This window comes from Streptomyces sp. SBT349, assembly GCF_001083795.1.
Classification (GTDB): domain Bacteria; phylum Actinomycetota; class Actinomycetes; order Streptomycetales; family Streptomycetaceae; genus Streptomyces.
This window is the reverse complement of record NZ_LAVK01000013.1, coordinates 1-46,127: the sequence shown is the minus strand read 5'-3', so window position 1 is coordinate 46,127 and position 46,127 is coordinate 1. Positions and strand designations below refer to the sequence as shown.

Annotated in this window: 38 protein-coding genes and 1 pseudogene; 28 read left to right on the top strand and 11 right to left on the bottom strand. The window is 71.8% G+C overall.

Annotated elements, in window-relative coordinates:
- A partial coding sequence (locus ADY01_RS03235) for a GNAT family N-acetyltransferase (protein ID WP_049565099.1) occupies nucleotides 1-700 on the top strand: 700 nt, incomplete at its 5' end.
- A 7-nt stretch (nucleotides 701-707) separates the two neighbouring features.
- Here ADY01_RS03235 and ADY01_RS38825 read toward each other — a convergent pair.
- On the bottom strand, nucleotides 708-983 hold the full coding sequence (locus tag ADY01_RS38825) for a hypothetical protein (RefSeq protein ID WP_049565086.1): 276 nt from the start codon (nucleotides 981-983) through the stop codon (nucleotides 708-710).
- Between the two features lie 287 nt (nucleotides 984-1,270).
- Here ADY01_RS38825 and ADY01_RS03225 point away from each other — a divergent pair, with 287 nt between their 5' ends.
- From ADY01_RS03225 to ADY01_RS03190, 8 genes are all read left to right on the top strand, one after another.
- Entirely contained in the window at nucleotides 1,271-1,696 is a 426-nt protein-coding gene (locus tag ADY01_RS03225; protein ID WP_049565084.1) for an RlpA-like double-psi beta-barrel domain-containing protein, read from the top strand.
- Between the two features lie 19 nt (nucleotides 1,697-1,715).
- The gene (locus ADY01_RS03220; protein WP_049565082.1) at nucleotides 1,716-2,321 is read left to right on the top strand and encodes a hypothetical protein; all 606 of its coding nucleotides are present in this window, start codon (nucleotides 1,716-1,718) and stop codon (nucleotides 2,319-2,321) included.
- A gap of 14 nt (nucleotides 2,322-2,335) precedes the next feature.
- Nucleotides 2,336-3,190: a MauE/DoxX family redox-associated membrane protein gene (locus tag ADY01_RS03215; protein WP_049565078.1), complete on the top strand. Its 855-nt coding sequence runs from the start codon at nucleotides 2,336-2,338 to the stop codon at nucleotides 3,188-3,190.
- 124 nt (nucleotides 3,191-3,314) lie between these two features.
- On the top strand, nucleotides 3,315-4,043 hold the full coding sequence (locus ADY01_RS03210) for an SDR family oxidoreductase (RefSeq protein ID WP_049565076.1): 729 nt from the start codon (nucleotides 3,315-3,317) through the stop codon (nucleotides 4,041-4,043).
- Between the two features lie 94 nt (nucleotides 4,044-4,137).
- Nucleotides 4,138-5,127 carry a sigma-70 family RNA polymerase sigma factor gene (locus tag ADY01_RS03205; protein WP_049565073.1) on the top strand — a complete coding sequence of 330 codons (990 nt, stop codon included), beginning with the start codon at nucleotides 4,138-4,140 and terminating at the stop codon, nucleotides 5,125-5,127.
- Nucleotides 5,128-5,209: 82 nt separating this feature from the next.
- On the top strand, nucleotides 5,210-6,631 hold the full coding sequence (locus ADY01_RS03200) for an MFS transporter (protein ID WP_049565071.1): 1,422 nt from the start codon (nucleotides 5,210-5,212) through the stop codon (nucleotides 6,629-6,631).
- 48 nt (nucleotides 6,632-6,679) lie between these two features.
- Nucleotides 6,680-7,648, top strand: a complete 969-nt coding sequence (locus tag ADY01_RS03195; protein WP_049565069.1) for an ATP-binding cassette domain-containing protein — start codon at nucleotides 6,680-6,682, stop codon at nucleotides 7,646-7,648.
- Nucleotides 7,645-8,436, top strand: a complete 792-nt coding sequence (locus tag ADY01_RS03190) for an ABC transporter permease (RefSeq protein ID WP_049565067.1) — start codon at nucleotides 7,645-7,647, stop codon at nucleotides 8,434-8,436. The genes ADY01_RS03195 and ADY01_RS03190 overlap by 4 nt, the downstream gene beginning before the upstream one ends.
- Here ADY01_RS03190 and ADY01_RS03185 read toward each other — a convergent pair.
- Nucleotides 8,417-11,566, bottom strand: coding sequence for an ATP-binding protein (locus tag ADY01_RS03185; protein ID WP_049565065.1), 3,150 nt, complete (start codon nucleotides 11,564-11,566; stop codon nucleotides 8,417-8,419). The genes ADY01_RS03190 and ADY01_RS03185 overlap by 20 nt on opposite strands.
- Nucleotides 11,567-11,660: 94 nt before the next feature.
- Here ADY01_RS03185 and ADY01_RS03180 point away from each other — a divergent pair, with 94 nt between their 5' ends.
- Nucleotides 11,661-12,377, top strand: a complete 717-nt coding sequence (locus ADY01_RS03180; RefSeq protein WP_234320037.1) for a hypothetical protein — start codon at nucleotides 11,661-11,663, stop codon at nucleotides 12,375-12,377.
- Nucleotides 12,378-12,456: 79 nt separating this feature from the next.
- Here ADY01_RS03180 and ADY01_RS03175 read toward each other — a convergent pair whose 3' ends face one another.
- Nucleotides 12,457-12,720: a hypothetical protein gene (locus tag ADY01_RS03175; protein WP_049565063.1), complete on the bottom strand. Its 264-nt coding sequence runs from the start codon at nucleotides 12,718-12,720 to the stop codon at nucleotides 12,457-12,459.
- Nucleotides 12,721-12,893: 173 nt separating this feature from the next.
- On the opposite strand from ADY01_RS03175, the gene ADY01_RS03170 reads away from it, so the two are divergent.
- The 5 genes from ADY01_RS03170 to ADY01_RS03150 all read left to right on the top strand — a co-directional run bounded on the left by ADY01_RS03170 (nucleotide 12,894) and on the right by ADY01_RS03150 (nucleotide 16,093).
- On the top strand, nucleotides 12,894-13,298 hold the full coding sequence (locus tag ADY01_RS03170) for a DUF2089 domain-containing protein (protein ID WP_049565061.1): 405 nt from the start codon (nucleotides 12,894-12,896) through the stop codon (nucleotides 13,296-13,298).
- The gene (locus ADY01_RS03165; RefSeq protein ID WP_049565057.1) at nucleotides 13,295-13,555 is read left to right on the top strand and encodes a hypothetical protein; all 261 of its coding nucleotides are present in this window, start codon (nucleotides 13,295-13,297) and stop codon (nucleotides 13,553-13,555) included. The genes ADY01_RS03170 and ADY01_RS03165 overlap by 4 nt, the downstream gene beginning before the upstream one ends.
- Before the next feature lie 21 nt (nucleotides 13,556-13,576).
- Nucleotides 13,577-14,008: an SHOCT-like domain-containing protein gene (locus ADY01_RS03160; RefSeq protein ID WP_049565055.1), complete on the top strand. Its 432-nt coding sequence runs from the start codon at nucleotides 13,577-13,579 to the stop codon at nucleotides 14,006-14,008.
- 301 nt (nucleotides 14,009-14,309) lie between these two features.
- A complete protein-coding gene (locus tag ADY01_RS03155) occupies nucleotides 14,310-15,296 on the top strand; it encodes an ATP-binding cassette domain-containing protein (protein ID WP_049565053.1) in 987 nt (328 codons plus the stop codon).
- Nucleotides 15,293-16,093, top strand: a complete 801-nt coding sequence (locus ADY01_RS03150; protein WP_049565050.1) for an ABC transporter permease — start codon at nucleotides 15,293-15,295, stop codon at nucleotides 16,091-16,093. Before ADY01_RS03155 ends, ADY01_RS03150 begins: the two co-directional genes overlap by 4 nt.
- Nucleotides 16,094-16,399: 306 nt before the next feature.
- Here the strand turns inward: ADY01_RS03150 and ADY01_RS03145 are convergent, their stop codons facing one another.
- A complete protein-coding gene (locus ADY01_RS03145) occupies nucleotides 16,400-17,953 on the bottom strand; it encodes an MFS transporter (RefSeq protein WP_049565048.1) in 1,554 nt (517 codons plus the stop codon).
- Nucleotides 17,954-18,018: 65 nt separating this feature from the next.
- On the opposite strand from ADY01_RS03145, the gene ADY01_RS03140 reads away from it, so the two are divergent.
- Together ADY01_RS03140 and ADY01_RS03135 are read left to right on the top strand one after the other, a co-directional pair.
- Nucleotides 18,019-18,588 carry a TetR/AcrR family transcriptional regulator gene (locus tag ADY01_RS03140; RefSeq protein WP_063784102.1) on the top strand — a complete coding sequence of 190 codons (570 nt, stop codon included), beginning with the start codon at nucleotides 18,019-18,021 and terminating at the stop codon, nucleotides 18,586-18,588.
- Nucleotides 18,589-19,023: 435 nt separating this feature from the next.
- Entirely contained in the window at nucleotides 19,024-21,174 is a 2,151-nt protein-coding gene (locus ADY01_RS03135) for a hypothetical protein (RefSeq protein ID WP_049565044.1), read from the top strand.
- Here the strand turns inward: ADY01_RS03135 and ADY01_RS03130 are convergent.
- Both ADY01_RS03130 and ADY01_RS39625 read right to left on the bottom strand, forming a co-directional pair.
- Nucleotides 21,155-22,546: a hypothetical protein gene (locus tag ADY01_RS03130; RefSeq protein WP_234320036.1), complete on the bottom strand. Its 1,392-nt coding sequence runs from the start codon at nucleotides 22,544-22,546 to the stop codon at nucleotides 21,155-21,157. The genes ADY01_RS03135 and ADY01_RS03130 overlap by 20 nt on opposite strands.
- 397 nt (nucleotides 22,547-22,943) lie before the next feature.
- Complete coding sequence (locus tag ADY01_RS39625) at nucleotides 22,944-23,375, bottom strand: hypothetical protein (protein ID WP_053170450.1); 432 nt, start codon at nucleotides 23,373-23,375, stop codon at nucleotides 22,944-22,946.
- Nucleotides 23,376-23,404: 29 nt separating this feature from the next.
- Between ADY01_RS39625 and ADY01_RS03120 the strand changes: the two genes are divergently transcribed.
- Complete coding sequence (locus ADY01_RS03120; RefSeq protein ID WP_053170447.1) at nucleotides 23,405-24,439, top strand: nucleotide disphospho-sugar-binding domain-containing protein; 1,035 nt, start codon at nucleotides 23,405-23,407, stop codon at nucleotides 24,437-24,439.
- Nucleotides 24,436-25,026, top strand: a pseudogene (locus tag ADY01_RS03115) (sugar phosphate nucleotidyltransferase); the annotation flags it as partial. The gene ADY01_RS03120 and the pseudogene ADY01_RS03115, both read left to right, overlap by 4 nt.
- A gap of 378 nt (nucleotides 25,027-25,404) precedes the next feature.
- Here ADY01_RS03115 and ADY01_RS03110 read toward each other — a convergent pair.
- Nucleotides 25,405-26,934 carry a helix-turn-helix domain-containing protein gene (locus ADY01_RS03110; RefSeq protein ID WP_049565039.1) on the bottom strand — a complete coding sequence of 510 codons (1,530 nt, stop codon included), beginning with the start codon at nucleotides 26,932-26,934 and terminating at the stop codon, nucleotides 25,405-25,407.
- A gap of 362 nt (nucleotides 26,935-27,296) precedes the next feature.
- Here ADY01_RS03110 and acnA point away from each other — a divergent pair, with 362 nt between their 5' ends.
- The 9 genes from acnA (at nucleotide 27,297) to dxs (ending at nucleotide 40,586) form a co-directional block, all read left to right on the top strand.
- Nucleotides 27,297-30,017, top strand: coding sequence for an aconitate hydratase AcnA (gene acnA, locus ADY01_RS03105; protein ID WP_049565037.1), 2,721 nt, complete (start codon nucleotides 27,297-27,299; stop codon nucleotides 30,015-30,017).
- 263 nt (nucleotides 30,018-30,280) lie between these two features.
- Entirely contained in the window at nucleotides 30,281-31,699 is a 1,419-nt protein-coding gene (ngcE, locus tag ADY01_RS03100) for an N-acetylglucosamine/diacetylchitobiose ABC transporter substrate-binding protein (RefSeq protein ID WP_049565035.1), read from the top strand.
- A 21-nt stretch (nucleotides 31,700-31,720) separates the two neighbouring features.
- Nucleotides 31,721-32,746 carry a carbohydrate ABC transporter permease gene (locus ADY01_RS03095; protein WP_078899949.1) on the top strand — a complete coding sequence of 342 codons (1,026 nt, stop codon included), beginning with the start codon at nucleotides 31,721-31,723 and terminating at the stop codon, nucleotides 32,744-32,746.
- A gap of 25 nt (nucleotides 32,747-32,771) precedes the next feature.
- Entirely contained in the window at nucleotides 32,772-33,635 is an 864-nt protein-coding gene (locus ADY01_RS03090; RefSeq protein ID WP_049565032.1) for a carbohydrate ABC transporter permease, read from the top strand.
- Between the two features lie 157 nt (nucleotides 33,636-33,792).
- On the top strand, nucleotides 33,793-34,977 hold the full coding sequence (locus ADY01_RS03085) for an ROK family transcriptional regulator (RefSeq protein ID WP_049565029.1): 1,185 nt from the start codon (nucleotides 33,793-33,795) through the stop codon (nucleotides 34,975-34,977).
- Nucleotides 34,978-35,219: 242 nt separating this feature from the next.
- Nucleotides 35,220-36,320 carry a substrate-binding domain-containing protein gene (locus ADY01_RS03080; protein ID WP_049565026.1) on the top strand — a complete coding sequence of 367 codons (1,101 nt, stop codon included), beginning with the start codon at nucleotides 35,220-35,222 and terminating at the stop codon, nucleotides 36,318-36,320.
- Between the two features lie 80 nt (nucleotides 36,321-36,400).
- Complete coding sequence (locus ADY01_RS03075; RefSeq protein WP_049565024.1) at nucleotides 36,401-37,234, top strand: ATP-binding cassette domain-containing protein; 834 nt, start codon at nucleotides 36,401-36,403, stop codon at nucleotides 37,232-37,234.
- The gene (locus tag ADY01_RS03070; RefSeq protein ID WP_049565021.1) at nucleotides 37,231-38,526 is read left to right on the top strand and encodes a sugar ABC transporter permease; all 1,296 of its coding nucleotides are present in this window, start codon (nucleotides 37,231-37,233) and stop codon (nucleotides 38,524-38,526) included. The genes ADY01_RS03075 and ADY01_RS03070 overlap by 4 nt, the downstream gene beginning before the upstream one ends.
- 146 nt (nucleotides 38,527-38,672) lie before the next feature.
- The gene (gene dxs, locus ADY01_RS03065) at nucleotides 38,673-40,586 is read left to right on the top strand and encodes a 1-deoxy-D-xylulose-5-phosphate synthase (RefSeq protein WP_049565018.1); all 1,914 of its coding nucleotides are present in this window, start codon (nucleotides 38,673-38,675) and stop codon (nucleotides 40,584-40,586) included.
- Nucleotides 40,587-40,632: 46 nt separating this feature from the next.
- Here the strand turns inward: dxs and ADY01_RS03060 are convergent, their stop codons facing one another.
- The 4 genes from ADY01_RS03060 to ADY01_RS03045 form a co-directional block, all read right to left on the bottom strand.
- Nucleotides 40,633-41,043, bottom strand: a complete 411-nt coding sequence (locus ADY01_RS03060; RefSeq protein ID WP_049565016.1) for a VOC family protein — start codon at nucleotides 41,041-41,043, stop codon at nucleotides 40,633-40,635.
- Between the two features lie 185 nt (nucleotides 41,044-41,228).
- A complete protein-coding gene (locus ADY01_RS03055) occupies nucleotides 41,229-43,358 on the bottom strand; it encodes a 3-hydroxyacyl-CoA dehydrogenase NAD-binding domain-containing protein (RefSeq protein WP_049565014.1) in 2,130 nt (709 codons plus the stop codon).
- A gap of 49 nt (nucleotides 43,359-43,407) precedes the next feature.
- On the bottom strand, nucleotides 43,408-44,622 hold the full coding sequence (locus ADY01_RS03050; protein WP_049565012.1) for a thiolase family protein: 1,215 nt from the start codon (nucleotides 44,620-44,622) through the stop codon (nucleotides 43,408-43,410).
- Nucleotides 44,623-44,710: 88 nt separating this feature from the next.
- A complete protein-coding gene (locus ADY01_RS03045) occupies nucleotides 44,711-45,973 on the bottom strand; it encodes an HRDC domain-containing protein (protein ID WP_049565010.1) in 1,263 nt (420 codons plus the stop codon).
- Nucleotides 45,974-46,127: the final 154 nt, after the last annotated feature.

Sequence of the window (46,127 nt, the reverse complement as noted above, 5' to 3'; positions counted from 1 at the left end):
TCGGCAGCTTCAGAGGGGTATAAGAGACAGGGGCGGGGAGGTCCGCGCCGCCCTGGTGCACACGCCGCCGCACGCGGTGAACGTGACCGCCCTGCCCGACGAGGCCGTGGCGCCGCTCGCCGCGCTGCTGGCCGGGATCGAGGGGGAGGGCGCCCCGGAGGCGGTGATCCTGCCGTCGGAGTCGCGGGCCGCGTTCACCGCCGCCTGGGGCGGGGACCTCTCCCTCGGCTACGCGTCACGGCTCTACCGCCTCGGCGCGTTGAAGCCGCCGGAGCCGCCGCCCGCCGGGCGGGCCAGGACCGCCACCGGGGGAGACCGCGCGCTGCTGATCGACTGGGTGACCGACTTCACGCGGGCCGTGGGCGCGACGCCCGGCGGCGAGGAGGCGCTCGTGGACGACCGGCTCGACCACGGCGGGTTCACCCTGTGGGAGGACGAGGACTCCACGCCGGTCTCGCTCGCCTCCGCCACCCGCCCCGCCGCGGGCGCGGTGCGGATCGCCTACGTCTGGACGCCGCCGGAGCGCCGGAGGCGCGGATACGCGGCTGCCGTGACCGCGGAGGCCAGCCGGCGGGCGCTGGACGCGGGGGCGCGCGAGGTGGTCCTGTTCACCGACCTCGCGAACCCCACGAGCAACGAGATCTACCAGCGGATCGGCTACCGCGCCGTCCTCGACCGGGTGACGCTCCACCGCGCCTGAGCGGGGATCAGGAGAAGAAGGGCGCGGCGATCAGGTAGGGCAGGCTGCCCGCGAGCAGCCCGGCGAAGACGACGGTGGCCGCCCTGGCGACCGCGCTCTCATGGTGCCGGGCGAAGAGTCCGGTGGCCACGAGGCCGAAGGCGCCCAGCAGCAGCTCGTAGAGGACGAAGAGCGGGGAAGCCAGTACCGCCAGCACGCAGGTGACGCCGAAGAGCACCAGGGTGCGCCGGCGGCTCTTGTTGTCCAGCCGATTGTCCAGCCTGTTGTCCAGTGCATGGTCCATGACGGAACTCCTCACCGCAGCCGGGTGTTTACCGGTCCTTCGATCACTGTCCCCCGGATGGACCCTGGTCATGCAGCGCAGCAGAATTGACCGAACTGGCGAGGAATCGAGACCGGATCGCGTCCTTCATCAGTATGCGCCTGTCGCGGCGGAGAGCGGTCACGCCCCCTCCCCACGCCCTCTGGTGCCCGCACACAAGAGCGAGGATTATGGGCCCGTTCGACGTCTGATCTGTCATGTACAGGTCAGGAACTTCTGTTGTCCGTGCTTCACGAAGGGAGTTCGACGTGGCCTGTTCGTCCAACGCGCTCTGGGCCGGGGAGACCACCTGGTTCTGCTGCGGAGCCGCCTGGGGCCCCTGCGGCAGCGCAGGCGGTGGCGCCTGCGGCAACTGCGCCTCGGCCGCCAATCACGGCGCCTGGCCCAACGCCTCGCAGGCGTGCTGGGACATCACGCGCCCCGACCTCTGCGGCGAGGGCGGCATCGTCCGCCGCGGCTGCGGATCCGTCATGAACGTCCGTCACCAGTGCTCGGGCGCCACCGTCTGCATCACCATCACCGACTGCGGCCCCCGCACCCGCAGCTTCTGCGGCGAGCAGAGCTGCTGCGGCGGCACGTGCCGCGTCAACCGCGTGCTGGACCTCACGCCCGCGGCGTTCTCGGCCATCGGCAGCCTCTCCTCCGGCGTGCTGCCCGTCGTCATCACCGAGTGAACGAGGCAGGAGACCAGCCATGACACCCCCCACCCAGGTCCACCGCCGTTCCTTCCTCACCTCCGCCGCACTCGGCGGCGCCACCATCGTGGGCGCCTCCGCGCTGGGCGCGCTCGACGCCGACGCCGCGTTCGCGGCGCCGTCGCCCTCGCTCGACCCCGCGGTCTCCACCACCTCGTTCGCCGAGGGCCGGATCGGCGCCATCAAGGGCAGCGTGCTCCACGTCGCCGGGTCCCGCGGCGAGACGCACCGCATCCAGCTCACCAACGCGACCAGCGTGTGGAAGGCCCGCCCCACCACCGCCGAGGCGATCGAGACCGGCGACGGACTCTACGCGCGGGGAGTCGAGATGCCGGACGGCTCGATCGCCGCCGACGCGGTCTGGGTCAACATCGTCAACCTCTACACGACCATCCGCGGCATCCAGAAGGACCGGATCTGGCTCGCCCACGACCACCAGGAGCTGGTCGGCCGCACCATCCCCGAAACGGCCGCCTCCTACGCGGGTAGCGCGCTCACCTCCGACCTCTCGCGGCTGCGCATCGGCCAGGCGGCCCAGGTGCTCGGGGCCTGGCGCCCCACGGACAACTCCATCGACCTGGTCCGCGTGACCGTCGGCCACTGACCCGGGAGGCCCGGATGTTCTCACTGACCGCGAGTCTGACGCCGCTGCTCCTGGGCGGGCTGCTCCTGTGGACCGGAGGGGCCAAGGTCACCAGCCGGACGCTGCTGGCCCAGGCGGGGCTGACCGCGCTGCCGCGGCTGGTCCGTGGGCCGCACCGGGCCGCCCTGGTGCTCCGCCTCACGGGGGTGGCCGAGGTGGCGCTCGCGGCCGGGCTGCTGGCCCTGCCGCGGGCCACCGTCCCGGCCGCCGGGACGGCCGCGCTCGGCGTCGGCTTCCTCGGCTACCTCGCCGCGGCCAAGGCCGTGGCGCCCGAGTCCTCGTGCGGCTGCACGGCCAACGACACCCAGCCCGTCACCTGGCGCTCCTTCGCCAGGGCCGGGGCCGTCGCCGCGGGCGGCGCCGCCGCCCTGGCCGCGGGCGACCCGTGGTGGTCGGCCGCCGGCGACAGCCCGGCGGCGGCGACGGCGCTGCTGGCGGCGGGCGCGCTCCTGCTCGCCGCCCTGTCCGCGGGGCCCGAGCGGCGCGTGCGCGTCGTCCTGCGGCGGCTGCGGCTGCGCCTGTTCGGCAACCCGCTGGGCGGCGACGCGGGCGAGACCCCGGTGGCCGCCTCGGTCGAGCTGCTGGAGCGATCGCTCGCCTGGGAGACCGCCGCGCCGCTCATCAGGTCGGGCCTGATCGAGCACTGGGACGAGGACGGCTGGCGCATCCTGCACTACACGGGCGCGCGCCGCACCGGCGAGCTGGACCGGACGGTCTCGGTCCTGTTCGCCATGGACGCCGGCGCCCACCGCGACCGGCCGGCCGGGCAGGCGATCCGCGTCAGCGTGGTGGACCGGGAGACCGCCGAGGTGCTCCCGCTCCTCACCTGAGGCACGCCCCGGGAGGTGATCCGGGGCGCGCACGCGTGCGGGGTGCGCGCGCATCGACGCCCGGCACCCCGCGCGAGGCCACCTGTGCCATATTGCGAATGCATCTCCCGACGAAAGGCATGCCATGAAATTCGCGGTTGTCGGCGGTACCGGGCTGATCGGATCGCAGGTCGTCAGTGACCTGAACGCCGCCGGGCACGAGGCGGTGCCGCACTCGCAGTCCTCCGGAGTCGACGTCATCAGCGGCGAGGGACTGGACGAGGCGGTGGCGGGGGCCGACGTCATCGTGAACCTGACGAACTCCCCGACCTTCGACGAGGCGTCCCCCGCCTTCTTCCGGGTCTCGATGGACAACCTTCTGGCCGCGGGCCAGGGGAGTGGTGTCCGCCACTTCGTCATTCTCTCGATCGTCGGCGTGGACCGGGTACCCGAGCTGGACTACTACCGGGCGAAGGCGCTCCAGGAGGACATCCTCGCGGCCGGACCGATCCCCTACTCGATCGTCCGCGCGACGCAGTTCATGGAGTTCGTCGACGCGGTCATGTCCTGGACCACCGACGGCGACACGGTCCGGCTGCCCGCCACGCCGATCCAGCCGATCGCCGCCAGGGACGTGGCCGAGGCGGTGGCGGAAGTCGCCGCGGGCGCTCCGCTGGGAGGCATCCGCAACATCGCCGGACCCGAGGTCTTCGCCCTGGACGAGCTCGGCCGGGTCACCCTGTCCCACCGGGCCGACGGCGGCACCGTCGTCACCGACCCCACCGCGGGCATGTTCGCCGTCGTCAAGGGGGACGTCCTCACCGACACGGACGCCCGCCTCGCCCCCACCCGTTACGCCGACTGGCTCTCCTGAACCCGCGGCACCCGCCGCCGATGAATTCCCCGGGTGGCCGCGGTCTGCACTGCCTGACGGGGCAGCGGCGGACGGACCACAGGGGGAGCGGCGCGTGACCAAGGACCGGGAGTTCTCCCAGCTCACCGCCGCCCACCGGCGGGAGCTGCTGGCGTACTGCTACCGCATGTCCGGCTCCGCCGACGACGCCGAGGATCTGCTCCAGGAGACGCTGCTGAGGGCCTGGCGCGCCTACGACCGGTTCGAGCACCGCGCCTCCGTTCGCACCTGGCTGTACCGGATCGCGACCAACGTGTGCCTGTCCGCGCTGGAGCGCCGGGCGCGGCGGCCGCTGCCGTCCGGTCTCGGCGCCCCGAGCGGTGACCCGGACGAGCCGCCGGCTCCGGCGCGGCCCGGGGTCGCCTGGCTCCAGCCCCTGCCCGACGCGCTGCTCGACGCCATCGCCCCGGCCGATCCGGCGAACGTCGTCGTGGCGCGCGGCAGCCTCCGCCTCGCCCTCATCGCCGCGCTCCAGCACCTGCCGCCCCGGCAGCGCGCCGTGCTGATCCTGCGCGACGTGCTGCGGCTGCGCGCCGCCGAGGTGGCCGAGCTGCTCGGCACCACGACCCCGGCGGTCAAGAGCTCACTGCAACGCGCCCGCGCGCACCTGGCGGAGGCCGCGCCGGCGGAGGACGACCTCGCGGAGCCCACCGAGCCCGCCCTGCGCGCGCTGCTCGACCGGTACCAGCACGCGTTCGAGACGGCCGATGTCGCCGCCCTCACACGGCTGCTGCGCGAGGACGCCGAGCTGGAGATGCCGCCCCTCCCGACCTGGTTCACCGGCCGCTCGCCCGTCGCCGGATTCCTCGCCGCACGGGTCTTCGGACCGCCCGGCACCCTGCGGATGCTGCCCACCTGGGCCAACGGGCAGCCGGCGTTCGCGGCGTACCGGTGGGCGGCGGGGGAGCGCCGGTACCTGCCGCACGCGGTGCAGGTCCTCACCGTCGCCGCCACCGGCGTCGCCCGGATCGTCACGTTCCTCGACCACGGCCCGTTCGACCGGTTCGCGCTGCCGCCCGCCCTGCCGCCCGCCCTGCCGGGCTGAGCCCGCGATTCCTTTCCGGCCGCCGCCGGGTCTGTACGTCCGGTCGTGACGACCGGACGCACCGCTGGAGAGGAACCACCGCATGTCCCGGACACCGATACCACCCCACCCGGGCGCCCGCCGGGGCTGGACGCTCGCCCTGGCCGGCCTCGGCGCGTTCCTGTGCTCGCTGGACGTCGTGGTGGTGGCCACCGCACTCCCCGTCCTGCGGACCGAGCTCGGCGCCGGCCTGGCGGACCTGGAGTGGACGATCAACGCCTACAACCTCGCCTTCGCCTGCCTGATGCTGACGGGTGCCGCCCTGGGCGACCGCTTCGGCCGCCGCCGGATGTACGTGATCGGTCTGGCGGCATTCGGACTCGCCTCCGTGGCGGCGGCGCTGTCGTCCGACGCCGGGGAGCTGATCGCCGCGCGGGTGGCCCAGGGGGTGGGCGCGGCCGTGGTGCTGCCGCTCACCCTGACCCTCATCGCCGACGCCTTCCCGGCGGCGAAGCGCGGGGTGGCGATCGGCATGTGGGGCGGCATCACCGGCCTGGGCGTGGCCGCCGGACCGGTCCTGGGCGGCGCGATCACCGAGGGGGTCTCCTGGCAGTGGATCTTCTGGCTCAACGTCCCGGTGACGCTCGCGCTGGTGCCCCTGTCCGCGCTGCTGCTGCGGGAGAGCCGCGGCCCGCGCCCGCAGCTCGACGTCGCCGGTCTGGTGCTGGTCGCCGCCGGGATGTTCGCGCTGACCTGGGCTCCGGTGCGGGCGCCCGAGACGGGGTGGGACAGCGGCGAGGTGATCGGCGCGCTGGTCGCCGGGGCGGCGCTGGTGGTCGCGTTCCTCGCCTGGCAGCGCCGGGCCCGGCACCCGATGCTGCCGCTCGCCTACTTCCGTGACCGCGCCTTCGTCGGGGCCAACGCGGTCATCTTCTTCCAGTTCCTGTCGCTGCTCGGCTCGCTGTTCCTGATCAGCCAGCTCTTCCAGATCGGTCTTGGCCACTCGCCCCTGGAGGCCGGGCTGCGGATCCTGGTCTGGACGGGCATGCCGATGATCGCGGCCCCGACGGCGGGCGCGCTGGCCGAACGGTTCGGCGAGCGGCCGTTCCTGGTGGCCGGGCTGCTGCTCCAGGCCGCCGGCCTCGGCTGGCTGGCGTACGCCACCGAGCCGGGCGTCTCGTACGGACGGCTGGTCTGGCCGCTGGTCATCGCGGGCATCGGGATCGGCATGATCTTCTCCACCTCGGCCAGCGCCGTGACCTCCGCCGTCCCGCCGGCCGACACCGGCGTGGCCGCCGGCACGAACACCGCCCTGCGGGAGCTGGGCGGGGTGTTCGGCATCGCGATCCTCGCCGCCGTGTTCGCCCACAACGGCGGCTACGCCTCGCCCGAGTCGTTCATCGACGGCTTCGGACCGGCCCTGTGGACCGCGTCGGCGCTCGCCCTGGCCGGAGTCCCGGCGGCGTGGGCGGTGGGCCGCCCCCGCGGGGTCGGCGCCCCGCGCCGTCCGGTTCCAAGGAGCTGAAACCGCGCTGAAACCGGGTTGAACCGGCCCTGCCGCACGGTGTGCCGCATGACGACGACAACGAACGCACTCGCCATCGCGGCCAGGGGGCTGCACAAGTCCTTCGGTGAGAAGAAGGTCCTCGACGGCATCGAGCTGGCCGTGCCGGCGGGCACGGTCTTCTCCCTCCTGGGGCCCAACGGCGCCGGAAAGACCACCGCCGTGAAGATCCTGTCCACCCTCATCACCGCCGACGCCGGCGACCTGCACGTCGGCGGCCACGACCTGGCCACCGACCCGCAGGCCGTGCGGGCCGCGATCGGTGTGACCGGGCAGTTCTCCGCCGTCGACGGGTTGATCACCGGCGAGGAGAACATGCTTCTCATGGCGGACCTGCACCACCTGTCCAAGCGCGAGGGCCGCCGGGTCGCCGCCGAGCTGCTGGAGCGCTTCGACCTGGTGGAGGCCGCCAAGAAGCCAGTCTCCACCTATTCCGGCGGCATGAAGCGCCGCCTGGATATCGCCATGACGCTGGTCGGCGCCCCGCGGATCATCTTCCTCGACGAGCCGACCACCGGCCTCGACCCGCGCAGCCGCCACACCATGTGGCAGATCATCCGCGAGCTCGTCTCCGACGGTGTCACCGTGTTCCTGACCACCCAGTACCTGGACGAGGCCGATGAACTCGCCGACCGTATCGCGGTGCTGAACGACGGCAGGATCGCCGCCGAGGGCACCGCCGGGGAGCTGAAGCGCCTCGTCCCGGGCGGGCATGTGCGGCTGCGGTTCGCCGACCCGGCCGCGTACCAGTCCGCCGCCGCGACCCTGCGCGAGGCCGCCCGGGACGACGAGGCCCTCGCGTTGCAGATCCCCAGCGACGGCAGCCAGCGCGAGCTGCGCTCCATCCTCGACTGGCTGGACGCGGCCGGCATCGAGGCGGACGAACTGACCGTGCACACCCCCGACCTCGACGACGTGTTCTTCGCCCTGACCGGCGGCAGCGACGTCCCCGACCAGCCCGAGGAGACCGTCCGATGAGCTTCCTGCCCCTTGCCGTCCGCGACTCGTCCACGATGCTGCGCCGCAACCTCCTGCACGCGCGGCGCTACCCCTCCCTCACCCTGAACCTGCTGCTCACGCCCGTCATGCTGCTGCTGCTCTTCGTCTACATCTTCGGCGACGCGATGAGCGCGGGCATCGGCGGCGGCAGCGCCGACCGTTCCGAGTACATCGCCTACCTCGTCCCGGGCATCCTGATGATGACCATCGGCAGCACCGTGGTCGGCACCGCGGTGTCCGTCTCCACCGACATGACCGAGGGCATCATCGCCCGCTTCCGCACGATGGCGATCCACCGCGGCTCCGTGCTCATCGGGCACGTCGTGGGCAGCGTGCTCCAGTCCGTCGCCAGCGTGGTCGTCGTCGGCGCCGTCGCCGTGGCCATCGGCTTCCGCTCCACCGACGCCACCGTCCTGGAGTGGCTCGCGGCGTGCGGGCTGCTCGCGCTGTTCGCCCTGGCGCTCACCTGGATCGCGGTCGGGATGGGCATGGGCAGCCCGAACGCCGAGGCGGCCAGCAACAATGCGACGCCGCTGATCCTCCTGCCGCTGATCTCGACGGCCTTCGTCCCGGCCGACGCCATGCCGGGCTGGTTCCGGCCGATCGCCGAGTACCAGCCGTTCACCCCGGCCATCGAGACCCTGCGCGGCCTGCTGCTCGGCACCGAGATCGGGCACCACGGATGGCTGGCGGTCGCCTGGTGCCTGGGGCTGGCCGTGCTCGGCTCCTTCTGGTCGAAGGCGCAGTTCAACCGCGATCCGCGATAGCCGCGCGGGTGGCTTCCCGCAGCCCGTCCCGGCCGAGGGCGGCGTACTCCGACACCGCGTCGGTGTACGCCGCCCCGTCCGCGTCCAGGGCCGCCCGCCGGGCCCGGTCGGCGGCCATCGTCGGCTGGAACTCCCGCAGCACGCCCAGCCGTTCGGCCAGCGCCAGCAGCCGCACCGCCGAGGCGTCGCCCGCGGTCAGCCCGGCCACGGCGAGCCCGTACAGCGCGGTGCCGTACGCCGAGAGCTGGGGAGAGGGGGCGGCCCGGCGGGCCAGCAGCGCGCGCAGCCGCTCCCGCAGTTCCACCAGCAGCCCCCCGACCGGCTCCAGCCGTCCGGCCCACGCGTGCGCGGTCAGGGCGGTGCCGAAGATCTGTAGCGCCCACGGGTCCATGTACGGGTCCGGATACGGGTCCGGATACGGGTCCGGGTACTGGCCCGGCCCGTTCTCGCGCAGCCTGGCCACCGCCCGCCGCCACAGCCCGAGGCCGACCTCGGTGGTGCCGCGGGCGATGGCGATCTCGGCGCGGATCCCGAGATCGGGCATGTAGAGCCCGGCGTTCGCCGACTGGTCCTCCTCCGCCTGCCGCAGCCACTCCTCGGCCTCGTCCACGGTGCCACGTTGCAGGCAGGCCAGCGCCAGGCCCCAGCGGACGCCGATGGAGTCGCCGTGGTCGCCGAGCCGGTGCAGTGCGTCGAATATGGCCAGCTGCCGCTCGTACGCCTCCTCGCCCCGGTCGGCGTGGAGGCTCAGCTCGCTCAGCCGGCCCTGGGAGAGGATCTCGGCGATGGGATTGCCGAGCGGTTCCAGCGCGGCGGCCATCCGGCGGGCGGCCTCGATCGCCCGCTCCAGGTCGTGCTCGTACTCCCAGACATAGCTGGCGACGGCCTCGGCGATGCCCGAGAGCATCGGTTCGGGGCTGTCGCACAGCTCCTGCAACGCCGCGTACGCGGGCGGCCGGAGCCGCGGCACCGCGCACAGCACCTGGGCGAGCGCCCGGATGAGGGTGTCGGGCCGGGCCGGCGGCAGCCGGCGCAGGGTGACGAGCTGGCGCACCGGGCTGGGGCCGAAGCCGAGGAAGAGCGTGGCGGTGCACACCGCCGCGGCGGTACGGGCCACTTCGGTGTGCGCCGCGTCCGGGCGGTAGTGCGACAGCGCCGGGCCGGTGTCGGCGGCGAGGGCGGCGAGGCGCTCGAAGCTGGAGCCGGTGGACCAGATGGCGGCGAGCATGGCGGTGCAGGACGCGGTCGTCGGGGCGTCCCCGCGGGCGAGGGCGTGGCGCAGGGCGAGGACCAGGTTGTCCTGCTCGGCCCGCAGCGACTCCCAGTGGGCGAGGGGCTCGGCGCCGAAGAGCACGTCGTGATGCGCGAGGCCGAAGCCCCGCGCCCAGGCGAGGAAGCGGCCGATGGCCTCCTCGTCCTCACCCGCCTCCGCGCGCCGGGCCGCGCTGAACTCCCGCACCGTCTCCAGCATCCGGAACCGCACCCCGGCCGGGGTGTCGGCCACGGTCACCAGCGACTGATCGGCCAGCTGTTCGAGCAGCGGCAGCGCGTCCTCGCCCAGCACCTGCTCCGCCGCCTCGCCGGAGAAGCCGCCGGGGAAGACGGACAGCGTGCGCGGCGCGGCGCGGGCGTCCTCGTCGAGGAGGTTCCAGCTCCAGTCCACGACCGCGTGCAGCGTGCGGTGCCGCTCCGGTACGTCCCGGGCCCCGCCGCGCAGCAACGCGAACCGGTCGCCGAGGCGGCGGGCGATCTCCGGTACGGACAGCACCCGCACGCGGGCGGCGGCCAGTTCCACGGCGAGCGGCAGCCCGTCGAGGTGGCGGCACAGCTCGGCCACCGCGTCCCGCGGCAGCTCCACGCCGGGCCGGGCGGCCCTGGCCCGCTGCGTGAACAGCTCGATGGAGGTGTCGAGTCCGAGCTCCGGCAGCGCGTACACCGCCTCCGATGTCAGGCCGAGGGGGGCCCGGCTGGTGGCGAGCACCCGCAGGTCCTTCGACGAGGAGACCAGGGCCCGCACGAGGTCGGCCGCGCCCCGGATGACCTGCTCGCAGTTGTCCAGGACCAGCAGGGCGGGCCCGGAGCCGAGCACGCCGAGGATGCCGGGCACCGGGTCGGCCGAGGCATGGCCGCTCATGGCGCCGTGCCGCCCCTCGCCCGTGCCGAGCGCGGAGGCCACCTCCGCGGCCACGTCCCCGTCGGCGGTGACGCCCGCGAGCGGCACGAAGTACACCACGCGCTGTTCGGCCCGGCGGCCGACGGCGTGCGCGAGCCGGGTCTTGCCGAGGCCGCCGGGGCCGACGACGGTGACGGCGCGGGAGGCGCGCAGCAGCAGCCGCACCTCCGCGATGTCCTCGCCCCGGCCGAGGAGCGGGTTCGGGTCGTGCGGCACGCCGTGCCGGACCAACGGAGCCTCGCCGTGCAGCAGTTCCCGCTGCACGGCCTTGAGCCCGGCCCCCGGATCCGTGCCGAGCTCGTCGCGCAGCTCACGGCGGTACGCCTCGTACCGCGTCAGCGCGGCGGAGGGACCCGCCGTCGCCGCCTCGCCGCGCAGCAGCTCGGCGAGCACCTCCTCGTCGCGCGGATGCTCCGCGGCGGCCACGGCCAGCGGCCCGGCCGCCTCCGCGTGTCGCCCGAGGCGCGCGAGCGCGAGCGCCCGCGCACGCACGAGCGTGCCGCGGACGGGGGCGCGCTCGGTGCGCAACGAGGCCACGGGGTCGTCGGTGCCGCCGACGCCGTCCGGGGTGCCCTCCCACAACGCCAGCCCGGCCTCGGCCGCCGCCAGCGACCCCGCGTGGTCCCCGGCCCTGGCCCGGTCCGCGCTCGCGGCGGCCCGGAGCAGCAGCGCGGAGCTGTCGACCTGGTCCTCGGCGAGGGTGAGCCGGTATCCGGTCGGCGTGCTGGCGATGACATCGGCGCCCAGCAGCGACCGCGCCCTGGACACGAGGACCTGCACCGCCTTTCCCGGCCGCTCCGGCAACTCGTCCGGCCACAGCCCTGCCACGAGCCGCTCGGTGCCGCAGCCCGTGCGCAGGTCGCCCGCGAGCAGCGCGAGGAGGCCACGGAGCCGGGGCGCGGTGACCTCCTGTCCCCGATAGGCGACGCGCGGCAGCAGGGTCAGATCGGTGGTCACCCGTGCAGGTTAGCCAACCGCCGTGCCGCCGACCGTTCCCGCCTCTCGACGGTGCGGGCCGTCCCTCGCCGAAGCCGCCGTGGATGATCTCACTGTGACGAAGAGAGCGGATCCGGGAGCCGATGCCGATGCCGATGCCGATACCGATGCCAGGGCCGAGTGGAACGCGAGGCTGGGCTGGGCGCAGGGGCTCATCGCGGAGGACCCCACCGAACGGGCCGCGGCGCTGACACGTCTGGCCGAGGCGCGAAGGCGTGTCGGAGAGGCGACGGAACGGTTCAACGCGTTGATGCGGGAGATGGGATCGGGTTACCGGGACCCCGCCGTCCGGGAGGCGTTCGCGACGCGTCAGGCCGCCTGCGGGTACGTGCTGCCGGACGCGTTGTGGAACCGCCCGCCCGGAGACATCAGGTCCTGGCCGGGTCTTCCGTACGCGCTGCTGTTCCTGGAGTGGGAGGCGAGGTACCCCCGGGAGTGGACCCTGCACGCCAAGAAGTGGGGCACGAAGCAGGCCCTCCTGCGGGACGTGGCGGTGGCGGAGCACGCCGCCCCCGTCCGGGCGAAGCTCGTCGACCTCGTCGGGATCGTCGTCCAATGCCCCTACCGCTGCAAGGACCGCGGCTACGTACGCGTCGCGCGGGCCGTCGACGGCCCGGACCTCCGAGCCCGGCTCGCCACGGCGGCCCGGAGCCACGACCCCTGGGCCCAGCGCCACGTCGGCTACGTACTCTGGCTCCTCGACCACCCCGACCTGCCCAACACCCGCCGCGTCTGGCGCGCCTGGAACACCGCGCGATTCCCGGTCCGGTGAGCTGCCGGCTCCGCGGGCGGGCGACTGGCCCCGCGCGCCGTGCCCCGTCTCCGCCGTGGAGGCCCGGCCGGAGGCGGCCTCAGGACCCGGTGCTGCGCAGCCCGGACGGCAGTCGGCGAATCCGCCCGGACCGCCAGTCGGCGAGGTGGTGCCGGGTCGCCAGGGTGTGCGGCCGATCGGCCCCGGCAGCCCACAGCAGCTCTCGCAGCCCGCTCACGGCCCCGCCGGGCGCGGAAGGCTCCGGCTGTTCCTCCCAGTAGGCCAGTGCGTCGCGGGTGGCCGGAGTATGGGGGTGATCACGGCCGAGTACCCGCTGCTGATCGGGAAGGGTGAGCGGCTCCACAGGATCTCCCCCGTCCCCATCCGTGCCTGTAGGGCCACTATCTGTAGCCGCTCGTGCGGTGTCAATCGTCCGTGGAAGGGTCATTCGGTTCTCCATCTGTGGGCTGCGCGCGGGGGAGAACATTGAGAAAATTAAGATCCGCGCGTTGACGCCTTAAAAAAGTCAAGGTACATATGACTGGTGAGCGTGTCGCCGAGTGCAGGGAGCCGAGGGTGGACTGGCAGGAGCTGACGGACCTGACGCGCGGACAGCCGTTCGTGGTCGAGCGGGTCCGCCTCGCCGACAGCGGCGTCGTGGTCGAGGGGCAGTTCGAGCCGCCGCAGTTGGCCCGGCTCGGCGTCGACGACCAGGTGTTCGTCGCCGCGTTCGTGCGGTCGCACGGTTCGATCAAGGAGATGGAACGGATCTTCGGGGTGAGCTACCCCACGATCAAGTCCCGGCTGAAACGGATCGCCGAGCACCTCGACTTCGTCGACACCGACCCGGCCCCCACCGGCGCCGCCGACGTCGTCGACCGCCTGCGGCGGGGGGAGATCAGCGCCGAGGAGGCGCTGGCCGAGCTGGAGGGTTCCCGGTGATCCCGCAGCTGGTGACGGTGCGCTATCGCCGTCCACGCGGCCGCGGCCTGCGGCTGTACGTCCCGGTCCTGCCGGTCCTGCTGGTGGCGTCACCGCTGCTGCTGCTCGCCGTGGCGGGCGGGCTGATCGCCTGCCTGGCGACGCGGGTGAGCCCGGTGGGCGCGCTGCGCGGCGCCGGGCGACTGCTGTGGGCGCTGCCCGGCACCCGGGTCGAGATCGAATACGGCCGAACGGCCGTACTGGTAAGCGTCAGATGAGTCGGAGGAGAAGGGGCGACCATGAACGAGCAGCGCCGTCAGGTCCTGCAGATGCTGGCTGAGGGCAAGATCACCGCGGACGAGGCCGAGCGGCTGATCGACGCCCTCGAACGGGAGAAGCCCGAGTCGCCGCCGGGGGCCACCTCCCGCCCGAAGCCTCGACCCAAGTACCTGCGCATGGTGGTGAACTGGGAGGACAGCTCCGGCGGCGACGGGCCGGGCCGGGTCAACGTCCGCGTCCCGCTCCAGCTGCTGCGCGCCGGGGTCCGGCTCACGAGCCTTGTCCCCCCGCAGGCGCTCACCAAGGTCAACGCGCAGCTGCACAAGTCCGGGGTGCCGATCGACCTCGGCGAGCTCAAGCCGCAGCACCTTGAGGAGCTCATCGAGCATCTCGACGACCTCACCGTCGACGTCGACGACCCCGACGCCACGGTGAAGGTGTTCTGCGAGTGACGCCGCCCCGGCCCCCGACGCCCACCGGGAACACGGGGTCGGGCCGCCATCCGGCCGGCCGGTGGCCCCGGGCGTTCACCCCGGATCCGCGGACGGCATAGCCACGGCCCGCGGCCACGCCGAGGGTGGCAGCACGCGCCTCGGCCAGGTGGCCCGCGATCCGGCCGTGCTCGGGGCCGCGTGCGGCGATCCGGAGTCGGCAATTCGCCGAGGGCCCCGGCGCCCGGCCCGACGACCTCACCCCCCCGCCAACCAGTTCACTTCAGCCTTCGAACGGGGCGACTCCATGCCTTCATCTGTCATGTCCACATCCAGTCGGAACGGCGGTCACCCGTCACCGGCCGCCGTCTCCGCCGTCGGCCTGCGCATGTCGTACGGCGGCACGACCGTGCTCGACGGCATCGACCTGCGCATCCCCGCCGGGTCCGTGTTCGCGCTGCTCGGGCCCAACGGCGCCGGCAAGACCACCGCCGTCAAGATCCTCTCCACCCTCATCACCCCCGACGGCGGGCAGGCCCAGGTCGGGGGCCACGACATCGCCACGTCTCCGGACGGGGTGCGGGCCGCGATCGGTGTGACCGGGCAGTTCTCCGCCGTCGACGGGTTGATCACCGGCGAGGAGAACATGCTTCTCATGGCGGACCTGCACCACCTGTCCAAGCGCGAGGGCCGCCGGGTCGCCGCCGAGCTGCTGGAGCGCTTCGACCTGGTGGAGGCCGCCAAGAAGCCAGTCTCCACCTATTCCGGCGGCATGAAGCGCCGCCTGGATATCGCCATGACGCTGGTCGGCGCCCCGCGGATCATCTTCCTCGACGAGCCGACCACCGGCCTCGACCCGCGCAGCCGCCACACCATGTGGCAGATCATCCGCGAGCTCGTCTCCGACGGTGTCACCGTGTTCCTGACCACCCAGTACCTGGACGAGGCCGATGAACTCGCCGACCGTATCGCGGTGCTGAACGACGGCAGGATCGCCGCCGAGGGCACCGCCGGGGAGCTGAAGCGCCTCGTCCCGGGCGGGCATGTGCGGCTGCGGTTCGCCGACCCGGCCGCGTACCAGTCCGCCGCCGCGACCCTGCGCGAGGCCGCCCGGGACGACGAGGCCCTCGCGTTGCAGATCCCCAGCGACGGCAGCCAGCGCGAGCTGCGCTCCATCCTCGACTGGCTGGACGCGGCCGGCATCGAGGCGGACGAACTGACCGTGCACACCCCCGACCTCGACGACGTGTTCTTCGCCCTGACCGGCGGCAGCGACGTCCCCGACCAGCCCGAGGAGACCGTCCGATGAGCTTCCTGCCCCTTGCCGTCCGCGACTCGTCCACGATGCTGCGCCGCAACCTCCTGCACGCGCGGCGCTACCCCTCCCTCACCCTGAACCTGCTGCTCACGCCCGTCATGCTGCTGCTGCTCTTCGTCTACATCTTCGGAGATGTGATGAGCGCGGGCATCGGCGGCGGCGGGGCCGACCGTTCCGAGTACATCGCCTACCTCGTGCCGGGCCTCTTGCTGATGACCATCGGCAGCACCACGATCGGCACCGCGGTGTCCATCTCCATGGACATGGTCCAGGGCATCGTCGCCCGCTTCCGCACGATGGCGATCCACCGTGGCTCCGTGCTCATCGGGCATGTCATCGGCGGCGTGCTCCAGTCGATCATGAGCGTGGTCGTCGTCGTCGTCGTCGGCGCCGTCGCCGTGGCCATCGGCTTCCGCTCCACCGACGCCACCGTCCTGGAGTGGGTCCTGGCGTTCGGCCTGCTCGCGCTGTTCGCCCTGGCGCTCACCTGGATCGCGGTCGGCATGGGCCTGTCCAGCCCGAACCCCGAGGCGGCCAGCAACATGGCCATGCCGCTGATCCTCCTGCCGCTCATTTCGACCGCGTTCATCCCGGCCGAGACGATGCCGGGCTGGTTCCAGCCGATCGCCGAGTACCAGCCGTTCACCCCGGCCATCGAGACCCTGCGCGGCCTGCTGCTCGGCACCGAGATCGGGCACCACGGATGGCTGGCGGTCGCCTGGTGCCTGGGCCTGACCGTGCTCGGTTACCCCTGGTCCACGGCGCTGTTCAACCGCGACCCGAAGTAGCGCGCGCCCGGCCGTGGTCAGGAGGCGGGACGGAAGCGCGAGGTGCCGTGGCCCTGGGGGAACGTCTCGACCGTCACCTGTCCGCCGCTGTCGGGGGCGTGGAGGAGGAAGGAGTGCATGGCGCCGTCCGCGCACCGGCCCCGGGGCTGGGAGGTGGTGGATTCGTTCGGCCCGAAGAGGAGCCACTCCTGCGCGGGTCCGATGGCCAGCAGCCTGTGTTCCCAGTGCTACCACATCTCCGGATCGGTCCTCGGCTTCTGACATCACCCCCGGGCAGCTCGGCCGGACCCGAACGGAATGCGGAGGCTAGTGTCCGTGCTCCCCGGAGTGGCCGTCGTCGATGCGCACGCCGCGGAGCGCGGTCGCGGCCACGACCGCGCTGAGAGCCAGCAGTCCCGCTCCGACGGCCGCGGTGGTGTTGATCCCGTTGGTGAAGGCCGTCGTGGCGGCCTGGGTCACCGATTCGGCGAGCCGACTGGGCAGTTGCTCGGCTGCGACGAGCGCCCCGCCCAGTGTGGAGCCGGCCGCGTCGGCCGCGCCCGCGGGCACATCTCCGGGAAGGGCCCTGCTGATGTCCCGCTCGTACACGGCGGTGGCGATGCTGCCGAGGATGGCGATGCCGAGGGCGCCACCGAGTTCGGTTCCTGTCTCGTTGAGAGCGGCTGCCGTGCCGGCGTTCCGCGGCGGTGCGGTGGCCACCACGAGGTTGTAGGCCAGGGTGATGGCCATGCCCATCCCGAGTCCGAGCACGCTGTAGCCGGTCAGGAGCGCCCCGACGGTGTCCTCGGCCTCCAGCCGGGTGAGCAGGCCGAAGCCGGTGGCGGCACACGCCAGTCCGGCGCCGATGACGAATCCGGGGCGCACCCAGCGCACGATGACGGTGCCCACCACGATGCCGACCACCGTCATGCCGACCATGGGAATCATCCAGAGTGCGGCGACGAACGGCCGGTAGCCGAGGACGAGTTGAAGGTGCTGGACGACCAGCATGCCGACTCCGGCCGAGGCCACGGTGAGGACGACGTTGGAGCCGATGGCCGCCGAGAACGCGGGACGCCGGAACAGACCGAGGTCGATCAGCGGCTGGGCGGCGGCGCGTTGGCGCCGGACGAACAGGTAGCTCGTGGCCAGCCCGGCGGCGATGGCGACGAACGGCGGGACCGCGAGCCCGTCCTCGGCCAGTTTCTTCAACCCCCAGACGCACGCCAGGATGGCCGCCATCGACTGTGCCGCGCCGAGCAGGTCGAAGCGTCCGGGAAGGGGATCGGCGTGCTCCGGCAACAGCAGCGGGGCCAGGGTCAGGAGCAGCACCATCACCGGGATGTTGATCAGGAAGACCGATCCCCACCAGAAGCGCTCGACGAGCAGCCCGCCGATGATCGAGCCGATGGGGACCCCGGCGCCGAAGGCCGCCGTCCAGACCGCGACCGCGGTGCGCCGCTGGGCGTCGTCGCGGAACATGGTGCGGATCAGCGCCAGCGTGGACGGGGCGAGAGTCGCCCCGCCGACACCGAGCAACGCGCGGGCGAGGATCAGCGTCTCGGGGCTGCTGGAGACGGCGGCCAGCAGTGAGGCGCCTCCGAAGGCGACGGCACCGAGCATCAGCAGCCGCCGCCGGCCGATCCGGTCGCCCAGGGTGCCCATCGTGATGAGCAGCCCGGCCATCAGGAAGCCGTAGATGTCCATGATCCAGAGCAACTGGCCTGTGCTGGGCCGCAGATCGGCGCTGATCCGGGGCGCGGCCATGAACAGCACCGAGAGATCCATGGACACCAGCAAGGCGGGCACGGTCAGGACGCCCAGGCCGATCCACTCCTTGCGGCTCGCCTTGGTCGAGGGGGTGGTGGAGGGGGAGGTCATGCAGCAATGTGTACAAGCGTCTAAGACGCTCGTCAAGTACGGATGTACACGCTATGCTCACACCCATGGGAAGTCGCGAGGACCTGCTCGAAGGAGCGAAGCGTTGCCTGTACGAGCGCGGCTACGCTCGGACCACCGCCCGCGACATCGTGGCCGCCGCTCCCGGCACTCACTTGGCCTCGATCGGATACCACTACGGCTCCAAGGAAGCTCTTCTCGACGCCGCGCTGATGCAGGCGATCGCGGAGTTGAGCGACATGCTGGCGCAGCTGAGCACGGAGGACCCCCGGCGCCTGCCCGGCGCCTGGGACCGCGTCCTGGCCGAGTTCGACGCGCACAAGCCACTGCTGATCGCGCACGTCGAGGCATGGTCGCAGATCGAACGCTCGCCCGAACTGCGAGAGCGGTTCGCGAGGCTCCACGCCGGACAGGTGGCCAAAGGTGCCGAGCACACCAAGGCCGTACGTCCCGACCTCGATGCCGAGACGGCCCGCGCCGTGTCGGCGGTGTCCGGCGCGTTGGCCGACGGGCTGATCGTGCAGTGGCTGATCGATCCGAAGCAGGTGCCCAGCGGCCACCAGATCGCCGCAGGTCTGCGGGTCCTGGCGGACGTGATCGACACGGAGGACGCATAGCACGACGTGGCGGGCGAGACACGCGGCACGACGCCGCCTTCGGCAGCGCCGAGACGCCCCGGCGGCCGGGGTGGGTCAGATGTTGCGGAAGAGACAGGGCAGCCTGATGACCTGCGGCGTTGAACGGCGATGCGTTCCCGTGCCTCGCCGTGCACGACACCGGACTCGCGGGTCCGGATCCCGCTCATCGTGGTGGTATGAGGGTCATCGTCCGCTGTTGTCACGCACGTTGACGATGCTGACATCGCCCAGTTGATGTCGTGGGCGGCTTGTCGGCATCTGGCAACGGGCGGCCCACGCCGGGGGTTTGGACAGCAGCGGGGTCTTCACGACGGCTACGGCGGCTGTGGTGGTGGTCGCGGGTGGCTGGGAAGATGGTGACGCTACGTCGGGCGGTGCCGGGCTCGGTGCTGCGGTCGGAGGGGGAAGAGTCCGATGGTGGATCCCGTGTCGCTGGCGGCGATCTCGGCGATGCTGGGTGCTGTGGCGTCGGGTATGGGAGGCGAGGCGGGCAAGCAGCTCTACCTGCTGATCGGGGGACTGTTCGGAAGGGGGGAGGATGACGCGCGCAGGCCGGGGCCGACGGATGATCTGGCGCTTCGGTTGTTCGAGAGTGGTCGGCGTGATCCTGTTCTCGCCCGGCGGCTGAGCGAGATGGAGAGGCTGGTCGGCCGGACGCTGGGGCGTGCGCCGGGCGTTCGGACGGTTCCTCGGTTGCCGGAGGGGAACAGGTTCTTCCAGGACAGGGACAGGCCACTGGACAGACTCGGCCGGGAAGCGAGGCGCGCACCGGACGGGCGTCCGCGTCGCGCGCTGCTGCTCGGCGAGGAGGGGATCGGCACGACGGGGCTGGTCATCCATTTCGGCTGGCAGTCGGCGGAGCGGTTCCCCGACGGACAGCTCTATGTCGATCTGCGGGGCAGCGACGCCGACGGTGGGCTGGACGCTTCGCTTGCCGTTCGGCAGGCACTGCGTGCGCTGGGGCTGAGGACCGAGGAGATCCCTCCCGGCCTTGCCGAGCGTGCTGCTCTCTTCCGGGAGGTCGTTGACACTCGGCGCATGCTGATCGTTCTCGACCACGCGCATTCGGCGGCCCAGGTGCGGCCGTTGCTGACGTCGGCTCCTGGTGTGTTCGCCATCGTCGTGAGCCGACGCAGGCTGCCGGGGGTGGATGCGGAAACGATCGAGGTCGGGCCGTTGCCGGACCGGCACGCGCTGCGGCTGCTGACCGAACTCGCGGGGGAGCGGCGGCTGGTGGACCGGGCGCTGGTCGCGCGCTGCGGCGGTTCGGCGCTGGCGTTGTGGACGGCCGGTCTGGCCCTGGCGGCAGGGCGGCGGCCCGACGAACGAGGGGAACGCGGTATGGCCGGGTCGGACAGCGACGCGCTGAGTGCCGTTCTCGATGCCACCTATCGCGGGCTTGAGTCGCCCGCCGCCCGGCTGTACCGGCGCATGGCGCTGTGGCCGTGGCCCGCCGTCCGCCCCGGCGCGGCGGCGGTCGTGGCGGAGACCGGCGCCGGGGAGGCGGCCCGTTTGCTGGAGGGGCTCGCGGAGGTGAATCTGCTTGAGCACCTGGGCGACGGCGGCTACCGGTACCGGCCGTCGGTCCGCGCGCACGCCGAACGCGAAGCGATGACCGAGGACGGCGTCGCGGGGTGCGGCAGGGCGATGCAGCGGGTGATCGTCACCCACCGGGACTTCGCGGTCGCGGCCGCCCGCACCGCCCATCCCCGGAACTGGCATGTCAGCGAGGCATTCCGGACGGTCCCCGCGGGGACGTACGCCGGCCAGGCCGAGGCCCTCGCGGCTCTCCGTGACGAACTGCCGACACTGGTCGCTGCGGTGCTGGCCGCCGCGGAGTTCGGCCTGGGGGAGACCGCCTGCGCGCTGTGCGAGGCGTTGTGGCCGGTGCAGCTGAAGGACGGGCGCCACGAGGAGGTCCTGCCGGCCCTGCGGGCGGCTGCCGGAGCGGCAGACGAGCAGTTCCCTGGGACTCGTCTGGCCGGACGCATGCACACGTTCCTGGCACTGGCCCTGCTGGAGTGCCGTGACTTCGAGGGTGCCGAGAGAGCGGCTGAGGCCGCCCTCGCCGCCGAACGGGAGGCGGGCCACCTGCGCGGGCAGGCCACGGCGACAGAGGTGGCGGGGCTGGTCGCGCTCGCGCAGTGGGAGTTCGCCCAGGCGGAGCGCCATTTCGAGGACGCGGACCGGATCTTGGACGGCATCGCGCCCGGCGGCGAGGGCGCGCGCGACCTGCCTCGGGCCAGGGCATTGCTCCTGCGCCACCGAGGTCGGGCCCGCCGTGGCCTGGCCATGCGTGGGCTCGCCCGCTGGGAGGAGGCGGACGGGCTGCTGACGAGGGCGCTGGAGTTCTTCCGGGGGAGCGACCCGTACAACACGGCGCGCACGTTGACGGACCGGGCCGAGCTGTACTTCTTCGCCGAGCGGCGTGCCGAGGCGCTGCCGCTGATCGACGAGGCGGTCTCCCTCCTCACCGGCGAGGGCGCGCAGTACCACCTCGCCCATCTGCGGGCCCTGCGCGAGAGCTGCGTCAACGGTCCGGACCTCACCCAGGACGGAAGGTAGACCGAGTGGGGGCCGACGGCCGGACGAGGACCTCGTGGGCGGCCTGTCCGGTGACCACGGTCATCCTCTCGCCGAGCTCCGCCAGCCCCTTTCCCGCCGCCAGCCACGTGTGCAGCGCCGAGGCGTACGCGGCGGGGTCGGCGGCCGAGGGGTCGGCGACCAGCGTGAGCGGTCGGCCCCCGCGGGGGAGGACGGTGCAGCTGCCCGGCCCGGTGACGTACGCGGCGAGCGCGCAGTAGGGATGACGCCGCAGCACGTCGGCGGCCCAGTCGGCCGGTGGACCGAGGCGTGGGTCATCCGGTGCCCCGTACCGGACGATCACGTCGGCGAGCGAGAGTCGACTCGGGTCGAGGGTGTCCTCGTGGACGGCGGTGTGCGCCTCGCCCTCGCCGCCCGGATCGCGGCCCGGATCCGCGTACCGCGCCACGGCGATGCGCCCGGCGTCCAGCAGCCGGGTCACCACGCGGATCGGCGCGGTGCGAACCGGCGCGGCACAGGCAGGCAGGGGGAGAGGAGCCAGCAGCGCCGGCTCGTCCGGCTCCGGCACGCCCATCAGGCGGTAGAACGTCTGCCGCAGCAGCCCGGCCGACTGCCCCGGCGCCGAACTGGTCAGCGACGCCGGTTCCGGCAGCGGCCGGTGCGCGGCGGTCGCCGCCTCCAACTGGGGGCGCAGGGGCATGCGGGCGTCCAGGCGCGGAGCCTGCCGGGTGAAGGCGGCGACCGGCGAGTCGTGACCGAGCCCGGCCGGGTGCGTGGCACCGAGGAGTACCGGCGTCCCCAGAGCCGCCGCGTAGTAGGAGACGGAGCCGAAGTCGCCCAGCACGACGTCCGCGGCGATGAGCGCCTGCCGCCACTCGTGGACCGGCTCGACGAGCGTCAGCCCGCCGCGTCGCGCGCGGTCCAGCCACATCCGGATCTGTCCCGGCCCATGGCCGAACCAGATGTTCGGGTGCAGCACGGCCGCCACCCGGTACTCGTCCGCGGCCAACTCCCCGGTGAGCCGCGGAAGCAGCGGGGCCAGCACGTCCTCGTCACCGTCGCCGAAGAGCGACTCCGGATTCCAGGTGGAGCTCAGCAGCACCAGTCGTTGACCGTGACGCACCCCCAGGGCGCGGCGGAACCGTTCGCGGTGGGGACGCGCGGCGAGGAGCCGGTCGTAGCACGGGTCTCCGGCGAGCACAGCACTGGCGACGGCAGGCGGACACGCGACACGCAGCCGGTCGAGCTGTTCCGGATGCGAGAGCACCATGGCGTCCGCGATCGGCTTCCCATCGGCCAGCAGCCACTCCGGGCCGAACCCGAACACCGGCTCGCGGCTCGCGGCTCGCGGCTCGCGGCTCGCGGCTCGCGGCTCGCGGCTCGCGGCTCGCAAGTATCTTATTATATCCGGCACCATGGGAGAGAACGACCAAAGGCCCCTGGATCTGGTCGAGTTGGCCGCCCAGGCTGGCGGTGATGGCCAGGTCCACGCGGGTTCGTGTCGCCTGGGCCCAAGGAAGCACCGGAACGCCGACCTCCGCCAGAAGTTCCGAGATGCCGGCCTGGTACGGGGACGACCCCGTACAGGTGGCCAGCAACTGGACGCGCAGGTCATCGCGGAACAGCGGCAGGACATCCAGCAGCCGAGTGGTCGAGGTCACGTTGTGCGTCACGACAAGGACCGTCCGGCACCTTCCGCGCGTGCTCCAGCGCTGCTTCTCGGCGCCTACGGGAACTCGTATCCAACCTTCCAGCGCGTCCCTCATCGTCCCCCCACCGGCCTCTCCGCCCTAGCCCCATACGACCGCCACGGCCGTCCGCTCGCCCCCGACCCTAACGAGGCGCTCCTCGGTGGCCTCACCTCGTCGGCTGCTGGGCCGCGGCATGACGCCTCCGGCAGTGGCCATCGAAGACTCCCTCGCGGCGAGGATCCGCGCCTCGAAGGCGTGGAGCGAACGCCGCCGCGCGTTCGGATGCCGGAGGTTCATCGCCGAGTGTTCCAGCCATGGGGCGATCTTGCCCTCGTCCACATCGTCCACGTCGTCCACGTCGGCTCGCGGCTGCTGAGCTGTCTCGGGGCCGATGGCCACGGGATGGTCGGCGACGGCGGCGGCAAGGGCCCGCAGGGGGCCAGCGGCCCGTTCGGCGCCGACGGCGTCGCCCGGGTGCTCACCTCGTCCTTCCCGATGCTCGCCCGGATCGGCGTCGTCCTGGAGCCGCACGAGCTGTATCCGCGGTCGGACTGCCCGCGGTGCCCGTCACGGGCGGGACCATGCGGCAGTTCATGTTCATCGACCGCGACGGCCGCACGCTCGGCCCGCCGGAGGACCCGGAGGAACGGCTCTTCTTCAACGGCCGGGGCTTCGGCCGGCTGGCCGCCGCCGGCCTGCCAGGTCTGCGCGCCCTCGCCGCCGACCGGCCCCCGGACCTGGTCGTCGGCGGCTCCCTCTGCTACGCGGCGCCGCTGCTCGCCGCGCGGCTGGGCGTACCGTTCGTCCGGCACACCTGGGACCTGGGCGAGCCGCCCGGGATCGACCGAGGCGCCGAGGCCGAGCTCGCACCCGAGCTGAAGGCGCTGGGTCTGAGCGGGATCCCCGGGACCGACCTGTGGGTCGACATCTGCCCGCCGAGCCTGCGCGCCACCTCGGAAGGGCCGCGGGCGGACATGCGGTTCATCCCGTACAACGAGCAACGCGCGCTTGAGCCATGGATGTACCGCCGCGGCGAGCGCCCGCGCGTGTGTGTGACGGCCGGCAGCAGGGTGTCCCAGGACGAGGACATCGCCTATCTGAGGGAACTCGTCGACGGCATCGGCGGCCTGGGCGTGGAACTGGCCGTCGCCGCCCCACGGGCGGTCGCCGAGCGGCTGCGGGCCGCCGAACCCGGGATCCGGGCGGGATGGCTGCCCCTGGACATCCTGCTCACCACCTGCGACCTGATCGTGCATCACGGCGGCGGCCAGACCGCGCTCACCGCGCTCAACGCGGGTGTCCCCCAGCTGCTGATCCCGAACATCCCCAGGATGATCCCGCCGTGCGACCGCATCTCCGACTACGGCGCGGCGATCACCCTGTCGACGGGCGAGCAGAATCCGGAGCGGCTCACCCAAGCCGCCGAGGAGCTGCTGTCCACGCCGTCCTACCGGGATCGCGCCCGCTCGATCCGGGCGGAGATCGCCGCACAGTCCGCACCCACCGAGGTCCTTTACCTGCTGGAGGACCTGGTGGGCAGGCATGCCCGGCCCCCGGCCGGACTCGATTCAGAACGGTATGGCGTAGGCCCATGAAGGCTCTCGTTCTCTCCGGCGGCGCCGGTACCCGGCTCCGGCCGATTACCCATACCTCGGCGAAGCAGTTGGTGCCGGTGGCGAACAAGCCGGTGCTCTTCTACGGTCTGGAGGCGATCGCCGACGCCGGAATCACCGAAGTCGGCATCATCGTGGGGGACACCGCGGCGGAGATCCGCGAGGCGGTCGGCGCCGGTGCGAAGCACGGGTTGAACGTCACCTACATACCGCAGGAGACCCCGCTGGGCCTGGCCCACGCGGTGCTGATCGCCCGTGAGTTCCTCGGCGACGACGACTTCGTGATGTACCTCGGGGACAACTTCATCGTCGGCGGTATCACCGGGCTGGTCGAGACGTTCCGCGCCGACCGGCCGGACGCACAGATCCTGCTCACCCAGGTACCGGACCCCACGGCCTTCGGCGTCGCCGAACTCGGCCCCGGGGGACGGGTGATCGGGCTGGAGGAGAAGCCGGCGCGGCCCAAGAGCGACCTGGCGCTGGTGGGCGTCTACCTGTTCACCCCGGCCGTCCACGAGGCGGTGCACGCCATCGCGCCCTCGTGGCGCGGCGAGCTGGAGATCACCCACCGTCCACCCCCTCGACCCACGCTCGCCATCGACTGGTCGGGCATCGACTCCCCGCTGCTCTCCGAACGGGACGCCTCGGCACCCACGCTCGCGGAGGCACTGGAGGCGCGCATCCTCCCCAGGCTCGCCAGGGACCCCGCGGAACGTTCCTCGGCGGGAGCGGAACAGGGCGGCCCTCGGTGACGCGGACGGCCGGGCCCGCCCCTCGTCCGATCGGCGCCAGGGGCACCCAGCGGGCCTCGGGGAGGCCGTCGAAGCCGACCACGCTGACGTCCTCGGAGACCCGCAGCCCCGCTCCGGTCAGTCCCGCAGACGCCGCCGCGGCCCGGCCGGCTCGGCGTTTCCGCCGGCCGGAGGGGCTGCGACGGCCGGGGTGGATCAGATGTTGCGGAAGGTCTCGATCTGCGCGCCCACGGAGTTGAGCCGCTCGGCCAGATCCTCGTAGCCGCGGTTGATGACGTACACGTTCCGCAGGACCGAGGTGCCCTCGGCCGCCATCATCGCCAGCAGCACGACCACCGCGGGGCGCAGCGCCGGCGGGCACATCATCTCCGCCGCGCGCCAGCGCGTCGGCCCCTCGACCAGCACCCGGTGCGGGTCGAGCAACTGGAGACGCCCGCCGAGGCGGTTGAGATCGGTCAGATAGATGGCCCGGTTGTCGTAGACCCAGTCGTGGATGAGCGTCGAGCCGTGCGCCGAGGCCGCGATCGCCGCGAAGAACGGCGCGTTGTCGATGTTCAGACCGGGGAACGGCATCGGGTGGATCTTGTCCATCGGCGCCTCCAGCTTGGAGGGCCTGACGGTGAGGTCCGCCAGCCGGGTGCGGCCGTTGTCCGCCGGGTACTCCGCGCCCAGGTCGTGATCCAGGCCCATGCCCTCCAGCACGGCCAGCTCGATCTCCAGGAACTCCAACGGCACGCGCCTGATGGTCAGCTGGGACTCGGTGACGACCGCCGCGGCGATCAGGCTCATCGCTTCCACCGGGTCCTCGGAGGGCGAGTAGTCCACGTCCCGGTCGATCTCCGGCACGCCGTGCACGGTGAGCGTCGTGGTGCCCACGCCCTCGACCCGCACGCCCAGCTGTTCCAGGAAGAAGCACAGGTCCTGGACCATGTAGTTGGACGAGGCGTTGCGGATGACGGTCACGCCGTCGTGCCGGGCGGCGGCGAGCAGCGCGTTCTCCGTGACGGTGTCCCCGCGCTCGGTCAGCACGATGGGCCGCTGGGGCGTCACCTGCCGGTTGACCGTGGCGTGGTACATGCCCTCGGTCGCCGTGACCTCCAGGCCGAACCGCCGCAACGCCGCCATGTGCGGCTCGACGGTCCGCGTGCCGAGGTCGCAGCCGCCCGCGTAGGGGATCTTGAACTGATCCGTCCGGTGCAGCAGCGGACCCATGAACATGATGATGCTGCGCGTGCGCCGCGCCGCCTCCAGATCGATGGAGTTCAGGTCGAGCTCGGCGGGCGTGGTGATCTCCAGGTCCGCCCCCTCGTTGATCCAGCGGCTGCGGACGCCGATCGAGCTGAGGACTTCCAGGATGCGGAAGACCTCCTCGATCCTGGCGACCCGTCGCAGGACGGTACGCCCCGAGTTGAGCAGGGTGGCGCAGAGCAGGGCGACGCAGGCGTTCTTGCTCGTCTTGACGTCGATACTGCCGTGCAACCGCCGGCCGCCGACCACGCGCAGGTGCATCGGCCCCGCGTAACCCAGCGAAACGATCTCGCTGTCCAGGGCCTCACCGATGCGGGCGATCATCTCAAGGCTGATGTTCTGATTCCCCCGCTCGATGCGATTGACCGCGCTCTGGCTGGTCCCGAGTGCTTCCGCGAGCTGGACCTGGGTCCAGCCACGATGTTGACGTGCGTCCCGAATGAGCTGTCCGATCCGGGCGAGGTAGTCGTCGATCATGTGACCGAGCTTATCTCACATATGAGATGACGCCTGACTGGTGCGGCCATTCGGGTGGTGACACGCCGGTGTGTCGGCGTGTCGCGATCCGGCATCCGGGGGCCCCGGCGTCACCCCACCCCGTACGCCCGGCCGGGGGAGCCCGCGGTGGCGGCCCGCTCGAAGCGCCACCTCGCTCGCCGCGCCGGTCGTCGAGACCGCGCCCCGCGCCTGCCCCGCGCCTGCCCCGCTTCGGCAGCCGCGCCACCGGGACACAACACCCCCCGCCCGTTCGCTCATCCGCCGACCGGATGCGTTAGGGTTATCTCGACATCGAGATATCTGACGAGTACGCGCGAAAGCTTGTGGTGAAGGAGACAGTCGTGTCGGCGAACAGCTTCGACGCCCGCAGCACGTTGCGGGTGGGCGACGAGTCCTACGAGATCTTCCGGCTGGACAAGGTGGAGGGCTCGCGCCGCCTGCCCTTCAGTCTGAAGGTCCTTCTGGAGAACCTGCTGCGGACCGAGGACGGCGCGAACATCACCGCCGACCACATCCGGGCGCTCGGCGGCTGGGACGCGAGCGCCCAGCCGAGCCGGGAGATCCAGTTCACGCCGGCGCGCGTCATCATGCAGGACTTCACCGGCGTGCCCTGCGTGGTGGACCTCGCCACCATGCGCGAGGCGGTCAAGGAGCTCGGCGGCGACGCCTCCAAGGTCAACCCGCTGGCCCCCGCCGAGTTGGTCATCGACCACTCCGTCATCGCCGACAAGTTCGGCACCCCGCAGGCGTTCCAGCAGAACGTGGAGCTGGAGTACGGGCGCAACCGCGAGCGGTACCAGTTCCTGCGGTGGGGCCAGAGCGCGTTCGACGAGTTCAAGGTGGTGCCGCCCGGCACCGGGATCGTGCACCAGGTCAACATCGAGCACCTGGCCCGCACCGTCATGGTCAGGAACGGTCAGGCGTACCCGGACACCCTGGTCGGCACCGACTCGCACACCACCATGGTCAACGGCCTGGGCGTGCTGGGCTGGGGCGTGGGCGGCATCGAGGCGGAGGCGGCCATGCTCGGCCAGCCGGTCTCCATGCTCATCCCCCGCGTCGTCGGCTTCAAGCTCACCGGCGAGCTGCCCACCGGCACCACCGCCACCGACCTGGTGCTGACCATCACCGAGATGCTGCGCAGGCACGGCGTGGTGGGGAAGTTCGTGGAGTTCTACGGCGAGGGCGTGGCCGCCGTGCCGCTGGCCAACCGCGCCACCATCGGGAACATGTCGCCCGAGTTCGGCTCGACCGCCGCGATCTTCCCGATCGACGCGGAGACGATCTCCTACCTGCGCCTGACCGGACGTGACGAGCAGCAGCTCGCCCTGGTCGAGGCGTACACCAAGGAGCAGGGCCTCTGGCACGACCCGGCGCGCGAGCCGGAGTACTCCGAGTACCTGGAGCTCGACCTGTCGAGCGTCGTGCCCTCGATCGCCGGGCCCAAGCGCCCCCAGGACCGCATCGCGCTCACCGACGCCAAGCGGAAGTTCAGCGAGGACGTCCGCGCCTACGTGCAGGACAACGACGTCGACGAGGCGGGCAAGGAGTCCTTCCCGGCCTCCGACGCCCCGGCCGTCAGCAACGGGGTGCCCAGCCACCCGGTCACCGTCACGGACGCGGACGGCACCACGTTCGAGCTGGACCACGGCGCGGTCACCGTCGCCGCCATCACCTCCTGCACCAACACCTCCAACCCCTCCGTCATGGTGGGCGCGGCGCTGCTGGCCAAGAAGGCGGTCGAGCGCGGCCTGACCCGCAAGCCCTGGGTCAAGACCACGCTGGCGCCCGGCTCCAAGGTCGTCATGGACTACTACGACCGCGCCGGCCTCACCCCCTACCTGGACAAGCTCGGCTTCAACCTGGTCGGCTACGGCTGCACCACCTGCATCGGCAACTCGGGACCGCTGCCCGAGGAGATCTCCCAGGCGGTGAACGACAACGACCTCGCCGTCGTCTCCGTCCTCTCCGGCAACCGGAACTTCGAGGGCCGCATCAACCCCGACGTCAAGATGAACTACCTGGCGTCCCCGCCCCTCGTCGTCGCCTACGCCATCGCCGGGTCCATGAAGGTGGACATCACCGCCGAGCCGCTGGGCGCCGACCAGGACGGCAAGCCGGTCTACCTGCGCGACATCTGGCCCACCGAGCAGGAGATCGAGCAGGTCGTCGCCTCGGCCATCGGCCAGGAGATGTTCGGCCAGAGCTACGCGGACGTCTTCGCGGGCGACGCCCAGTGGAACGCGCTGTCCATCCCGTCCGGTTCGACCTTCGAGTGGGACCCGGAGTCCACCTACGTGCGCAAGCCCCCCTACTTCGAGGGCATGACGCAGGACCCGGAGCCGGTCACCGACATCGAGGGCGCCCGGGTGCTCGCCAAGCTCGGCGACTCGGTCACCACCGACCACATCTCCCCGGCCGGCGCCATCAAGGCCGACACCCCGGCGGGCCGCTATCTCACCGAACACGGCGTCGAGCGCCGGGACTTCAACTCCTACGGCTCCCGCCGCGGCAACCACGAGGTGATGATCCGGGGCACGTTCGCCAACATCCGGCTGCGCAACCAGATCGCGCCGGGGACCGAGGGCGGCTACACCCGCGACTTCACCCAGGACGACGCGCCGGTGGCGTTCATCTACGACGCCTCCGAGCGCTACCAGGCCGCTGGCATCCCGCTGGTCGTCCTGGCGGGCAAGGAGTACGGCTCGGGCTCCTCGCGCGACTGGGCCGCCAAGGGCACCGCGCTGCTGGGCGTGCGTGCCGTGATCGCCGAGTCCTACGAGCGCATCCACCGCTCGAACCTCATCGGCATGGGCGTGCTGCCGCTCCAGTACCCGGCCGGGCAGACCGCCGCGTCGTTCGCGCTCACCGGCGAGGAGACGTTCACGTTCACCGGCGTCACCGCGCTCAACGAGGGCGGCATCCCGGAGACGGTCAAGGTCACCACCGACAGCGGCGTGGAGTTCGACGCGACCGTGCGGATCGACACCCCCGGCGAGGCGGACTACTACCGCAACGGCGGGATCATGCAGTACGTCCTGCGCTCGCTGCTCCGCGCCTGAACGACGCGCCCCGGCCCGCGCGTCCCTCGCTTCGCGCGCGCCCCCCGCGCGCCCGACGCTCCGTCGGTTCACACCTCCGCCCCGGGTACCACCCCCGGGGCGGAGGTGTCCGCGTGTGCCGAGTGTGACGCGCAGATATCAACTCGGAAAAGCCTGTTCGCGTTTCGGCTCGTGATCTTCCCCGCCAACGGCAAGTGGACTATACCTGTCGGGGATCCGGCGGCCATCACCCGCCCGCATCCCCAGAAGGCGAGGACGCGCACATGCATTCCGGTCCGTACGTCAACCGCCGTACCCTCATGAGGAGATCCGCGGCCGCGGGCCTCCTCACCATCCCGGCCGTCGGCGCGCTCTCCGCCTGCGCCAGCGGCGGCGGTGACGAAGAGGAGGCCGAGCGCGGCGAGTCCACCGACTCCAACCCGTTCGGCGTGAACCCCGACACGGAGCTCGAAGTCGTCATCTTCGACGGCGGGTTCGGCGACCAGTACGCCCTGGACGCCGAGGCGATCTACAGCGGCAGCTACGGCGCGGTCGAGCACTCCAAGACCCAGGAGATCCAATCGCGCCTCCAGCCCCGCATGGTGCAGGGCGACCCGCCGGACATCATCAACAACTCCGGCGCGGAGGAGATGGACATCGCCGCGCTGATCCGCAACGACCAGGCCCACGACCTGACCGAGCTGCTGGACGCGCCCTCGCTCGACGACCCCTCCCTGACGGTCCGTGAGACACTGCGGCCCGGCGTCATCGAGATGGGCCAGTTCGGCAGCGAGTCGATGTGGCAGCTCAACTACGCCTACACCGTCTACGGCCAGTGGTACTCGAAGACCGCGCTCGCCCGGCTCGATGCCGAGTACCCGCGCACCTGGGACGAGATGATCGCGGTCTGCGAGAAGGCCAAGCAGCAGGGGATGGCGGGCTGGACCTACGCCGGCCAGTACCCCTACTACTTCAACTTCACGCTGTACCCGTTCATCGGCAAGATCGGCGGCGCCGAGGTCCTGCGCGCCATAGACAACCTGGAGCCCAACGCCTGGCGCCACGAGGCCGTTCGCGCCGCCTTCGAGGCGTACCACGAGTTGGTGGCGCGCGGTTACGTCCTCCAGGGCAGCCCGGGGCTCACCCACGAGGAGTCCCAGGACGAGTGGAACCAGTACAACGCCCTGTTCATCCCCAACGGCTCCTGGGTGGAGAACGAGGCGCGGCGCAACACCCCGGAGGACTTCGACATGGCGGTGGGCCCGCCCACCAGCCTGGACTCCTCCGACGCCATGCCGTTCGAGACCATCTGGGCCAGCGGCAGCGAGCCGTTCCTCGTCCCGTCCCAGGCGAACAACGTGCCGGGCGGCCTGGAGTTCCTGCGCATCATGCTCGGCCGTGAGTCCGCGCGGAACTTCACCTCCCTCGTCGCCTCGCTCACCTGCGTCCAGGGCGCCTCCGACGACATGGACCTGCCGCCCGGCCTCACCAGCGCCTCCGAGACGCTCGCCGCCGCCGGCGACAACCTCCTCATCCCCCGGCTGCCCGACTGGTACCAGCAGCTCAACAACGAGGAGATCGGCGGCGTCATCGCGGCGATGATGGCCGGCGACATCGAGCCGGACGAGGCCATCAACCGCTGCCAGGACGCGGCGGACGCCACGGCGCAGGACGACTCGATCCAGAAGTTCCAGCACGTCTGACCGGGGGAGGGGAGGGGCGGTATGGAAGCCCAGACCGAGCGGAGGGGCACAAGCCCGCCCGCGGCCACGAAACTGCTGCTCGCGGCGGCGTTCTTCCTGCCGCCCCGGTTCACCCCGGAGCGGGTGCGATACGACCGGCGTTACCGGAAGCTGGACCAGTACCGATTCATATCCTGGTTCCTCTCCGTTCCCCTGCTGGTCTATCTGCTCTTCGTCGTCTCGCCCTTTGTGCAGGCGTTCTTCTATTCGATGACCGACTGGTCGGGGAACAGCGCCTCGTACAACTTCACGGGGTTCGACAACTACGAACGCCTGTGGAACGACGACAAGTTCCGCGAGGCACTGGGCAACAGCCTGCTGCTGCTCGTTCTCGCGCCCGCGATCACGCTCGCGCTGGGCCTGTTCTTCGCCTTCATGTTGAACGCGGGGGGCCGGAAGCGGCGGAACCAGACCGTCGCGGGGGTCTTCGGGTCCAGCTTCTACAAGGTGGTCTATTTCTTCCCGCAGGTGCTGTCCATCGCGATCATCGCCGTCATCTGGGCGCGGGTCTACAGCCCGCGCAGCGGCGTGCTCAACGAGGGGCTCGGTGCCGTCGGCCTCGACTCCTGGCGCCAGGAGGACTGGCTCGGCGGCGAGTTGGCCCGCTGGTGCATCCTCTTCGTGCTCTGCTGGTCGTTCGTCGGCTTCTACGTGGTGCTGTTCTCGGCCGCGATGAGCTCGATCCCCCGGGAGATCTACGAGGCGTCCCTGCTGGACGGCGCGGGGAGGACCACCACGTTCTTCCGGATCACCTTCCCGCTCACCTGGGACACCGTCAGGACCGGCTGGATCTACATGGGGATCCAGGCCCTGGACGCATTCGCGCTGGTGAACATCATGGTCCCGGAGCACGGCATGAACGTGGTGCCGAGCTATCTGTACGAGAAGGCCATCCGGGACGCGCAGGCCGGCTATGCCACCGCCATCGGCGTCGTCCTCTTCTTCGTGACCCTGGTCTTCGCGGTGCTCGCGATGCGCATCGGCCGCCGGGACCGGATCGAGTTCTAGCACGCATCACTGGGAGTCATTTCGCATGAGCGAACAGAAGCGCACCACGGCCGGCGAGCGGACCGGCGGCGTGCTCAACGTCTTCGCCCACTCCTTCCTGGTGCTGTGGGTGGTCATGGCCGCGGGGCCCGTGGTCTGGGTGGTCCTCTCCAGCTTCCGGCCCCACAGCGAGCTGGTCTCCGACCCGTTCGGCCTGCCCACCAGCCTGGAGTGGGACAACTTCACCAACGCCTGGACCAGCGCCGACATCGGCCAGTACACGCTCAACTCGCTGATCATCCTGGCCGGTTCACTGACCGGGACGATGCTGCTGGGCTCCATGGCCGCCTACGTCCTGGCCCGTTTCAGCTTCCGCGGCAACCGGCTGATCCACACGCTCTTCGTGGGCGGCATGATGTTCCCGATCTTCCTCGCCCTGGTTCCGCTGTTCTTCATCCTGAACAATTTCGGGCTGCTGAACACCCGGCAGGGACTGATCATCGTCTACATCGCCTATTCGCTGCCGTTCACCACGTTCTTCCTGGTCGCCTTCTTCCGAACGCTGCCGGGCGCCGTCCAGGAGGCGGCGACGCTGGACGGCGCCTCGCACACCAGGACGTTCTTCCAGATCATGATGCCGATGGCGCAGCCCGGCCTCATCAGCATCGGGATCTTCAACTTCCTCGGCCAGTGGAACCAGTTCGTCCTGCCCCGGGTGCTCAACGTCGGCTCGCCCGACGACGCGGTGCTGCCCCAGGGCCTGGCCGCCCTCATGGTGCAGCAGGGGTACGAGGGGGACTGGGGCGCCCTGTACGCGGGGGTGACCATGGCGATGCTCCCCGTGCTGGTGGTCTATGTGACCTTCCAGCGCCAGGTCCAGTCGGGGCTCACGGCGGGCGCGGTGAGGTAAGCCGGCGCACCTCTGGCGGGTGCAAGCGGTTTCCCCACTGTTCTCCCCCACCAGCGTTCAAGTTCATATAGTGGGCCCGGCGCCGTCTCCTACCGCTGTCGGCGCCGTCGGCAGGCCCGTCGAGGCGCCCGCCGGCGATGCGGAAGTGGAGTGAACCGTGGAGACTCCGGGGTCGCAGTCCTCACTGCACCGGGCCAATCTTGAGCGCGTGGTGCGGGCCGTGCGCGCCGCCGGGTCGCTGACCCAGGCGGACATCGCCCGGTCCACGGGGCTGTCCGCGGCCACCGTGTCCAACATCGTTCGGGAGTTGAAAGAGCTGGGCACGGTCGAGGTGCGCACCACCTCGGCCGGCGGCCGGCGCGCCCGCAGCGTCTCGCTCTCCAGCGACGCGGGCATCGTCGTGGGCGTCGACTTCGGCCACTCCCACCTGCGCGTCGCCGTGGGGAACCTGGCGCACCAGGTGCTCGCCGAGGAGGCCGAGCCGTTCGACGTGGACGCCTCGGCCGACCAGGGCTTCGACCGCGCCGAGAAGCTCGTCGGCCGCCTGCTGTCGGTGGCCGGGGTGGACCGGGCCAAGATCATAGGCATCGGCCTCGGCGTGCCGGGGCCGATCGACGTGGAGACCGGGGCGCTGGGCTCCACGGCCATACTGCCGGGCTGGCGCGGGACCAATCCGCGCGAGGAGCTGGCCGCGAGGACCGGGGTCAGGGTCCATGTGGACAACGACGCGAACCTGGGGGCGCTGGGCGAGTTCGTCTGGGGCAGCGGGCGCGGCTCGGGGGACCTGGCGTACATCAAGGTGGCCAGCGGGGTCGGCGCGGGCCTGGTGATCAACGGACAGATCTACCGGGGCCCGGGGGGCACCGCGGGCGAGATCGGGCACATCACCCTGGACGAGTCGGGCCCGGTCTGCCGCTGCGGCAACCGCGGCTGCCTGGAGACGTTCACCGCGGCCCGCCACGTGCTGCCGCTGCTGCTGGCCAGCCATGGCCCGGACCTGACCATGCACCGCGTGGTGCAGCTCGCCCGCGAGGGCGACCCGGGCTGCCGCCGGGTGATCGCCGACATCGGCCGCCACATCGGCACCGGAGTCGCCCAGCTGTGCAATCTGCTGAACCCCAGCCGGGTGGTCCTGGGCGGCGACCTCGCGGAGGCGGGCGAGATCGCGCTCGCGCCGATCCGCGAGTCGGTCGGCCGCTACGCCATCCCCAGCGCCGCCCGCCAGCTCTCCCTGGTCCCCGGCGCCCTCGGCGGCCGGGCCGAGGTGCTGGGCGCGCTGGCCCTGGTGCTGCGGGAGATGGGCGACGGGATGCTGCTCGGACCGGTCCGCGCCACCCTGTGATCATCAAGAAGTGAACGCACAGAACGGAAAGTAATCCGCCACATCCCAACATGAGCGGGCCCTTTTCTCCCTGCCGAAAACGTTTCAGGGGTGCGTGGCTTCAATGCTTCGCTTCAGGCGTAAGAGAAGGTCTCGATTTGGTTGAACTTGGATTTATGTATTGACGCCAAGAAGCGAGCGGAGTTAGCTCTCAGCCGACCCACGGCCGCGAAGCGGCGCCCAACCGGGAGGCAAACTCAACTATGCGCAAAAAACTGCGACTTGTCGCCATGGGAGCTACGTCCATAGCTCTCACGGTTGCCCTCGCCGCCTGTGGCGAAGCCGGCGGCGGTGACGAGAACGAGGAAGAGGGGAACGCCGACGCCAGCGGCACCATCGGCCTGCTGCTGCCGGACGATGTCACCACGCGGTACGAGACGTTCGACCGTCCGTTCATCGAGTCCAAGGTCGAAGAGCTCTGCCCGGACTGCGACGTCCAGTACTCCAACGCGGGCAACGACACCAACGCCCAGCGGCAGCAGTTCGACGCGCTGCTCACCCAGGGCGTGGACGTGATCATCCTGGACGCGGTGGACTCCAAGGCCACCGGCGACTGGGTGGCCGACGCCGCGGCCGAGGGCGTGCCCGTCCTCGCCTACGACCGGCTGGCCGAGGGCCCCGTCGAGGCGTACATCTCCTACGACAACCAGCGCGTGGGCGAGCTCCAGGGCCAGACCCTCCTCGACTCCCTGGGCGAGAACGCCGAGGGCTCCCGCGTCGTCATGATCAACGGGGCGCCCACCGACCCCAACGCCGCCGACTTCAAGAGCGGCGCCCACTCCGTCCTCGACGGCACCGCCGAGATCGTCTTCGAGCAGGACGTCGAGGAGTGGGACGGCGCGATCGCCAACGAGCAGATGACCGGCGCCATCGACTCCCTGGGCACCGACGGGTTCGACGGCGTCTACGTCGCCAACGACGGCATGGCCGCGGGCGTCGTCACCGCCCTGAACGCGGCCGGCATCTCCGGGATCCCGGTCGGCGGCCAGGACGCCGAGCTCGCGGGCCTCCAGCGCATCGTGAGCGGCGAGCAGACCTTCACGATCTACAAGGCGCTGCGCCCGCAGGCCGAGCTGGCCGGAGAGGTCGCCGTCCGCCTCCTGCGCGGCGAGGACTTCGCCGACCTGACGCCGGACAGCGTCGACAGCCCGACCGACGAGGGCATCCCCAGCACCCTGCTCGACCCGGTCGCCGTCACCGTCGACAACATCGCGGACACGGTCGTCGCCGACGAGGCGTACACCGTCGAGGACATCTGCACCGCCGACTACGCCGAGGCGTGTCAGGAAGCCGGCCTCAGCTGATCCGCGCGACGCCACCACCCCCGGGGCCGTCCTCGCCCATCGCGGACGGCCCCGGGGCAAACCCATGCAAGGAGGTTCAGTTGACCGCCTCACCCGTTCTTTCGCTGAGCGGGGTCTCCAAGCGGTTCGGCGCCGTCCAGGCGCTCACCGACGTCGATCTGGAGATCCGCCCCGGCGAGGTCACCGCCCTGGTGGGCGACAACGGAGCCGGGAAGTCGACCCTCGTCAAGACCATCGCGGGGGTCCACCCCATCGATTCCGGCCAGATCTCCTGGAAGGGCGACCCGGTCAGGATCAACCGCCCGCACGACGCCCAGGAGCTCGGCATCGCGACCGTCTACCAGGACCTCGCCCTGTGCGACAACCTGGACGTCGTCGCCAACCTCTACCTCGGCAACGAGATCCGCAGCCGCGGCGTGCTCGACCCCGTCACCATGGAGCGCCGCGCCCGCGACCTGCTGGACACGCTCTCCATCCGCATCCCCAGCGTCCGCATCCCGGTGGCCTCGCTCTCCGGCGGCCAGCGCCAGGTCGTGGCCATCGCCCGCGCCCTGATCGGCTCCCCCGAGGTGGTCATCCTCGACGAGCCGACCGCGGCGCTCGGCGTCGAGCAGACCGCGCAGGTCCTCGACCTGGTCGAACGCCTGCGGGAGCGCGGCCTCGGCGTGATCCTCATCAGCCACAACATGGCCGACGTCCAGGCCGTCGCCGACCGCGTCGCCGTGCTGCGCCTCGGCCGCAACAACGGCGTCTTCCCGGTCGCCACCACCTCGGGCGAGAAGATCATCGCCGCCATCACGGGCGCGGCCGACAACGCCGTCGCCCGCCGAAGGCGCCGCACGGTCCCCGCCCCCACCACCCCGGAAGAAGCCGACAGCACGTCGCAGGACAGCACACCGGAGGAGGCATCATGAGCGACACCGGCACCGACTCCGCCACCGGAACGGACTCCGGCACCGACGCCCCGCCCGCGGCGCCGGGCGCCGAACTCGCCCCCGATCCCCGCCTCCTCGTCCGCGAACGCGGCCTGGCCGGCTACCTGGAGGACTTCAGGCGCCGGATCCGCGGCGGCGAACTGGGCTCGATCCCGGTGGTCATCGGCCTGATCATCATCGCGATCGTCTTCGAGGCCCAGACCGGCACGTTCCTCACCCCGAGGAACCTCTCCAACATCTCCATCTACATCGCCGGCCCCGGCATCATGGCCGTCGGCATCGTCCTGGTCCTGCTCCTGGGCGAGATCGACCTGTCCATCGGCTCGGTGGCGGGACTCTCCGCCGCGATCTGGGCCGTGCTCACCGTCAGCCATGGCGTCGACGACGTCCTCGCGATCCTTCTGGCCCTCCTCGCGGGCGCGGCCGTCGGCACCATCCACGGCGTGTTCTTCGCCAAGGTCGGCGTCCCCGCGTTCGTCGTCACCCTCGCCGGATTCCTCGGCTGGAGCGGCGTCCAGATCTGGGTGATGGGCGAGGAAGGCACCATCAACATCCCCCGCGACAGCTGGGTGCGGGACTTCGGCGACTTCTACTTCAGCGACATCGCCGCCGCCTACTCGCTGGCCGCGATCCTCACCGCCGGATACGTCCTCACCCTGTGGCGCGGCGAACGCCGCCGCGCCGCCGCGAAGCTGACCAGCCGCCCCCTGAGCGAGATCCTCGTCCGCGGCGCCCTGGTCGCCATCGCCTCGTTCGTCACGGCCTACACCCTGAACCAGCACCGCGGCCTGCCGCTGGCCCTGGTCCTCTTCCTGGCCGTGCTGCTGCTCGCCGACTTCATGGTCCGCCGCACCACCTACGGGCGGCAGATCTTCGCCGTCGGCGGCAACGCGGAGGCCGCCCGGCGGGCCGGCATCAACGTCGAACGGGTCCGTCTCACGGTCTTCACCATCGCCGGCGCGCTGGCCGCGTTCGGCGGTCTGTTCTTCGCCGCGCAGAGCGGCGGCGCCTCCAAGAGCCTGGGCTCGGGCAACCTGCTGATGAACGTCATCGCCGCCGCCGTCATCGGCGGAACGAGCCTCTTCGGCGGGCGCGGCTGGATCTGGTCGGCGCTGCTCGGAACGCTGGTGATCCAGTCGATCACGTCGGGGCTGAACCTGATGAACATGTCCGCGGAGATCCAGTACATGATCACGGGTGCCGTCCTTCTGATTGCCGTCGTTCTCGACTCGGTCTCCCGGCGAACCCAACGAACCGCAGGACGAACATGATCGATCACGGACCGGCCCGAGCTGCGTCACGCGGCTCGGGCCGTCGCCCCTGGTGACGTATCTCGGTTCCCGAGACTCCGGCCGTTTCATGGGGAACACTAAACTCATCGAACAGCCGCCCTGAGCCCCGAACGCAAGGAGAAACGGTGCCTCTGCTCACCCGTATCCAGCGACCGCGCGATCTCGACCGGCTCACTCCTGACCAACTGCCGGAACTGGCCCAGGAAATCCGCGCCTTCCTCATCGACGCGGTCGCCAGGACCGGGGGCCACCTCGGGCCGAACCTCGGCGTCGTCGAGCTGACGATCGCCCTGCACCGGGTCTTCGACTCGCCGTCCGACCGGATCCTGTGGGACACCGGGCACCAGGCGTATGTCCACAAGCTGCTCACCGGGCGCAGCGACTTCTCCGAGCTCCGCGCGAGAAACGGCCTCTCCGGCTACCCCTCGCGCGCCGAGTCCGAGCACGACGTCATCGAGAACAGCCACGCCTCGACGGTCCTCGGCTGGGCCGACGGTCTCGCCAAGGCCAACCAGCTCCGCGGCGTGGACGACCATGTGGTGGCCGTCACGGGCGACGGCGCCCTCACCGGCGGCATGGCCTGGGAGGCCATGAACAACATCGCGGCCGGCAAGGACCGCCCGCTGGTCATCGTCGTCAACGACAACGAGCGCTCCTACTCGCCGACCATCGGCGGCCTGGCCAACCACCTGGCCACCCTGCGCACCACCGACGGCTACGAGCGGTTCCTCGCGCGCGGCAAGCAGATGCTCAGCCGCACGCCCGTCGTCGGCCGCCCGATCTACGACACCCTGCACGGCGCCAAGAAGGGCCTCAAGGACGTCATCGCCCCCCAGGGCATGTTCGAGGACCTCGGCCTGAAGTACGTCGGCCCCATCGACGGCCACGACATCGCCGCCCTGGAATCCGCGCTCCAGCGCGCCAAGCGCTTCGGCGGCCCCGTCATCGTGCACTGCCTGACCGAGAAGGGCCGCGGCTACCAGCCCGCCCGCGAGGACGAGGCCGACCAGTTCCACTCGGTGGGCGTCATCCACCCCGACACCGGCCTGCCCGTCTCCGAGTCCCGCGCCGACTGGACCTCCGTCTTCGGCGAGGAGATCCTCAAGCTCGGCCGCGAGCGCGAGGACATCGTCGCCATCACCGCCGCCATGCTCCGCCCCGTCGGACTCCGGGCCTTCGCCGAGGAGTTCCCCGACCGGGTCTACGACGTGGGCATCGCCGAGCAGCACGGCGCCGTCTCCGCGGCCGGTCTCGCCACCGGCGGCCTCCACCCGGTCTTCGCCGTCTACGCCACCTTCCTCAACCGCGCCTTCGACCAACTGCTCATGGACGTCGCCCTCCACCGCTGCGGCGTGACGTTCGTGCTGGACCGCGCGGGCGTGACGGGCCCCGACGGCGCCTCCCACCACGGCATGTGGGACATGTCCATCCTCCAGTGCGTCCCCGGCCTGCGGCTCGCCGCGCCCCGCGACGCCGACCAGCTCCGCGCCCAGCTGCGCGAGGCGGTCGAGGTGGAGGACGCCCCCACCGTGGTGCGGTACTCCAAGGGCAAGGTCGGTGTCAACGTCCCCGCCGTCGGCACCGTCGGCGGCATGGACGTCCTGCGCAGGGCGGACGCCGACCGCCCCGACGTGCTGCTGGTCTCCGTGGGCGCCCTGGCCCCCATGTGCCTGGAGGCGGCCGAGCTGCTCGACCGCCAGGGCATCACCACCACCGTGATCGACCCCCGCTGGGTCAAGCCCGTCGACCCCGCGCTCCCGGCCCTGGCCGCGGACCACAAGGTCGTCGTCACCGTGGAGGACAACAGCCGCGCCGGGGGCGTCGGCTCCACGATCGCCCAGGCCCTCCGCGACGCCGACGTGGACGTGCCGCTGCGCGACTTCGGCATCCCGGCCCGCTTCCTCCCCCACGGCACCCGCGAGGAGGTGCTGGCCGAGGTCGGCCTGACGGCCCCCGCCATCGCGCGCCAGGTCACCGGGCTCGTGGCGCGGATCGACGGCCGCTACGACGCCGCCGCGGCCCACCTCGGCAGCGACTGACCACGGAGGGCGGCGGCCGGCGGCCTCGCCGGCCGGCCGCCCGCCCTCAGCCCTGCTGCTGGGCGGCGGCGACATCCATCCACATGATCTCCCACTGGTGGCCGTCGGGGTCCTGGAAGCTGCGGCCGTACATGAACCCGTGGTCCTGCGTCTCCATGGAGGCCGACCCCCCGGAGGCCAGGGCCCGGTCCACCAGCTCGTCCACCTGCTCGCGGCTGTCGGCGCTCAGCGCGAGGATCGTCTCGGTGCTGGTGGACGCGTCCGCGATCTCCTTCTTGGTGAACGTCTTGAAGAACGGCTCGACCAGCAGCATCGCGTAGATGGTGTCGCTGATCACCAGGCAGCCGGCGTTCTCGTCGGTGAACTGGGCGTCGAAGGAGTACCCGAGCTTGGTGAAGAAGTCCTTGGAACGGTCCAGGTCCTTCACCGGAAGGTTCACGAAGATCTTGGTGGACATGGTGGCCTCGTCTCAATCGATGGGCGCCGCCCGGCCCTTGCCGGTCAGTCGTTCATGGAGACCACCCGCCCGAGCCGAACTCATCGCTCCCCGGAGGGAAATTTCCCGGGGCGCGCCCCAACGAGGCGTGGCGCCCGGCCCGCCGGAGTGCGGGCCGGGCGCCACGCGCCCGGGTGAGCCGTTCCTCACTCGGGGACGCTCGCCGCCCCCAGGGGCAGGAAGCGGCGGCCCAGCACCCGCTGGGAGATCCCCTCGCGGTCCAGGTAGGGGGTGATGCCGCCCAGGTGGAACGGCCATCCCGCGCCGGTGATCAGGCAGAGGTCGACGTCCTGCGCCTCGGCGACCACGCCCTCGTCCAGCATCAGGCCGATCTCCTCGGCGATCGCGTCGAGCGCCCGCGCCCGCACCTGCTCCTCGGAGAGCACGGTCGAACCGACCTCGAACAGCGCCGCCACCTCGGGATCGAGCTCCGGCTTGCCCGAGTCGTGCAGGTACAGGGTGCGCTTGCCCGCCTCGACCACCCGGCTCAGGTTCTCCGAGACATGGAACCGGTCGGGGAACGCCCCGCTCAGCGTGCCCGCCACATGGTGCGCCACCGCCGGGCCGACCAGGTCGAGCAGCACGATCGGTGACATCGGCAGCCCCAGCGGCGCCAGCGCCCGGTCCGCCACCTCGACCGGCGTCCCCTCGTCGATGGAGCCCAGCACCTCGCCCATGAACCGGGTCAGCACCCGGTTCACCACGAACGCCGGCGCGTCCTTCACCAGCACGGCGGACTTCCGCAGCTTCTTGGCCACCGCGAACGCCGTGGCCAGCGCCGCGTCATCGGTCTCCGCGGCCCGCACGACCTCCAGCAGCGGCAGCACCGCCACCGGGTTGAAGAAGTGGAAACCGACGACCCGTTCGGGATGCCGCAGCCCCGACGCCATCTCGGTCACCGACAGGGACGAGGTGTTGGTGGCCAGGATCGCGTGCTCGGGCACCACGTCCTCCAGCTCGCCGAACACCTGCCGCTTGACGCCCATCTCCTCGAAGACGGCCTCGATGACGAAGTCGGCGTCCCCGAACGCCGCGGCCCGATCCAGCGACCCGGTCACCGCCGCCTTCAGCCGGTTCGCCGCGTCCTGCCCGATCCTGCCCTTGAGCAGCAGGAAGTCGATCTGCTCGTGCACCCAGCGCACGCCCGCCTCGACGCGTTCCCGGTCGATGTCGGTGAGCACCACCGGCACCTCCAGGCGGCGGACGAACAGCAGCGCGAGCTGCGAGGCCATGAGGCCCGCGCCCACGATGCCCACCTTGGTCACCGGCCGCGCCAGCCCCTTGTCCGGCGCGCCCACCGGCCGCTTGGCCCGGCGCTGCACCAGGTTGAACGCGTAGATGCCGCTGCGCAGCTCGTCGCCCATGATGAGATCGGCCAGCGCCCGGTCCTCGGCTTCGAAGCCGGCCCGCAGATCGCCGTTGCGCGCGTCGGCGATGATGTCCAGCGCCCGGTACGCGGCGGGCGCGGCGCCGTGGACCTTCTCGTCCGCGAGGGAACGCCCCCTGGCCACCGCCCGGTCCCAGGCTTCTCCCCGGTCCGGGGGCTGCCGGATCACCTCGATCTCGCCCCGCAGCACCGCCGCGGCCCACCGCAGGGACTGCTCCAGGAAGTCGGCGGCCTCGAAGATGGCGTCCGCGATGCCCAGCTCGTAGACCTGGGGGCCCTTGAGCATCCGGTTCTGGCTGAGGGCGTTCTCGATGATGACCGTGACCGCGCGATCGGCGCCGATCAGGTTCGGCAGCAGGGTGCAGCCGCCCCACCCCGGCACCAGGCCGAGGAAGACCTCGGGCAGCGCGAAGGCGCCGACCGACTCCGACACCGTGCGGTAGGTGCAGTGCAGGCCCACCTCGACGCCGCCGCCCATCGCCGCGCCGTTGTAGAAGGCGAAGGTGGGGACGGAGAGACCGGCCAGCCTCTTGAACACCTGGTGCCCGCCGAGGCCGATCCCGAGGGCGTCCTCGCGCTCCCTCAGCACCTCGACGCCCTTGAGGTCGGCCCCCACGGCGAAGATGAACGGCTTGCCCGTCAGCCCGGCCCCGACGATCTCCCCGGCGTCGGCCTCGGCCGCCACCTGGTCGAGGGCCTCGTCCAGACGGGCCAGCGAACGCGGCCCGAACGTGGTCGGCTTCGTGTGGTCGAACCCGTTGTCCAGGGTGATGAGCGCGAACCGCCCCGCCCCCTCCGGGAGATCCAGGTGCCGCACCCGGGCCTCGGTGACCACCTCGTCGGGAAACCCCTCGGCGGCCTTCAGCAACAGCTCTCCGGTCGCGCTCACCGCGTCCCCCCGTTCGTCGTCCGCGGCTGGGCAGCCGCGCGTGCGTCGCTCACTTCTCGCCTTCCCAGTGCGGGTTCTCCCAGACGACCGTCGCGCCCATGCCGAAGCCCACGCACATGGCGGTCAGGCCGTACCTGACGTGCGGGTGGTCCTCGAACTGCCGGGCGAGCTGCGTCATCAGCCGGACCCCCGAGGAGGCCAGCGGGTGACCGTAGGCGATCGCGCCGCCGTACTGGTTGACGCGGGGGTCGTCGTCCGCGATCCCGTAGTGGTCGAGGAACGCCAGCACCTGGACGGCGAACGCCTCGTTGATCTCCAGCAGGCCCATGTCCCCGATCGTCAGGCCGGCCTTGGCCAGCGCCTTCTCCGTGGACGGCACCGGGCCGAAGCCCATCACCTCGGGCTCGACGCCGGCGAACGCGTAGGACACCAGCCGCATCTTCACGGGCAGTCCCAGCTCGCGCGCCACGTCCTCCGCCGCGATGACCGACGCGGTCGCCCCGTCGTTGAGGCCCGCCGAGTTCCCCGCGGTGACGCGCCCGTGCGGCCGGAACGGGGTCTTCAGGCCCGCGAGCCCCTCCACCGTCGTGCCGGGGCGCATCGGCTCGTCCGCCGTGGCCAGGCCCCAGCCCGCCTCGCCCTCGCCGCCGGTGCGCCGCACCGCGACCGGCACCAGATCCGGCTGGATCCGCGCGTCCGCGTACGCCTTGGCGGCCTTCTCCTGGCTACGCACCGCGTAGGCGTCGGCCCGCTCCCTGGTCAGGTGCGGGAAGCGGTCGTGCAGGTTCTCCGCCGTCATCCCCATGAACAGCGCGGACTCGTCCACCAGCTTCTCGGCGACGAACCGAGGGTTGGGATCGACCCCCTCGCCCATCGGGTGGCGGCCCATGTGCTCGACCCCGCCCGCGATGGCGATGTCCGCCGCGCCGAACGCGACGGCGCCCGCCGTGGTCGTCACCGCCGTCAACGCCCCCGCGCACATGCGGTCGATGGAATAGCCGGGAACGCTCTTGGGCAGCCCGGCGAGCAGGGCCGCCGTGCGGCCGAGGGTCAGTCCCTGGTCGCCGATCTGCGTGGTGGCCGCCACGGCCACGTCATCCACGCGCTCGGGCGGCAGCTGCGGATTGCGGCGCAGCAGCTCCCTGATGCACTTGATGACCAGGTCGTCGGCGCGGGTCTCGTGATAGATCCCCTTCGGCCCCGCCTTGCCGAACGGGGTGCGGACGCCGTCAACGAAGACGACCTCCCTGACGGTACGCGGCACGATGGCTTCTCCTCCACGCCGAGATGATGTGGTCCACCGCCCATGCTACCCGCCGGTAACACTCTGGCAAGGGGCGCCGTCCGCCGCCCTACGCGTCGTTCGCGAGCGCGTGCGACAGCAGGTCCGCCGTCTGCGTGATCTGCCACTCCCGCGCGCCGAGGCCGCGCAACGCGTCGGCGACCGCTCCGGGCCCGGCCTCGGTCGGCGGCTCCCAGCACAACCGCCGCACGACATCGGGGGCCAGCAGGTTCTCCTGGGGGAGGTTCAGCTCCTCGGCCTGCGCCGTCACCGAGGTCCTGGCCGCGGACAGCCGGGCCGCGGCGGCCGGGTCCTTCTCCGCCCAGGCGCGCGGCGGCGGGGGGCCGCTCGCGGGCTGTCCCGGCTGGGGCAGCTCGGCCTCGGACAGCGCCTTCGCCCGGTCGACGGCCGCCTGCCAGTGCTGGAGCTGGCGGCGCCCCATCCGGTGCCCGAAGCCGCTCAGGCCGGCCAGGGCGCGCGTGTCCGCGGGCATCGCCTGCGCCGCGGCGATGATGGCCGCGTCCGAGAGCACCTTGCCGGGGGAGAGGTCGCGCCGCTGGGCCACCTGGTCGCGGGTCGTCCACAGCTCCCTGACCACGGCGAGCTGACGTCTCCGGCGCACCTTGTGCACCCCGGAGGTGCGGCGCCACGGATCCTTCCTCGGCGGCGCGGGGGGAGCGGCCACGATCGCGGCGAACTCCTCCAGCGCCCACGCGAGCTTGCCCTGCCGCCGCAGCTCGTCCTCCAGGGCGTCGCGCAGATCGACCAGCAGCTCCACGTCCAGCGCCGCGTACCGCAGCCAGGGGTCGGGCAGCGGACGGTTCGACCAGTCCACCGCGGAGTGACCTTTCTCCAGGCTGAAGCCGAGCACCGTCTCCACCATCACGCCGAGCCCGACCCGGGCGAAGCCGGCGAGGCGGCCGGCCAGCTCGGTGTCGAACAGCCGGGTCGGCACCAGACCTATGTCCCGCAGGCAGGGAAGGTCCTGCGTGGCCGCGTGCAGCACCCATTCCGCGGGGGCCAGCTCCCGGCCGAGGCCGGAGAGATCGGGGCAGGCCACCGGGTCGATCAGGGCCGTGCCCGCGCCCTCCCTGCGCAGCTGGACCAGGTAGGCGCGCTGCCCGTACCGGTACCCGGAGGCGCGCTCGGCGTCCACGGCGACCGGGCCGTGCCCGCCCGCGAAGGCGGCGACGACGGCCTCGAGCGCCTCGATGTCCGCGGTGACCGGGGGCACGCCCTCGCGCGGAGCCAGCAGGGGGACCGGCGCCGGACCCGACGGCTCTGACGTGGCGAGTCCGGTGGTTGCTTCGGCTGTTTGCTGGGCGTCGGTCACCTGTCAAGGGTAACTGTTGGGCTCACACATGTGACCTGGGGTGATGCCGGGGTTACGCGCTCCGCCCGGATCGGGACGTCAGGAACCCCCGGCGCCTGGTCGAGGACGAGGTGCCGGGGGCTCCTGACGTCCCGATCCGGGCGGAGCGCGTAAC

What these genes read in the sequence shown, in the direction of transcription:
- ADY01_RS03135 (WP_049565044.1), top strand. Translation starts at nt 19,024, where the DNA reads ATGGTGGATCCCGTGTCGCTGGCGGCGATCTCGGCGATGCTGGGTGCT.
- ADY01_RS03210 (WP_049565076.1), top strand. Translation starts at nt 3,315, where the DNA reads ATGAAATTCGCGGTTGTCGGCGGTACCGGGCTGATCGGATCGCAGGTC.
- ADY01_RS03160 (WP_049565055.1), top strand. Translation starts at nt 13,577, where the DNA reads ATGAACGAGCAGCGCCGTCAGGTCCTGCAGATGCTGGCTGAGGGCAAG.
- ADY01_RS03200 (WP_049565071.1), top strand. Translation starts at nt 5,210, where the DNA reads ATGTCCCGGACACCGATACCACCCCACCCGGGCGCCCGCCGGGGCTGG.
- ADY01_RS03095 (WP_078899949.1), top strand. Translation starts at nt 31,721, where the DNA reads ATGGAAGCCCAGACCGAGCGGAGGGGCACAAGCCCGCCCGCGGCCACG.
- ADY01_RS03170 (WP_049565061.1), top strand. Translation starts at nt 12,894, where the DNA reads ATGACTGGTGAGCGTGTCGCCGAGTGCAGGGAGCCGAGGGTGGACTGG.
- ADY01_RS03150 (WP_049565050.1), top strand. Translation starts at nt 15,293, where the DNA reads ATGAGCTTCCTGCCCCTTGCCGTCCGCGACTCGTCCACGATGCTGCGC.
- ADY01_RS03190 (WP_049565067.1), top strand. Translation starts at nt 7,645, where the DNA reads ATGAGCTTCCTGCCCCTTGCCGTCCGCGACTCGTCCACGATGCTGCGC.
- ADY01_RS03195 (WP_049565069.1), top strand. Translation starts at nt 6,680, where the DNA reads ATGACGACGACAACGAACGCACTCGCCATCGCGGCCAGGGGGCTGCAC.
- ADY01_RS03140 (WP_063784102.1), top strand. Translation starts at nt 18,019, where the DNA reads ATGGGAAGTCGCGAGGACCTGCTCGAAGGAGCGAAGCGTTGCCTGTAC.
- ADY01_RS03070 (WP_049565021.1), top strand. Translation starts at nt 37,231, where the DNA reads ATGAGCGACACCGGCACCGACTCCGCCACCGGAACGGACTCCGGCACC.
- ADY01_RS03090 (WP_049565032.1), top strand. Translation starts at nt 32,772, where the DNA reads ATGAGCGAACAGAAGCGCACCACGGCCGGCGAGCGGACCGGCGGCGTG.
- ADY01_RS38825 (WP_049565086.1), bottom strand. Translation starts at nt 983, where the DNA reads ATGGACCATGCACTGGACAACAGGCTGGACAATCGGCTGGACAACAAG.
- ADY01_RS03145 (WP_049565048.1), bottom strand. Translation starts at nt 17,953, where the DNA reads ATGACCTCCCCCTCCACCACCCCCTCGACCAAGGCGAGCCGCAAGGAG.
- ADY01_RS03215 (WP_049565078.1), top strand. Translation starts at nt 2,336, where the DNA reads ATGTTCTCACTGACCGCGAGTCTGACGCCGCTGCTCCTGGGCGGGCTG.
- ngcE (WP_049565035.1), top strand. Translation starts at nt 30,281, where the DNA reads ATGCATTCCGGTCCGTACGTCAACCGCCGTACCCTCATGAGGAGATCC.
- ADY01_RS03080 (WP_049565026.1), top strand. Translation starts at nt 35,220, where the DNA reads ATGCGCAAAAAACTGCGACTTGTCGCCATGGGAGCTACGTCCATAGCT.
- ADY01_RS03220 (WP_049565082.1), top strand. Translation starts at nt 1,716, where the DNA reads ATGACACCCCCCACCCAGGTCCACCGCCGTTCCTTCCTCACCTCCGCC.
- ADY01_RS03110 (WP_049565039.1), bottom strand. Translation starts at nt 26,934, where the DNA reads ATGATCGACGACTACCTCGCCCGGATCGGACAGCTCATTCGGGACGCA.
- ADY01_RS03155 (WP_049565053.1), top strand. Translation starts at nt 14,310, where the DNA reads ATGTCCACATCCAGTCGGAACGGCGGTCACCCGTCACCGGCCGCCGTC.
- ADY01_RS03060 (WP_049565016.1), bottom strand. Translation starts at nt 41,043, where the DNA reads ATGTCCACCAAGATCTTCGTGAACCTTCCGGTGAAGGACCTGGACCGT.